At 36.1% G+C, this 57,671-nt stretch carries 50 protein-coding genes (1 of these 50 running past the window's edge); 28 read left to right on the top strand and 22 right to left on the bottom strand.

Going from position 1 to position 57,671, the window contains the following annotated elements; genetic code table 11:
• The first annotated feature begins 116 nt into the window (after nt 1–116).
• Together RM706_RS16005 and RM706_RS16010 are read left to right on the top strand one after the other, a co-directional pair.
• On the top strand, nt 117–611 hold the full coding sequence (locus RM706_RS16005) for an RNA polymerase sigma factor (RefSeq protein ID WP_311353279.1): 495 nt from the start codon (nt 117–119) through the stop codon (nt 609–611).
• 7 nt (nt 612–618) lie between these two features.
• A complete protein-coding gene (locus RM706_RS16010; RefSeq protein ID WP_432264978.1) occupies nt 619–1,257 on the top strand; it encodes a DUF8845 family protein in 639 nt (212 codons plus the stop codon).
• Here the strand turns inward: RM706_RS16010 and RM706_RS16015 are convergent.
• Together RM706_RS16015 and RM706_RS16020 are read right to left on the bottom strand one after the other, a co-directional pair.
• Nucleotides 1,254–2,069, bottom strand: coding sequence for a lysophospholipid acyltransferase family protein (locus RM706_RS16015; RefSeq protein WP_311353281.1), 816 nt, complete (start codon nt 2,067–2,069; stop codon nt 1,254–1,256). The genes RM706_RS16010 and RM706_RS16015 overlap by 4 nt on opposite strands.
• A 35-nt stretch (nt 2,070–2,104) precedes the next feature.
• Nucleotides 2,105–2,746: an NUDIX hydrolase gene (locus RM706_RS16020; protein ID WP_311353282.1), complete on the bottom strand. Its 642-nt coding sequence runs from the start codon at nt 2,744–2,746 to the stop codon at nt 2,105–2,107.
• Between RM706_RS16020 and RM706_RS16025 the strand changes: the two genes are divergently transcribed.
• Nucleotides 2,745–3,470: a peptidylprolyl isomerase gene (locus tag RM706_RS16025; RefSeq protein ID WP_311353283.1), complete on the top strand. Its 726-nt coding sequence runs from the start codon at nt 2,745–2,747 to the stop codon at nt 3,468–3,470. The two genes, RM706_RS16020 and RM706_RS16025, sit on opposite strands and share 2 nt — an antisense overlap.
• Nucleotides 3,471–3,475: 5 nt before the next feature.
• On the opposite strand, the gene RM706_RS16030 is transcribed toward RM706_RS16025, so the two are convergent.
• Nucleotides 3,476–4,081, bottom strand: a complete 606-nt coding sequence (locus RM706_RS16030; RefSeq protein WP_311353284.1) for a trimeric intracellular cation channel family protein — start codon at nt 4,079–4,081, stop codon at nt 3,476–3,478.
• 3 nt (nt 4,082–4,084) lie between these two features.
• A complete protein-coding gene (locus RM706_RS16035; RefSeq protein ID WP_311353285.1) occupies nt 4,085–4,810 on the bottom strand; it encodes an RDD family protein in 726 nt (241 codons plus the stop codon).
• Between the two features lie 36 nt (nt 4,811–4,846).
• Between RM706_RS16035 and RM706_RS16040 the strand changes: the two genes are divergently transcribed.
• From RM706_RS16040 to RM706_RS16065, 6 genes are all read left to right on the top strand, one after another.
• Entirely contained in the window at nt 4,847–5,833 is a 987-nt protein-coding gene (locus tag RM706_RS16040; protein ID WP_311353286.1) for a stage II sporulation protein M, read from the top strand.
• Nucleotides 5,796–6,737, top strand: coding sequence for a stage II sporulation protein M (locus tag RM706_RS16045; protein ID WP_311353287.1), 942 nt, complete (start codon nt 5,796–5,798; stop codon nt 6,735–6,737). Before RM706_RS16040 ends, RM706_RS16045 begins: the two co-directional genes overlap by 38 nt.
• Nucleotides 6,734–7,459, top strand: a complete 726-nt coding sequence (locus RM706_RS16050) for a DUF4129 domain-containing protein (RefSeq protein WP_311353288.1) — start codon at nt 6,734–6,736, stop codon at nt 7,457–7,459. Before RM706_RS16045 ends, RM706_RS16050 begins: the two co-directional genes overlap by 4 nt.
• Nucleotides 7,460–7,464: 5 nt before the next feature.
• Nucleotides 7,465–8,673 (top strand): DUF4350 domain-containing protein, encoded by a 1,209-nt coding sequence (locus RM706_RS16055; protein WP_311353289.1) that lies wholly within the window; start codon nt 7,465–7,467, stop codon nt 8,671–8,673.
• Between the two features lies 1 nt (nt 8,674).
• The gene (locus RM706_RS16060; RefSeq protein WP_311353290.1) at nt 8,675–9,673 is read left to right on the top strand and encodes an AAA family ATPase; all 999 of its coding nucleotides are present in this window, start codon (nt 8,675–8,677) and stop codon (nt 9,671–9,673) included.
• 140 nt (nt 9,674–9,813) lie between these two features.
• Nucleotides 9,814–11,148 (top strand): DUF58 domain-containing protein, encoded by a 1,335-nt coding sequence (locus RM706_RS16065; RefSeq protein WP_311353291.1) that lies wholly within the window; start codon nt 9,814–9,816, stop codon nt 11,146–11,148.
• Here the strand turns inward: RM706_RS16065 and RM706_RS16070 are convergent.
• Nucleotides 11,145–11,624 carry a hypothetical protein gene (locus RM706_RS16070; protein ID WP_311353292.1) on the bottom strand — a complete coding sequence of 160 codons (480 nt, stop codon included), beginning with the start codon at nt 11,622–11,624 and terminating at the stop codon, nt 11,145–11,147. The genes RM706_RS16065 and RM706_RS16070 overlap by 4 nt on opposite strands.
• A 202-nt stretch (nt 11,625–11,826) precedes the next feature.
• Here RM706_RS16070 and RM706_RS16075 point away from each other — a divergent pair, with 202 nt between their 5' ends.
• Nucleotides 11,827–13,557, top strand: a complete 1,731-nt coding sequence (locus RM706_RS16075) for a tetratricopeptide repeat protein (protein ID WP_311353293.1) — start codon at nt 11,827–11,829, stop codon at nt 13,555–13,557.
• On the opposite strand, the gene RM706_RS16080 is transcribed toward RM706_RS16075, so the two are convergent.
• On the bottom strand, nt 13,552–14,496 hold the full coding sequence (locus RM706_RS16080) for an NAD(P)H-dependent flavin oxidoreductase (protein WP_311353294.1): 945 nt from the start codon (nt 14,494–14,496) through the stop codon (nt 13,552–13,554). The two genes, RM706_RS16075 and RM706_RS16080, sit on opposite strands and share 6 nt — an antisense overlap.
• A 4-nt stretch (nt 14,497–14,500) precedes the next feature.
• Nucleotides 14,501–15,694, bottom strand: coding sequence for a tRNA 2-thiouridine(34) synthase MnmA (gene mnmA / locus RM706_RS16085; protein WP_311353295.1), 1,194 nt, complete (start codon nt 15,692–15,694; stop codon nt 14,501–14,503).
• A gap of 405 nt (nt 15,695–16,099) precedes the next feature.
• Here mnmA and RM706_RS16090 point away from each other — a divergent pair, with 405 nt between their 5' ends.
• Together RM706_RS16090 and RM706_RS16095 are read left to right on the top strand one after the other, a co-directional pair.
• Complete coding sequence (locus tag RM706_RS16090; protein WP_311353296.1) at nt 16,100–17,503, top strand: fasciclin domain-containing protein; 1,404 nt, start codon at nt 16,100–16,102, stop codon at nt 17,501–17,503.
• A gap of 84 nt (nt 17,504–17,587) precedes the next feature.
• Nucleotides 17,588–20,533 carry a fasciclin domain-containing protein gene (locus RM706_RS16095; RefSeq protein ID WP_311353297.1) on the top strand — a complete coding sequence of 982 codons (2,946 nt, stop codon included), beginning with the start codon at nt 17,588–17,590 and terminating at the stop codon, nt 20,531–20,533.
• A 281-nt stretch (nt 20,534–20,814) separates the two neighbouring features.
• Here the strand turns inward: RM706_RS16095 and yidC are convergent, their stop codons facing one another.
• The 3 genes from yidC to RM706_RS16110 all read right to left on the bottom strand — a co-directional run bounded on the left by yidC (nt 20,815) and on the right by RM706_RS16110 (nt 24,682).
• Complete coding sequence (gene yidC, locus RM706_RS16100; RefSeq protein ID WP_311353298.1) at nt 20,815–22,689, bottom strand: membrane protein insertase YidC; 1,875 nt, start codon at nt 22,687–22,689, stop codon at nt 20,815–20,817.
• 63 nt (nt 22,690–22,752) lie between these two features.
• Complete coding sequence (pyrG, locus tag RM706_RS16105; protein WP_311353299.1) at nt 22,753–24,390, bottom strand: CTP synthase; 1,638 nt, start codon at nt 24,388–24,390, stop codon at nt 22,753–22,755.
• Between the two features lie 58 nt (nt 24,391–24,448).
• Entirely contained in the window at nt 24,449–24,682 is a 234-nt protein-coding gene (locus tag RM706_RS16110; RefSeq protein WP_311353300.1) for a DUF3820 family protein, read from the bottom strand.
• A gap of 44 nt (nt 24,683–24,726) precedes the next feature.
• Between RM706_RS16110 and RM706_RS16115 the strand changes: the two genes are divergently transcribed.
• Nucleotides 24,727–25,590 carry a hydroxypyruvate isomerase family protein gene (locus RM706_RS16115; protein ID WP_311353301.1) on the top strand — a complete coding sequence of 288 codons (864 nt, stop codon included), beginning with the start codon at nt 24,727–24,729 and terminating at the stop codon, nt 25,588–25,590.
• Nucleotides 25,591–25,617: 27 nt separating this feature from the next.
• On the top strand, nt 25,618–25,866 hold the full coding sequence (locus RM706_RS16120; RefSeq protein ID WP_311353302.1) for a DUF1059 domain-containing protein: 249 nt from the start codon (nt 25,618–25,620) through the stop codon (nt 25,864–25,866).
• Here the strand turns inward: RM706_RS16120 and RM706_RS16125 are convergent.
• From RM706_RS16125 to guaA, 4 genes are all read right to left on the bottom strand, one after another.
• Nucleotides 25,863–26,402 carry a DUF922 domain-containing protein gene (locus RM706_RS16125; RefSeq protein WP_311353303.1) on the bottom strand — a complete coding sequence of 180 codons (540 nt, stop codon included), beginning with the start codon at nt 26,400–26,402 and terminating at the stop codon, nt 25,863–25,865. The genes RM706_RS16120 and RM706_RS16125 overlap by 4 nt on opposite strands.
• Nucleotides 26,387–26,794, bottom strand: a complete 408-nt coding sequence (locus tag RM706_RS16130; RefSeq protein WP_311353304.1) for an OsmC family protein — start codon at nt 26,792–26,794, stop codon at nt 26,387–26,389. The genes RM706_RS16125 and RM706_RS16130 overlap by 16 nt, the downstream gene beginning before the upstream one ends.
• Nucleotides 26,791–28,932, bottom strand: coding sequence for a PBP1 and LysM peptidoglycan-binding domain-containing protein (locus tag RM706_RS16135; protein WP_311353305.1), 2,142 nt, complete (start codon nt 28,930–28,932; stop codon nt 26,791–26,793). The genes RM706_RS16130 and RM706_RS16135 overlap by 4 nt, the downstream gene beginning before the upstream one ends.
• A 90-nt stretch (nt 28,933–29,022) precedes the next feature.
• Nucleotides 29,023–30,555 carry a glutamine-hydrolyzing GMP synthase gene (gene guaA, locus RM706_RS16140; RefSeq protein WP_311353306.1) on the bottom strand — a complete coding sequence of 511 codons (1,533 nt, stop codon included), beginning with the start codon at nt 30,553–30,555 and terminating at the stop codon, nt 29,023–29,025.
• Nucleotides 30,556–30,633: 78 nt separating this feature from the next.
• Here guaA and RM706_RS16145 point away from each other — a divergent pair, with 78 nt between their 5' ends.
• The 7 genes from RM706_RS16145 (at nt 30,634) to RM706_RS16175 (ending at nt 41,715) form a co-directional block, all read left to right on the top strand.
• On the top strand, nt 30,634–31,359 hold the full coding sequence (locus RM706_RS16145) for an SIMPL domain-containing protein (RefSeq protein ID WP_311353307.1): 726 nt from the start codon (nt 30,634–30,636) through the stop codon (nt 31,357–31,359).
• A 51-nt stretch (nt 31,360–31,410) separates the two neighbouring features.
• Nucleotides 31,411–32,070 (top strand): beta-phosphoglucomutase, encoded by a 660-nt coding sequence (gene pgmB, locus RM706_RS16150; protein ID WP_311353308.1) that lies wholly within the window; start codon nt 31,411–31,413, stop codon nt 32,068–32,070.
• A gap of 125 nt (nt 32,071–32,195) precedes the next feature.
• On the top strand, nt 32,196–34,067 hold the full coding sequence (locus tag RM706_RS16155) for a hypothetical protein (protein WP_311353309.1): 1,872 nt from the start codon (nt 32,196–32,198) through the stop codon (nt 34,065–34,067).
• 230 nt (nt 34,068–34,297) lie between these two features.
• The gene (locus RM706_RS16160; protein WP_311353310.1) at nt 34,298–36,526 is read left to right on the top strand and encodes a hypothetical protein; all 2,229 of its coding nucleotides are present in this window, start codon (nt 34,298–34,300) and stop codon (nt 36,524–36,526) included.
• A gap of 127 nt (nt 36,527–36,653) precedes the next feature.
• On the top strand, nt 36,654–38,507 hold the full coding sequence (locus RM706_RS16165) for a tetratricopeptide repeat protein (protein WP_311353311.1): 1,854 nt from the start codon (nt 36,654–36,656) through the stop codon (nt 38,505–38,507).
• A 386-nt stretch (nt 38,508–38,893) separates the two neighbouring features.
• Nucleotides 38,894–40,963 carry a thiol-activated cytolysin family protein gene (locus RM706_RS16170; RefSeq protein WP_311353312.1) on the top strand — a complete coding sequence of 690 codons (2,070 nt, stop codon included), beginning with the start codon at nt 38,894–38,896 and terminating at the stop codon, nt 40,961–40,963.
• Between the two features lie 206 nt (nt 40,964–41,169).
• Nucleotides 41,170–41,715, top strand: a complete 546-nt coding sequence (locus RM706_RS16175; RefSeq protein WP_311353313.1) for a pyridoxamine 5'-phosphate oxidase family protein — start codon at nt 41,170–41,172, stop codon at nt 41,713–41,715.
• On the opposite strand, the gene bshC is transcribed toward RM706_RS16175, so the two are convergent.
• Nucleotides 41,704–43,305, bottom strand: coding sequence for a bacillithiol biosynthesis cysteine-adding enzyme BshC (bshC, locus tag RM706_RS16180; RefSeq protein WP_311353314.1), 1,602 nt, complete (start codon nt 43,303–43,305; stop codon nt 41,704–41,706). The genes RM706_RS16175 and bshC overlap by 12 nt on opposite strands.
• Nucleotides 43,306–43,425: 120 nt before the next feature.
• Between bshC and RM706_RS16185 the strand changes: the two genes are divergently transcribed.
• The 3 genes from RM706_RS16185 to RM706_RS16195 all read left to right on the top strand — a co-directional run bounded on the left by RM706_RS16185 (nt 43,426) and on the right by RM706_RS16195 (nt 47,657).
• Nucleotides 43,426–45,870 (top strand): M14 family metallopeptidase, encoded by a 2,445-nt coding sequence (locus RM706_RS16185; RefSeq protein WP_311353315.1) that lies wholly within the window; start codon nt 43,426–43,428, stop codon nt 45,868–45,870.
• 12 nt (nt 45,871–45,882) lie between these two features.
• Nucleotides 45,883–46,266, top strand: coding sequence for an SMU1112c/YaeR family gloxylase I-like metalloprotein (gene gloA2, locus RM706_RS16190; RefSeq protein WP_311353316.1), 384 nt, complete (start codon nt 45,883–45,885; stop codon nt 46,264–46,266).
• 80 nt (nt 46,267–46,346) lie between these two features.
• Nucleotides 46,347–47,657 (top strand): carboxypeptidase-like regulatory domain-containing protein, encoded by a 1,311-nt coding sequence (locus tag RM706_RS16195; protein ID WP_311353317.1) that lies wholly within the window; start codon nt 46,347–46,349, stop codon nt 47,655–47,657.
• 36 nt (nt 47,658–47,693) lie between these two features.
• Here the strand turns inward: RM706_RS16195 and rocD are convergent, their stop codons facing one another.
• The 3 genes from rocD to RM706_RS16210 all read right to left on the bottom strand — a co-directional run bounded on the left by rocD (nt 47,694) and on the right by RM706_RS16210 (nt 50,054).
• Nucleotides 47,694–48,971: an ornithine--oxo-acid transaminase gene (gene rocD / locus RM706_RS16200; RefSeq protein WP_311353318.1), complete on the bottom strand. Its 1,278-nt coding sequence runs from the start codon at nt 48,969–48,971 to the stop codon at nt 47,694–47,696.
• A 158-nt stretch (nt 48,972–49,129) separates the two neighbouring features.
• Nucleotides 49,130–49,507, bottom strand: a complete 378-nt coding sequence (locus RM706_RS16205) for a DUF6768 family protein (protein ID WP_311353319.1) — start codon at nt 49,505–49,507, stop codon at nt 49,130–49,132.
• Nucleotides 49,508–49,511: 4 nt separating this feature from the next.
• Nucleotides 49,512–50,054, bottom strand: a complete 543-nt coding sequence (locus RM706_RS16210) for an RNA polymerase sigma factor (RefSeq protein WP_311353320.1) — start codon at nt 50,052–50,054, stop codon at nt 49,512–49,514.
• Nucleotides 50,055–50,159: 105 nt separating this feature from the next.
• Here RM706_RS16210 and rlmD point away from each other — a divergent pair, with 105 nt between their 5' ends.
• Genes rlmD through RM706_RS16225 form a run of 3 tightly spaced genes read left to right on the top strand, consistent with a single transcriptional unit; the run spans nt 50,160 to nt 52,871 of the window.
• Nucleotides 50,160–51,572 (top strand): 23S rRNA (uracil(1939)-C(5))-methyltransferase RlmD, encoded by a 1,413-nt coding sequence (rlmD, locus tag RM706_RS16215; RefSeq protein WP_311353321.1) that lies wholly within the window; start codon nt 50,160–50,162, stop codon nt 51,570–51,572.
• Nucleotides 51,573–51,586: 14 nt separating this feature from the next.
• The gene (locus RM706_RS16220) at nt 51,587–52,120 is read left to right on the top strand and encodes a DUF6452 family protein (RefSeq protein WP_311353322.1); all 534 of its coding nucleotides are present in this window, start codon (nt 51,587–51,589) and stop codon (nt 52,118–52,120) included.
• The gene (locus RM706_RS16225) at nt 52,101–52,871 is read left to right on the top strand and encodes a DUF6048 family protein (RefSeq protein ID WP_311353323.1); all 771 of its coding nucleotides are present in this window, start codon (nt 52,101–52,103) and stop codon (nt 52,869–52,871) included. Before RM706_RS16220 ends, RM706_RS16225 begins: the two co-directional genes overlap by 20 nt.
• A gap of 8 nt (nt 52,872–52,879) precedes the next feature.
• Here the strand turns inward: RM706_RS16225 and RM706_RS16230 are convergent, their stop codons facing one another.
• The gene (locus RM706_RS16230; RefSeq protein ID WP_311353324.1) at nt 52,880–54,049 is read right to left on the bottom strand and encodes a THUMP domain-containing class I SAM-dependent RNA methyltransferase; all 1,170 of its coding nucleotides are present in this window, start codon (nt 54,047–54,049) and stop codon (nt 52,880–52,882) included.
• Nucleotides 54,050–54,122: 73 nt separating this feature from the next.
• Between RM706_RS16230 and RM706_RS16235 the strand changes: the two genes are divergently transcribed.
• On the top strand, nt 54,123–54,794 hold the full coding sequence (locus tag RM706_RS16235; protein ID WP_311353325.1) for a ZIP family metal transporter: 672 nt from the start codon (nt 54,123–54,125) through the stop codon (nt 54,792–54,794).
• On the opposite strand, the gene RM706_RS16240 is transcribed toward RM706_RS16235, so the two are convergent.
• The 3 genes from RM706_RS16240 to trhA all read right to left on the bottom strand — a co-directional run.
• Nucleotides 54,782–56,353, bottom strand: a complete 1,572-nt coding sequence (locus RM706_RS16240; protein WP_311353326.1) for an ArnT family glycosyltransferase — start codon at nt 56,351–56,353, stop codon at nt 54,782–54,784. The genes RM706_RS16235 and RM706_RS16240 overlap by 13 nt on opposite strands.
• A gap of 20 nt (nt 56,354–56,373) precedes the next feature.
• Complete coding sequence (locus RM706_RS16245; RefSeq protein WP_311353327.1) at nt 56,374–57,054, bottom strand: phosphatase PAP2 family protein; 681 nt, start codon at nt 57,052–57,054, stop codon at nt 56,374–56,376.
• Between the two features lie 147 nt (nt 57,055–57,201).
• Nucleotides 57,202–57,671, bottom strand: partial view of a PAQR family membrane homeostasis protein TrhA gene (gene trhA, locus RM706_RS16250; protein ID WP_311353328.1) — the 3' portion only. Its footprint extends 160 nt past the window's final position; 470 of the gene's 630 nt are visible here — the last part of the coding sequence; its start codon lies off the right edge, out of view; it ends in the stop codon at nt 57,202–57,204.

The raw sequence follows: 57,671 nt of genomic DNA on the forward strand, positions 1-57,671 counted from the left end.
TAGCTTTTAGCTTTTAGCTTTTAGCTTTTAGCTTTTAGCTTTTAGCTTTTAGCAAAAAAATGTAACAAATTCCAATATTCAGCTACTAATCATTAAAAAAACCTACCAACCACTCTGTGAGCAAAGAACTGGAACACAAATTTGTTACCGAACTTGAGAACAATCAAAATATTGTTCACAAGGTGTGTAGTCTCTATACAAATGACAGGGATTCACATAACGACTTGTTTCAAGAAATAACGATTCAACTTTGGAAAGCATATCCAAAGTTCAGAGGTGAGGCAAAATTTAGTACATGGATGTATAGGGTGGCACTAAACACTGCAATTACGCTGTACCGTAAATCAAAAAAAAGAGTCCGTACCCAAGATTATGATTCGGTAATTTTTAAAATAAAGGCCGACGAATATGATGATACCCAAGAACGCCAACTAAAATTAATGTACGATGCGGTTAAACAGCTAGGCGATATTGATAAGGCTTTGGTGTTTTTGTATTTAGAAGATAAAGACTATTCTGAAATTTCGGAAACTTTAGGTATTTCTGAGGTAAATGCTCGAGTAAAAATGAATAGAATAAAAAATAAATTAAGAACCATACTCAACCCTTAAGGTTATGATGGACGAATTGGAATTACTTAAAAAAGACTGGCAAAAGCAAGAAGCTTCGCTTCCAAAGCTTACATATGACCAGATATATAAAATGATTTGGAAAAAATCATCCTCAATTGTAAAATGGATTTTTTACATCAGTATCATTGAATTTGGTTTTTGGATTGCAATATCTTTTGTACCTATTAAAAGTGACCAATTAGACAGTGGAGGTGTCAAATTAATTCAAATAACAGACTGGACAATTGATATCATTTTTTACCTGGTCATGATTTATTTTATCTCTCAATTTTACCAAAATTATAAGAAAATATCAGTAACTGACTCTGCCCGAGATCTGATGAAAAAAATCATTAAAACAAGAAAAACAGTAATGCAATATGTTTGGTTCAACCTTGGTCTCTTTGCTATTACCATGGTCGTTGTTCTATTAGAAGTTTTGATTTTCAACCCTCCTATCGAATTGACACAAAGAATCTCATCAGCTGATTCAAGTTTAATCGCGTGGTTATTATTAGGAATTCTTTTTGCAGTATCAATTTTGTTTTTTGGGCTTATTCTTTGGCTTTTTTATAGACTGCTGTATGGAATTTTGCTAAAGCGGTTAAACGTAAATTATAGGGAATTAAAAAAGCTAGAGGTTTAGCCTTTTTCTTTATGGCTGTAACGTCTTTTTTGATGGTCAGCTTCATAAGCAGCAAGTTCTGACTCTGGAATTACATGTAAAAAAGAGGGATGCTGCTCGATGGCATATTCCAATTTTTCTGTGATTTGGGCTATTGATTCATTGTCATAATCTATATCAAGCGGTTCTTTTATTTGCATAGATTGCAAAATACCTTTCTTTTTGATGTATAGCCCCTTTTTATCAAAAGATCTTCTAAATCCATCTATAACAACTGGTACAACAAGTGGCTTGTATTTTTTGATAATATGCGCAGTCCCTTTTCTTATCGGTTTCCAAGGTTTGGTAGTACCTTGGGGAAATGTGATTACCCAACCATCTTCCAATGCTATTCCAATATTAGAAATATCACTAAACTTCACTTTTCTGTTGACGTCTTGACCATCGGCCCTCCAAGTACGTTCTATGCTTATCGAGCCTGCATAAGCCAAAATTTTAGTCAATAAGCTTTTGCCCATAGTCTCAGCTGCCGCCACATAATAAAAATTTAACTTAGGATTCCATAGATATCCAACATTCTTGATATTATCATCTCGTCCTTTTAAGCTGGCATTAAAAACGTGAAACATAGCAACCACATCGGCAAAATAAGTTTGGTGGTTACTCACAAAAAGAACATTCTGTTCTGGTAGATTTCTAATTATTTCAGATCCCTCAATTTGAAGTTTATTAAACTGTTTATATCGGTTATGAGTAATAAGGCCTAATATTCTAATAAGCCATTTTTTTAAGAATAAAATATGCCCAAAAGGATTTTCTTTAAATATTCCCATGTGTTGGTTTGACTTGGCTAATTTACAAAATACCGTTAAAGCACTTTCTTTAAAAGATCTTTGATTTCATTAAGCATCATTGCCGTAGCGCCCCAAACAACATAACCATTTAATTTAAAGGCAGGTACAAGAATTTCTTTTGCATAAGATGTTGACAATTGTTGTTCAATTTTATTATGTTCATTTAAAAAATCGGCCAATTTCACTTCAACCAAAGCTTCAACTTCTTCTTCTTGTATCACAAAAGGTTTTGGATTTGCGTAAAGACCAATATAGGGCTGAACCAAAAAATTGCTAGGAGGAATATATATTTCCGTCAAGGTCTTCAGTACGTCAACGTCATCTTGGAGCACGCCTACTTCTTCGTAGGTTTCCCGTAAGGCCGTATTTACTAAACTTTTATCATCTTTTTCAACCTTTCCACCAGGGAAACCAATTTGATTAGAATGTACGCCATTATAGGTCTTTCTAAGGATTAAAAGTAGTTGGGTTTTTTCGTCGGCATTCGGATAAAATAAAGCCATCACAGCTGCTTGCCTTGGACTCTTATTGTTGATTTTATGAGATTCTCGCCACTCTCGTCTAATCAAGGGCTCCATTTTGTAATGCGATTCATCGCCGGGCAAGGGTAGATTTTTTATTTTTATAAGCTGTTTGCAAAAATCAGTAAAATTCATGCTAAGACCTTCAATTTCTTTAATAGCAAGTATAACACTATTTTTCTTTTCGTCTTGTGGAAACAAAACCGGACGAAAACCGAATATAGAAAAAACCGCAAAAAAAGAATTAATAGGAAACAAGGCAGACAGTATACCATCAGAAATTAAAAAAGAAAAAACCGAGGAGGCTGAATTTGTGTTGACAGAAGAAAATGCTATTGACTTTTTCTTTAAATATGCAAAAGAAGTAAAAGAGAATAAGGTACGATTAACCACGAATATGGGTAGTTTTACTATTCAATTGTTTGACAATGTGCCCTATCACAAGGCAAATTTTATCTACCTCATTAAAAAAGGATATTTTGATAATACTCAATTCCACCGAATAGTAAAAGATTTTATTATTCAAGGTGGTAATTCCGATGATAAGGCAACGGGGAGAAAACGTGCAAAAATCGGTCGTTACCTACTTCCACCAGATACCAGAAAAGGACACAAACACCATCGCGGCACTATTTCTATGCCAAGCAGTGAGCGCGACAATCCGCATAAACTCGCATCACCATATGAATTTTTTATAGTGGTAACAAAACCCGGCTCATACCATTTAGACGGTAGTTATACCCCGTTCGGTCGTATTATCGAAGGAATGGATATTGTGGATAAAATAAATCAAGTCGATGTTGACGAAGGGGATTGGCCAATGCTCAATGTAACCATTTTAAAGGCCGAGGTGTTTTAGTAAATCTAATTTCTATAGATATTTGGCAAGCGAATATTAAATTTAACAGCCAGTATCCGAAGTAAAATCACTACAAAAATTGCTATAATGAAGGCATAATTTGGAGGAATAGGTAGCTTATTCAAAAGAAAATAACTGACACCACCTAAAATACAAGCCGTTGCGTAAATTTCTTTTCTAAAAATTACGGGAATTTCATTACATAAAATATCACGAATAACCCCTCCAAAACTTGCAGTAATTGTTCCTAGAGCAATGCACATTATAGGTAAAAGCTGTGCCTCTAGTCCTTTTTCAACTCCTACCAATGTATAAAGACCAATACCAATGGTATCAAATAAGAACAATGATTTGCGCAAGTATTTCAATTGTTTTGCAAAAAGAATAGCGACAATAACCGTTATCACAATAGTTATGACATAGACTGAATCTCGCATCCATACCACAGGAGTATTCCCTATTAACAAATCTCGTAAGGTACCACCGCCAATGGCGGTTACAAAAGCAATTATAAGCACCCCAAACAAATCCAACTTTTTCTCCATTGCCACTAAAACCCCAGAAATGGCAAAAGCTATTGTTCCTAAAATATCGGTGGCAAAGTAAAACATTAGCTATAATTTTTGGGTGTAATAATTATAGTCTTTCAAAACAGTGTCAATGTACTGTATATCATATAGTTCTGAATTAGTCTGCAAAATACCATCAACTTTAACACGTAGGGCCGTCATAGTTTTAAAATCGTTACTTCTTCGGGCAATTTGATATGTTTCTTTTATAAGGCGTACATCTTTGTCAGTCAACAAAGTAACGTTAGTAAACTTGGGCACATAAGTATCTTCTACATCTTCGAGAATAGTATGCGATACCTTAATCTTGTTTTTAGTACTGATAACCACGGTACTCGCGGCAGCATCACCTAAACGCTGCCTACGTTCAGAAAATAAAATGGTCAATAGACCTATTGAACCCACAAAAATCCAGATGTCCACTAAACGTAACATCCATCGAACCAAATAATTACTCCAATGTACAGGAGCTCCATCAAAACGGACAACACGCATTTTTAATAGCATTTTACCAACGGTACGACCATTAAAAATACTGTGCATCAACATACTATAGAACATAGCTGGTAAAAATATAAGACCTACCAATCCTCTTTGTGTCCACCTATCTTCATAAACGTAACCAATGGCGTCGCCTATTAAGTCGACCAAAAAAGCGTAAAGATAAAGTATAAAACCATCTATCAAGAAAGCCAAAATTCGTTCTCCAATACTTACAATTTTATAATTAAGGTTTACATTTTGCGTTGTATTGATTTGAAGGTTACTCATTAAATACTAAATTTAACTTTTAGGTAATTACATTATATGCGCGAAGCCGCTTTTGTCAAGCAAAATAAGGAAAAATGGATAGCATTTGAAAAGGCTATCAACCTTGGTTCCAAAACCAATCCTGACAAACTGGCCGATGGCTATATTCAATTAACCAATGATTTGGCTTATGCGCAAACCTATTACGCTGAAAGCAAGACTTTATTGTATTTGAATTCTTTGGCTTCACAAGCCCATCAAAAAATATACAAGAACAGAAAGGAAAGTAGCAACCGTATCATATCTTTTTGGAAGACAGAGTTTCCCTTGTTTTTTGCAAATCATCAAAAAACCCTTGGTATTGCTTTTTTAATATTCATTATTGCTTCAGCTATTGGTAGTATTTCAGCTTATAATGATGGGACTTTCGTACGCTTAATTTTAGGCGATGGCTATGTAAACGAAACCCTAAACAATATTTCTAATGGAGACCCTGCAGCCATATACAAAAGTGGAAGTGAAATTGGAAGCTTCTTAGGAATTACCATTAATAATATTAGAGTGGCATTTTTGGCATTTGCCTTTGGGGTGATTACAAGTATAGGCACCTCATATATTCTTTTTAGTAATGGTGTTATGTTAGGTGCTTTTATCACCTTTTTTTACACTAAGGGCGTTTTTTTTGAAGCCAATAAACAAATTTGGCTACATGGGACCATTGAAATTTCAGTGATTATTGTCGCAGGCTGCGCTGGACTAATCATGGGCAATAGTATTTTGTTTCCTAAAACATTTTCCCGAAGGGTATCCTTCATGAAAGGGGCCAAAGACGGCTTAAAAGTAGTGGTGAGCACCATACCGTTTTTCATTGTTGCCGGATTTATTGAAGGCTTTATTACCCGTTACACAGACATGCCAAATTGGTTGGCATTTTTAATTATTGGCACATCATTAGTATTAATTCTATTTTATTACGGATTATATCCAAGATTATTAAGAAAGATCCATGACAGAGAATTACATTTCGCTCAGGGTAAATCGTGATTTCGGAGATATCATCACGACCTATTTTGATTTTTTTAAACAGAATATCAAAAAGTTTACTAATGTTTTTTTAAGCTATAATGGTATCTTCTTAATAGGCTTGCTTATTGTAAGCTATCTTTTGGTTTCGGGTTTTATGGGCGTCATTGCCTATGAAGACTCTTATACCTATGGTGTCGCTAGAGAACCTATGGACTCAAAATATATGATTTTAGTAGGAATAGGCGGAATCATGTTTCTAATCATTTTTATTATGGTTGCCGTTTTAAATTATGGTTTGGCAAGTAGCTATATGATTAAATATGAGGATAAGCAAGGTGATAATTTTGATAAAAAAGAAGTTTGGGAATATGCAAAAAGTCAATTCGGAAACATTGTATTGTTCATTCTGCTAATGATACCTATATTTTTGGTCCTAATGATAATTTCCATCATTCTAGCCTTTATCCCTTTGGTAGGTATTTTTGCCAATTACATTTCGCAGTTCTTTATTCAGGCATGGCTAGGCGTCTCTTTTTATGATATGTTACAAAATAAAAAAGGAGTGACCGACGCCTTGGGAGAAGGATGGAGTTTAGTGACCAAAAACTTCTGGCGGTCAATCGGCGTTAACTTCATTCTTGGGTTGCTCATCGGAGTATTAATTATGGTTGCCTTAATTGTACCTGGGGTTATCATAGGCGTATATACTTTTCATGTAGTAGAAAATGATGTTGCCTATAGCACTTCCATCGTTGCCACTGTAATATATACCTTAGGCACTAGTTTATTTTTGATAATTGCCGTTTACGGACAGTGTTTATCTCAATTTGTAAATGGTATTCTGTATTATGCACTTCATGAAAAGACATATAATGTGAACACCAGAAGTAAGATAGAAGAAATAGGCAATAACAAGGCGTGAAAAGAATTCTAACCATAGTACTGTGCTTATTTTTATACTTATTTGGGTTTACCCAATCTGAGAAAGATAGTATTCAAGTACTTCAAGATGAAGGTTCTGAACTAACAGAACGTAAATTACCTAATGACCTCAACAAAAAATATAGTAACGAAGAATTCAATTATGAAATTAAAACTGGGGAATCCCAAAATCTAATTGCACGCTTTCTAAGGTGGTTGAGCAATGGACTTGGAGATATTTTTGGAATAAATATATCACCTGAGGTTTTTAAAATATTGCAGTATTTAATCTATTTTTTAATGGGTGGTTTAGTAATTTACCTTATTGTCAGGCTATTGGTAAACGAAAAATTCAATTCTATTTTCACTAAAAAAGCAAAGTCCATTATCGATATTGATTTAGCAGAACAACATATCGAATCTTTAGATTTAGAAGCCTTATTGCAAGGGGCCTTAGAAGATAAAAACTATCGGTTAGCCATTCGGTATCACTATTTACGGATTTTAAAAAGACTATCACAGGCTAACCTCATTGAATGGCATTTTGACAAAACCAATTCAGACTATCAAAGTGAGATAGCAAAACCAAATCTAAAATCAGGTTTTAAAGAGGTTTCTTATTTATATGATTATATCTGGTATGGCGAACAGCCAATTGATGAGCTTTCTTACGAAAAAGCCCACAACAGTTTTAAATCTTTAAACAATAGCATAGCCCAATAAATAAAATGGATAAGAGGTCAAAAATCATATTGGGGTTATTTGCAGTGGTACTTTTGAGTATCATTATCACAGAGATTACAAGTCCCAAACCTCTTAATTGGCGACCCTCATATACGGCCGCCGATAAAATCCCTTTTGGTTGTTTTGTTTTCTACAACGAATTGTCACAACTATTTTCAGAAAGCGAAATTACCACAGTTGAAGAGAGTGTTTATGATGTGTTGGTCAATAGTGATTCTACCAAAACATCAAATTACTTTTTCGTTAATGACAATATTGACTTAGACAAGCAAGAAACCAATCAATTGTTGAAATATGCCGCTCAAGGGAATTCTGTATTTATAGCAGCCTCTTCTTTCAGTTATTTTTTGAAGGATACGCTGAATATTGACATTGACTATGAATATACATTACTGGAAGATACGGTTACTGTTGACCTTACCCATAAAGATTTCAAAGAGGAAAATTTTTTGTTTTCTAGAGGAATCAACAAGGCGCATTTCATTTCGGTAGACACTTTAAATACTACTGTTTTAGGTCATTTAAAATACGAACAAAAAAATGAGCTTACCGGTTCGGTGGAAGAAATAGTTCGCAAACCTAATTTTATTAAAACCAATTTTGGAAAAGGCCAGTTTTTTGTCAATACCACGCCGCAGGCATTTTCCAATTATTACATGCTAAGGGGAAATGAGGACTATGCTGCCCATACCCTATCTTACTTAAATAATGCTGATTTGTACTGGGATAATTATAAAAAGGCTGGTCGAGTAGTTATTACGTCCCCAATGAGATTTGTTCTAAATCAAACTGCTCTAAAATGGGGATATTATCTTACTATGGTTGGACTACTTCTTTTTGTGATTTTCAAAGCTAAACGTGAACAACGAATTATTCCCGTTATTAATCCGCTTGAAAATTCATCTGTGGAGTTTGCAAGAACTGTTGGTTCTTTATATCATCAAAACAAAGATTACACTGATTTGATAACTAAAAAGCTAAGTTATTTCTTAGCATTTTTGAGAAATCGGTATTATTTGGATACTAGCACCCTAAACGAAAAAACAATACAAATTTTGGCTGCCAAATCTGGGAAAAGCCTAGAAGAAGTAAAAAAACTAATTGAATACATCATATATCTAAAAAATAAGGCCATGCACAGCGAGCAAAATCTTATTGAACTCAATAAAAAAATAACCGCTTTTAAAAATTAATATGGAGGCAAACGAACAAAACGAAAACCCCTTGGAATTCAATTCAAGAATAGATCTCACCAAGCTTCAAGAAGCTGTAGCTCAAATAAAATCCGAACTAGGTAAGGTAATCATAGGGCAGAATGATATGATTGAACTCCTTATCATTTCTATTTTAGCAAATGGCCATTCATTGATAGAAGGTGTACCAGGTGTTGCAAAAACAGTTACAGCAAAATTATTGGCAAAAACCATTAATGTTGACTTTAGTCGTATTCAATTTACACCAGATCTAATGCCCAGTGATATTTTGGGTACTTCTATTTTTAATGTGAAGACTTCAGAGTTTGAGTTCAAAAAAGGGCCCCTTTTCTCAAATATCATTTTAATTGATGAAATTAATAGAGCGCCGGCTAAAACTCAGGCTGCCTTGTTTGAAGCCATGGCAGAACGTCAAATCACAATTGATGGACAAGAATTTGATATGCAACCTCCATTTTTGGTGTTCGCGACCCAAAATCCAGTAGAACAAGAAGGAACGTATCGTCTGCCAGAAGCGCAATTAGACCGTTTTCTTTTCAAGATAAATGTGAATTATCCTTCTTTGGACGAAGAAGTCGCTATCTTAGAAAGTAAGCACCAACAGAAAAATATTGATTTTGAAAAATTGATAAAATCGGTACTTACTGCAAAACAGATTGCCGAATATCAAAATACCATTAAGGAAATAATTGTTGAAGATAACCTGCTGCGCTACATCGCTTCCATTGTGAACAATACAAGAACTAATGCAAATTTATATTTAGGTGCATCTCCAAGGGCTTCAATTGCTATTATGGATGCTTCAAAAGCTCTGGCAGCTATAAATGGGCGTGATTTTATAACTCCTGATGATATTAAAAAAGTCGCCAACCCTATTTTGGCACACCGAATAATTTTAACCCCAGAGCGTGAGATGGAAGGTTTTACCGCAGATAAGGTTGTACAACAATTAATTGAATCCATTGAAATTCCAAGATAAGATGTTAGATGTTAGATGTTAGATGTTAGATGTTAGATGTTAGATGTTAGATGTTAGATGTTAGATGTTAGATGTTAGATGTTAGATGTTAGATGTTAGATGAAACTATAAATTTTGGTTTTGATACTTGATACTTTGATTTGAAAAAAATATTTAGACATACCTATTTGCAGAAACGATTTTTTATTGTTCTCACAATATTGATCTTAGGATTTCTATGCGCCTTCATTTTCCAGAACCTTTTAAGTACGGTTCAAATTCTATTTTATATTTTTCTCTTATTGGTATTGGTCGATGTTGTTCTGCTTTTTCTATCCAAAGGAGGCATTGATGGTATACGCCAGCTACCGGATAAACTTTCAAATGGAGACAATAATACCATTCAAGTTCAATTGACCAATCGCTACCTCTTTAAAACCCAAGTAAACCTCATAGATGAAGTGCCCTTTCAATTTCAAAAGCGTGATTTCGAATTGAAAAGTAGCTTACAACCTGGTGAAGAAAAATTGTATTCTTACACCCTAAGGCCGACAGAACGGGGTATGTATTCTTTTGGGAGTCTTAATGCTTTTGCAATTTCCCCTATTGGGCTTTTAGCAAAAAGATATCGATTTAACACTGCCCAAGAGGTACCTGTATATCCGTCCTTTTTACAATTACGAAAATATGATTTGATTGCTTTCACCAATCGCCTATTCGAATACGGGTTAAAAAAAATCAGAAAGATTGGCCATACCATGGAATTTGAACAAATTAAAGAATATGTTCAAGGTGATGATATTAGGAACATTAATTGGAAGGCTACAGCCAAGCGCAATCAGTTGATGGTCAATCAATATCAAGATAAAAAATCACAGCCTATCTATTCCATTATTGACAAAGGCAGGGTAATGAAAATGCCTTTTGAAGAATTAAGTTTGCTAGATTATGCGGTTAATGCCACCCTAGTCATCAGTAATATTGCCATCAAAAAAAATGATAAGGCCGGTATGTTTTCATTTAGCAATAAAATAGAAAATCGTGTAGTGGCCGAACGTCGCAGTTCTCAAATGAGCCTTATTCTTGAAACCCTATACAATCTTGAAACTAATTTTGTTGAAAGTGATTTCAGTAGGTTATATGTCGATATTAAAAGAAACCTGAACCAACGCAGTCTCTTCTTGTTATACACCAATTTTGAGACCATGGATGCATTGAACCGACAACTACACTATCTACAGGCTATTGCAAAGCAACATCTTTTAGTGGTTATCTTTTTTGAGAATACAGAATTACTAGAGTTTGCCTCAAAAAAAGCAGAAAACACCCATCAAATATTTGAACAGACCATTGCCGAAAAATTCTTATTTGAAAAGAAGTTGATTGTAAATGAACTTCGAAAATTTGGAATTCAAACTATTCTGACCAAACCCGAAGACCTTACCATTAATACTATTAATAAGTATTTGGAAATAAAAGCGCGCGGACTACTTTAATCGGTCTGTAGCTGCATATAGAATCTGGTCATAGAGAGTTCAGTGATCGAGGGCATTCTATCTAAACTTTCTAAGTACTCAAGAGATTGATTAGACCAATCATCATCAAAAAACATTTGCATACTTGCAGTAGAATTCTTTGCCTTTAATTTCCTTTGTTTTTTACCTCCAGCTATATCAATAACAACACCAACAGTAACTCCCCCTAGAATTGTTGCAAGCAAATCTTCATTATCCCATCCACCTTCTCGCTGACTTGCATCAATAGCTTCTTTGCCCAAACCAACCAACGTACTACCGCCAACTGCACCAGCAAAAGTCCACCATCTGTTTCCATCAGATACATGCTTGGCAATTCCCGCACCAGCTAAACCAAATAAGTTGCCTCCGATATAATGCAAAACCTTATCCCTGTCTTGACCAGAGACAAAGTGCAAGCACATCAAAAATACTAAAGTGGGAATTAGTTTTTTCATATGTTGTGTAAAGTTAAAAAAAGCTTTAGAAGTTCGAAGCCATTTGGCAAAAAATGAGTTAAACTTTTAACCAAATGAAAATCAATTAATTATTTAATTTCAAATGTGATATTTCTTTATCTTTAGGGCAATTCCTCCCACAACTAATCACTATAATCTAGATTGGTACATCTTTTAGCTACCAACCAGAAAAAATAAACAAATGACTACAAAGCAAAAATGGATTTTAGGACTTCTCATTTCAGCCATAATTTTGACCATTACTATCAATGAAAAGCAAAAAGAACTTCCAAAAAAGAGAGAAATAGCAGGACTGAATTTTATCAAGTGTACCGCAGCCAAATTTATGCTTGAAGAAATTGATAGCACTCAACAGATTTCACCTCTTTTTGATAATCTAGGCACTTTAAAGTACAAAATAAGTACCACTAACGAAGAAGCTCAGACTTTTTTTAATCAAGGGTTACGATTAACCTATGCTTTTAATCACGCTGAAGCCCATCGTTCATTTTTGGAAGCTTCTAGACTTGACCCAAATTCACCCATGTCATTCTGGGGGCAAGCCTATGCGCTGGGTCCAAATATTAATGACCCTGCGCCCGATAGGGAACGTATTGAAAAGGCTTTAGGCTCGCTTGAAAAAGCTATTGCAAAGACCTCAAAAGGAACTGATAAAGAAAAAGCACTAATTGAAGCTTTAGCAACTAGATATTCTGCAGATACTTTAATAGCTACAGAAAATTTAAACCTTGCTTACATGAATGCGATGAGGAAGGTGGTCGATAAGTTTCCAGAAGACGACCAGATTCAAACACTTTATGCAGCCTCAGTTATGAATACCGTGCCTTGGAATTATTGGGACAATGAAGGTAATCCTTCTCCAAATATTCCTGAAGCAAAAGCGGCATTAGAAAAAGCAATACAACTTAACCCTGAAAACCCTGGGGCACATCACTATTATATTCATATGGTAGAATTGCCAAAACCAGATTTAGCAGAGGCGAGTGCGGACAAGCTAGGGACCCTAATGCCTGGAGCTGGTCATATCGTACATATGCCCTCTCATATTTATATCAGAATTGGTCGTTATTATGATGCCGTAAAAGCGAATCAAAAGGCTGTATTGGCCGATGAAGATTATATCTCCCAATGTTACGCACAAGGGATGTATCCATTAGGATATTATCCACATAACATTCATTTTCTATGGTCAGCATCCAGCTTATTAGGTAACAGCGATATTGCTATTGATGCTGCGAAAAAGACTGCTGAAAAAGTACCAGTCGGTGAAATGGAAGAAATGCATTTTTTACAAAATTTTGCCGCTACTCCACTCCTGTCTTATGTACGCTTTGGTAAATGGAACGATATTTTGACAATACCTGCTCCTAATGAAGATATTAAACATTTACGCTTAATGTGGCACTATGCCAGAGGAGTTGCTTTTACGAGAAAAAACAATCTTAAAGATGCTAATGAAGAACTCGAAGCTATTAAAACCATGATGGAAGATGAAGATTTAGAAACCCTTATGACGGTTGGGTTTGATTCAAGTTTGACAATTGCAGAATTGGCTTATGAGGTGGTTGCAGGCGAAATAGCGGCTACAGAGGGTGATTATGAAAAAGCTATAGGTCACTTAAAAGAAGCCGTACAAATTGAAGATAATTTGGTCTATAATGAACCTTCTTCTTGGCACATACCACCCCGTCAAAATTTGGGAGCAGTTCTATTAAAAGCGAAAAAGTTTGAAGAGGCGGAACAAATTTACAAGGAAGATTTAGACGATTTAAGACAAAACGGATGGTCTTTAATAGGGCTGCACAGTAGCTTGAAAGCTCAAAATAAAAAAGAAGAAGCATCAAAAATCAAAGCAGAATTTGAAAAAGCTTGGCAACATGCAGATTTAAGTATTGATAATTCAATACTATAAAGGATTAATTATTTTTTCTTTGGCCTCTTCGAAGTCAGCCATCAACTCTTTTACAATTCGAGCTGCTGGCTGAATATTGTGTATCAAAGCAGAAACTTGTCCAATTTCCAATTCTCCTTCTTCTAAATCGCCTTCAAACATGCCTTTTTTGGCACGTGCACGACCTAAAACTTCTTTAAGTTCAGCCATAGAAGCACCTTGAGCATAAACGTTTTGAATATCTTGATAGAATTTATTTTTAAGCAAACGTACTGGGGCAAGCTCTTTCAAAGTTAGTTGCGTATCCCCTTCTTTAGCTTTGACTACCTCATCTTTAAACAATTGGTGTGAGGAGGCCTCAATACTTGCTACAAACCGGCTACCCACTTGTACACCATCAGCACCTAAAATCATAGCTGCAAGCATTTGTCTCCCTGTGGCGATACCCCCAGCGGCAATTAAGGGAATAGAAATTTGTTCTTTCACTGCAGGAATCAAGACTAAGGTTGTGGTTTCATCTCGTCCATTATGTCCGCCTGCTTCAAAGCCTTCGGCAACTATTGCATCTACTCCAGCATTTTGTGCCTTTAGCGCGAACTTTACGCTACTCACCACATGTACTACGGTGATTCCTCTTTCCTTTAAAAAAGAAGTCCAAGTTTTTGGATTGCCTGCAGAGGTGAAAACAATTTTCACTTCTTCACTAACAATGATATCCATCAATTTATCGATATCAGGATACAACATCGGCACATTAACCCCAAAAGGTCTATCAGTAGCTTTTTTACATTTCTGAATATGTTCTAATAATACTTCAGGGTACATGCTGGCTGCGCCTAAAATTCCCAGTCCACCTGCATTAGATACGGCAGATGCCAAACGCCAACCACTTGCCCATATCATTCCGCCTTGAATGATAGGGTATTCTGTTCCGAAAAGTTCCGTAACTCTATTTTGCATTCGACTAAGATATAACTCCTGACCCAATCAATTCATCTTCAACGTACCAAGCTGCAAACTGGCCTTCGGTAATAGCAGATTGCTTTTCATCAAAATCTAAATATGCTCCGCCATCAACTTTATACAGTATCGCTTTTTGTAAAGCTTGGCGATATCGAATTCTGGCCTTGACTTCCATAGTCTCATCTAGGGTTAGTTTTAAATCTTTTCGAACCCAGTGTAATTCTTCATCATGAATAAATAGTGTACGACGATATAACCCAGGATGCGACTTTCCTTGACCCGTGTAAATAACGTTGTTATCGACATCGGTATCTATTACAAATAAAGGCTCTGGCGTACCACCAACATCTAAGCCTTTTCGTTGACCCATTGTAAAGTAATGCGCGCCTTGATGTTCCCCAACTATCTTTCCGTCTGTTAAATGGTACGCGGGCTTTTCAGCGTAATACTTCAGCTCTAAAGACTTGTCGGAAAATGAGGCTTGCCCATTTTGATATTGCGGTGAATCCGCTGGAATCTCAACAATAACACCCTTTTTAGGCTTCAATTTTTGTTGCAGAAAATCGGGTAACCGGACCTTGCCAATAAAACAAAGTCCCTGGGAATCTTTTTTATCTGCGGTAATCAAATTGTTTTTGGCGGCAATGTCGCGAACCGCTGGTTTCAATAATTCTCCTATCGGAAACAATGTCTTAGCGAGTTGTTCTTGAGATAATTGACATAAAAAATAAGATTGGTCTTTATTTCCATCAGCACCAGCGAGCAACTGATATGTTTCACTTCCATCTGAATTTTTAATAATGCCTTTTCGGCAATAGTGACCCGTCGCTACGTAATCAGCACCTAGGTCTAAAGCAATTTTTAAAAAGACATCAAACTTGATTTCACGATTACACAGCACATCGGGATTAGGAGTGCGTCCTCGTTCGTATTCATTGAACATATAATCAACAATACGTTCTTTGTACTCCACACTCAAATCGACCGTTTGAAACGGAATACCCAACTTATCTGCCACTATAAGCGCGTCATTGCTATCTTCTAACCAAGGACATTCATCTGAAATGGTCACGGAATCATCATGCCAGTTCTTCATAAAAAGACCGATTACCTCATATCCTTGTTCTTTGAGCAAATATGCGGTAACACTGGAATCTACTCCCCCTGATAATCCTACTACTACTTTCTTTTTCACTTCTTTAAAAACTATTCTGCAAAAATACGAAATAGCCTTTGTCTAAGTTTTATTCAATTCCTTAACAAAATACTAATGGATTAACAAATTTGAAAAAGCCTGAATTTTTTCTTTTTATGGATTAGAGTCAGTTTTAAACCTTGTAAATCAAATAGCTAAAGTGGAAATAATCATTATTAGGACAAAATTATTTTGTTTGATTTTTATCAATTAATGTTAAACATTTATTAAATTCTGTTTAATAAAAGCAACCATTTGTTGAACAAAATATCTTCATTATAATGTAAATATAATATTGAATATCAGTTACTTAATATAGATTTAAAAGCTAACTACTTGATTTTCAAATCAAAAAAAGTTCAAACATTATGTTTTTTTGTTAAACAATTAATTAAAACCCTTATTATGAAAGTCGTATTGAATTTTCTTAAACTGAGTGCTCTACTTGCTGTGTTTTTGTTCATCTCTTGTTCTGATGATGACGACGGAACTACAGACCCTCCAATGGAAGAAACAACTACCATTGTTGACTTAGCCATTGACACCGCTGATCTCAGCATTCTTGTTGAAGCCCTAACGGCTGCAAATTTGGTTGAAACCTTACAAGCTGATGGTCCTTTTACCGTTTTTGCACCTACAAACGAAGCTTTTACTGCATTTTTAGCAGCAAATAACTTTGCTTCCTTATCAGAAGTGCCTAATGATTTGCTGACCGATGTATTATTAAACCATGTGGTAAGTGGCACAAATTTATCTTCTAGTTTGTCTACTGGATATGTTTCTAGTTTATCAACTGCTGGGGCGGATGGTAGAAACCTAAGTTTATTTATAGATACCGCATCTGGAGTTGTAATCAATGGTGTAGCTACTGTAACAAACGCTGATAATGAAGCTGATAATGGTGTAGTACATATTGTAAATAGTGTGATAGGCTTACCTAATATTGTAGACCACGCAGTAGCTAATGGGGCCCTGTCATCTTTAGTTGGCGCTCTAACTACTGACAACAATACAACATTTACAGATTTACTTTCAAGCGATACTAATGTCTATACTGTATTTGCTCCAGTAAACGATGCCTTTACAGCTTTTACGAATCCGAATGATAACGATATCAATTCGGTTTTATCGTATCACGTAATTCCAGGTGCGGCTGTGTCTTCTGACCAGCTAATGAATATGTACGTTAGCACCGTAGCCACAAATGCAGATGGTGATAATTTGAATCAATATATCTCGACAGACGATGGGGTTCTTATTAATGGCACAAGCTCAGTTGTAATTGCAGATGTCATTGCCACAAACGGCGTAATCCATGCTGTGGATGGTGTCATTGACCTACCAACAGTAACAACATTTGCGGTAGCAGATGCCACTTTTGCACCTCTGGTTGCTGCACTTACCGAAGGTACGCCAGCTACTGATTTTGTATCAGTGCTTAACGGAGAAGGACCTTTTACCGTTTTTGCACCAACTGATACTGCTTTTCAAGCATTATTGGATAGCAATATGGAATGGAACAGTGTTACTGATATTGATGAGGCACTTTTAACAAGTGTTCTTCAACATCACGTTGTAACGCCAGGAAATGTGCGTTCAAGTGATTTAACCAATCCTGGAGACACCTCACCAAGCACGTTAGAAGATGATGCAATCAAGATTACCTTACCTGGTACAGGTGACAACATTGCAGATGTTACTGATGGCGCAGGCAATACAGATATTGGAATTGTGGTGGTCGATGTTCAAGCTAATAATGGAGTAATCCATGTGTTGAACAAGGTAATGATTCCAGATACTACAAATTAATTTATCAAAAAGGGCAATAGCAGAACACTATGGCCCTTTTTCTACTGATTGAACTTTCAATTAACACCCTAAAAACTATATGAAATGAAACACTTTTTACAACTCAAGAATTTTTTATTGCTTTTTGCAATAACAGCATTTGTATTGTCATGTGACAAAGATGACGATCAAAACACTACACCAAATCAGACTACATCAACAAACATTGTTGAAACCGCACAAGGTAATGATGCTTTGAGCTCACTGGTGGCAGCTTTAGGGAAAGCTGACGAGAATGAAGACTCCAATCTTATTAGCACATTAAGTGGTGACGGTCCATTTACCGTATTTGCCCCTACCAATGATGCATTCGCAGCATTGCTTGCTGATTTAGAAGGGTTTGAAACTTTAGCCGATTTTAATACAGAAGAAGAAAAGGCACTTCTTGCTGAAATTTTAAAATATCATGTTGTAGCTGGCACAGCTACAGCGTCAACAGACCTTTCGGAAGGTCAAGAAATTGCTACGGTACAAACAGAAACTGTCACTGTCTCCCTTGAAGGTGGGGTTTTTATAAATGATTCCGAAGTCATTACTCCCGATGTGGAAACTTCCAATGGAATTGTACATGTAATCGACAAAGTACTAGTTCCCCAAGCCGTATTAAATGCACTAAACTCAGATGACCTAGTAGATGTGGTCATAGCTACTGAAACACTATCGGTACTAGAAGCCGCTGTTATTAAAGCTGGTTTAGTGGATACGCTTAAGAGTGATGGCCCTTTTACTGTTTTTGCTCCTACCGATGATGCTTTTACCGGCCTTTTAATGACTTTAGGTGAGGACTATAGCTCTTTGGATGATTTTGATACAGAGGAAGAAATCGCCCTATTAAAAAACATCTTATTGTACCATGTTATTCCGACTAAGGTTTTAGAAGCTGATTTAACTGCTGGAACAGTAGGTACTGCATTTCCTGAAAATTCAATTGAGATCATTGCAGATGGCGAGACTTTTGTTGTCGGCGATGCATCAGAAACCAATGCAAATATTACGCTAACCGATGTAATGGCCACAAATGGTGTCGCTCATGTCATCGATAAAGTGTTATTGCCACAAGCAGCTTTAGATTTTTTGGCGACAATTGAAATGATGAACATTGTGGAGACTGCCATCGCAACCGACGATTTGAGCCTCTTGGTCGATGCACTGATAGCTGCCAATGCAGGCATGGTTGACACTTTGAGCGGTGATGGCCCTTTTACCGTATTCGCGCCTACCAATCATGCATTTGTAAATCTCTTGGAAATTCTTGGAGATGACTACCATAGCCTTACCGATTTTGATACACAAGAAGAGCTGGACCTTTTGGTCAAAATATTGACCTATCATGTCGTTTCTGGTACCGAGGCCTTCTCTACCGATCTGTCTGATGGACAAGAAATTGCGACTGTAAATGGTGCCAATGTTACTGTTAGTCTTGATGGAGGCGTGTTTATTAAAGACGCATCTGAAAACCCTGCACAAGTAATCATACCTGATGTAGATGCAAGCAACGGGGTGGTGCATGTCATCGACAAAGTATTATTACCTCAGGAAGCACTGGATTTTGTGGCTACCTTGAACATGATGAACATTGTGGAGACTGCCATCGCAACCGACGATTTGAGCCTCTTGGTCGATGCACTGGTAGCTGCCAATGCTGGCTTGGTTGATACTTTGAGCGGTGATGGACCATTCACAGTATTCGCACCTACCAATCATGCATTTGTAAATCTCTTGGAAATTCTTGGAGATGACTACCATAGCCTTGCCGATTTTGATACACAGGAAGAGTTGGACCTTTTGGTCAAAATATTGACCTATCACGTCGTTTCTGGTACCGAGGCCTTCTCTACCGATTTATCCGACGGACAAGAAATTGCTACCGTTAATGGCGCAAAAGTGACCATTGGAATTAATGGAAACGGAGTATCAATTAAAGATGCAACCGACGACAGAGCACATGTGGAAATACCAGATGTAGATGTAAGCAACGGGGTGGTGCATGTCATTGACAAAGTACTATTACCGCAGGAAGCACTGGACTTTGTGGCCACCTTGAACATGATGAACATTGTGGAGACTGCCATCGCAACCGACGATTTGAGCCTCTTGGTCGATGCACTGGTAGCTGCCAATGCTGGCTTGGTTGACACTTTGAGCGGTGACGGGCCTTTTACCGTCTTTGCGCCTACCAATCATGCATTTGTAAATCTCTTGGAAATTCTTGGAGATGACTACCATAGCCTTACCGATTTTGACACACAAGAAGAGCTGGACCTTTTGGTCAAAATATTGACCTATCACGTCGTTTCTGGTACCGAGGCTTTCTCTACCGATTTATCCGACGGACAGGAAATTGCTACCGTTAATGGTGCCAATGTTATTGTTAGTCTTGATGGAGGTGTGTTTATTCAAGATGCCACAGATACTGATGCACAAGTAATTATACCTGATGTTGATGCAAGTAACGGTGTGGTCCATGTAATAAATAAAGTATTGTTACCTCAAGAGGTATTAGACATTTTATTTCCACCAACACCCAATATTGTAGAGCTGGCACAATCTGTTGAAGACTTAAGCATTTTAGTAGACGTATTGATTCAAGCGGACGCTGGTTTAGTAGAGGCCTTAAGTGGTGAAGGCCCTTTTACAGTGTTTGCACCTACCAATCACGCATTTGAAAACTTGCTTCACAGCTTGGGCAGCTCTTATAATAGTATCGAAGATTTTGATACGCATGAAGAAAGAGAATTACTAGCTAAAATATTGACATATCATGTAGTAAGTGGAGAAGTCGTTAGTGAGATGGATATTACCGGTCATTTAAGGTTAGAAACGCTTCATGGTGAAAAAATTGAAGCAATTGAGGATCATCCCATACGAATCAGTGACAAAACCCATATTGATGCCAATGTAACGGCAGTAGATAATATCGCCAGTAACGGAATTGTACATATTATTGATAAAGTTCTTTTACCACAAGAAATTCTTGATTTATTGCACTAAATCTGTTGAAAACTATAAATATGTAAGGTTTTTATTACTAATAAATGCCGTTGGTATCGACCAACGGCATTTCTTTATTTATACTCGATTACCGTTCATCGATGACACATCAAAAGGTACCCTATTACCATACAAAAGATGGCACTTGACAACTATTAGTTTTTTAAGTAGAATTTACTTGTCATCTTTGAAGTCCCGAATCTTTCCAAACTATACCTATTATGGTAGAAGCTTCCCCCTATCGGGGGAAGTTTTTTAAAGGAAAGTTCCCCAAGATTTTTTTATCTCCTTCCCGCTTTCTTTTGTTCTTCAGCTTGCTCCATCATCTCGCGCATTTTTTTCTGGAATTTGTTCTCCTTTTTAGGTTTCTTTTTGTTCTCTTGAATTTGGGCATGAATCTTATCCTCATCCAAAATATAATTCTTGATGGCCAACATGATAAAAATGGTAATGAGGTTAGAGATGAAATAATACAAACTCAATCCACTAGCGTAGTTATTAAAGAATACCAGCATCATTACTGGTGATAGGTACATAATAAATTTCATGTTCGGCATACCGGGCTGTTGCTGCATTTGCATACTTTGACCAGTAGTCATCATCATGTAAAAGAAAATAGCGATTGATGCCAAGATTGGAAATAAACTTACATGATCCCCATAAAACGGAATACTAAAGGGCAGATTAAAAATAGTATCGTAAGAACTTAAATCTTCCGCCCATAAAAACGATTTCTGTCTTAAAGCAAAAGAGGTGGGAAAAAACATGAACAAAGAATAAAAAATAGGTAATTGCAGCAATGCCGGTATACAGCCACTCATCGGGCTCACCCCTGCCTTGTTGTACAATTTCATGGTTTCTTGCTGCTTCTTCATCGCATTATCTTTCAGCCTCTCATTGATTTCAGTAATCTCTGGTTTTAAAACCTTCATCTTAGCTTGAGATAGGTATGACTTGTATGTAACAGGCGATAAGGCCAAACGCACAATAATGGTCATGATTACAATTGCTATTCCGTAAGGCAAAAACGAACTTAAAAAAGTATAGAATGGGGTAAATACAAATCGGTTTATCCAACCAAAAATCCCCCAACCAAAAGGAATGGATTCTACCAAACCTAATTCTTTGTAATCATCTAAAACTTGAATATCAGTAGGGCCATAATACCAGTGCATATTTTGGGATAACTCACCTCCCTGAAGATCTAAGGTTGTTTTTGTGGTATATTCTTTTGTGAATTTCTCTTCTTTACTTTCTTCTTCCACTAGGTTTTTAGAAGTGAGTTCTGCAGATTTAAAGTTTTGATTGGTTGCAAGAATAGAACTAAAGAAGTGTTGACGGTACGATAACCACTTTATATCAACTTCAGTTTCTTCATCTAGCTCACTACTTTCAGATAGTTTACTGATTTTTTCACCATCATGATTATATGTTAGCCTGGTATAGCGATTTTCATACTGTACACTTTTATTGTGACGAATACCTTTTAAGTTCCATTCTAAATCAACTGGCTTAGAGGAGTTGAAGACACCATTAAGGCCTTGTGAGCGAATAGTAAAATCCACCAAATAATCATTTGGTTTCATTTCATAACGATATTCTAGGTATTGATTAGCCGAAACTTTGGCCTTCATTGACAGTACCTGATTATTACCACTCTTTGATAAAGTAGGTTCAAAGTAAAGGTCTGTAGTATTCAAAACGCGATTATCATTAGTTGAGAATGATAGTCCAAATTCTGCATTACCATCTTTAACTAAGTAAACAGGAACTGAATCGTAAGTGACGAAATTCTGCATTTTAGCAGTAACAATTTGTCCGCCTTTATTAGCTATTTCCAAAGAAACCAAATCGTTTTTTAGTATGGTTGAACCATTCTGCGTTTGAGTAAAACCAAAGGCCCCTACTGCGCTTTTATAATTTGCAACAGCGGTGGAATCTTGAATATTTAGAATCGGCTTTTCCGCAATAGCCTCTGGTGTAACCGTATCTGTTGTTTCTTGCGCTTTTTCTTCAGCTTCTACTTGCTCTTGCTGTGCCTTTTGCGCTTCCAATTCTTCTGGAGTTGGTTGTTTGAGATACATCCAACCCAACAAAATGGCAAAAATCAATACAAATCCTATAATGGATTTTACATCCAGTTTCTTTTCTTCCATGAAAGTTATTTAGTAATATATATCTGCCTACTTGGCTCGCAAATATATATCCAAATGTGCAGTTTATGCCAAACTGGCATTAGTTTGTTGAAGTTTTTGCTCTAAAACAGCCTTCACAAATCCTACAAACAAGGGATGTGGGTTGGCAACCGTACTTTTATATTCAGGATGATATTGCACACCAACAAACCATGGGTGTAATGGCAACTCTACAATTTCAACAAGGTTTGTTTTTTTATTTATACCGGAAGCCACTAAACCTGAATCTTCTAAAGCAGTTTTATAAGCATTGTTATACTCAAAACGGTGACGATGACGTTCTGAAATTTCATTGGCGCCTCCATAAACTTCTTGAGCAAGCGTCTCTGGTTTTAGCTCACAATCCCAAGAACCAAGGCGCATTGTTCCACCTTTATTGGTCACTGTTTTTTGCTCTTCCATCAAATTGATTACCGGATCAGGAGTGTTTTCATCCATTTCAGTTGAGTTGGCATTTTCAAGACCTAAGACATTTCTTGAATATTCAATAACTGCCATCTGCATTCCTAGACAAATACCTAAAAACGGGATATTATTTTCGCGAGCATACTGCACTGCTAAAATTTTGCCTTCAATGCCCCGTTCTCCAAAACCTGGAGCAACCAAAACTCCATTTAGACCCATCATTTTCTTATCTATATCATTTCTAGAAATATGTTCAGAATGTATGGAGCGTACATTTACTTTAACTTCATTCGCAGCACCTGCATGGATAAAAGACTCAAGGATGGATTTATAAGAGTCTTGTAATTCCACGTACTTCCCTATTAAACCAATGGTAACCTGACTTTTTGGGCTTTTGTGTTTTTGAAGAAACTGTTTCCAATTTGTTAAATCTGGTTCGATAATATCAGGTAAATCCAATTTTTTTAAAGCAACAGTATCCAAACCTTCCTCTTGCATTAAAAGGGGAACGTCATAAATAGTTGAAGCATCAATTGATTGAACAACGGCTTCTTTCTTAACATTACAAAAAAGTGCCAACTTCTCTTTTTTCTCTTCTGAAATATTATGCTCGGTTCTGCATACCAAAATATCCGCTTTTATTCCACTTTCCATAAGCGTCTTAACAGAATGCTGAGTGGGCTTTGTTTTTAGTTCACCTGCAGCGGCCAAATACGGAACTAATGTTAGATGAATGACTATACCATTATTATCGCCAAGTTCCCAAAGCAATTGTCTAACTGCTTCAATATAGGGCAATGACTCTATATCACCTACAGTGCCACCAATTTCAGTAATGACAATATCATACTCTCCGCTGTTGCCCAACAGTTGAATTCGTTCCTTAATTTCATTGGTAATATGCGGAACAACTTGAACCGTTTTACCTAAAAACTCGCCTCTGCGTTCTTTTTCAATAACACTTTGGTATATTCTGCCCGTGGTAACATTATTTGCTTGCGAAGTATTTACATTTAAAAAACGTTCGTAATGTCCTAAATCTAGGTCAGTTTCTGCTCCATCATCCGTCACATAACATTCGCCATGTTCATAAGGGTTTAACGTACCAGGATCAACGTTAATATAAGGATCTAACTTTTGAATGGTAGTCTTGTAACCTCTTGCTTGTAGTAATTTGGCAAGAGATGCGGCGATAATACCTTTACCTAATGAAGATGTTACGCCTCCCGTAACAAAAATGTACTTTGTTTGTGACATGATTGTATCTGTTGTTACGGGGCATAAAGGTACTAATTATCACTAGAAACTTGAGCTCTTATTTCGGAAATTCTTTTTGAAGCTTTCTAATTATTGGTTCCAGCCCATTAGATTTTATGTCTAAAGTTGTTTCTAAATATTCTCCCAACTTTCCAGTAGGGAATCCTTTTTGTTTGAACCAAACCAAGTAAGCAACGGGCAAATCAACTAAATACCAATCTTTATGCTTGCCAAATGGCATTTTATAATGTGCAAGCTCTAATAATTTTCGTTTATCAGGTTTGATTTCCATTTGCTTTTTTAATGTATTATCTTTCTTGAAGTTAAATTATAATTATGCAACGAAGAAATTTTATTGCCACTGCAGCTATTGGAACAGCTGGTTTAGCGGCAACAAAAGTAACTGCCAATATTGATAGTAACAATAAAGATTTTGAATTAAAAAACAATATCAATCATAGTGTCTGCCAATGGTGCTTTGACAGTTATGCTTTAGAAGATTTTTTAAAAGTATTGAACGAACTAGGCATAAAGGCAATCGACTTAATTGGCCCAAAAGATTGGCCATTGTTAAAAAAATATAACATCCACTGTTCCATGTGCAACGGAGCAGAAATAAGTTTGACCGAAGGCTGGAATGATCCAAAAAATCATGAGCAGCTTGTACAGAATTATGCAGAAATTATTCCACAAGTAGCCCAAGCTGGGTATACCAATCTTATTTGTTTTAGTGGAAATAGAAACGGCATGAACGACTATGTAGGTTTGCAAAACTGTGTTGATGGTCTTTCACAGATTATGCCCATAGCAGAAAAGCATGGTGTTGTCATTCAAATGGAACTTTTCAACCAAGTTAACCATCCAGATTACATGTGTGATAGCTCTATTTGGGGGGTGGAGCTTTGCAAACACTTAGGCAGTGACAACTTTAAACTGCTTTTTGATATTTACCATATGCAAATTCAAGAAGGTGATATTATTAGAAGCATTCAAAATTACCATCCATATTTTGGACATTATCATACTGCTGGTGTGCCTGGACGAAATGAAATTGATGAAACCCAAGAATTATACTACCCTGCAATAATGAATGCCATTTTGGCAACAGGTTATAAAGGGTATGTCGCCCAAGAATTTATTACTACCTGGGAAGATAAAATTGCAGCTTTGAAAGATGCATTCTTAAGATGTGATATTTAGTTATTCAACAATTTATACCTTATACTTATGAAAACAATGACCTGTAATCAATTGGGCGGTGCTTGTGACATGAATTTTACCGCCGAAACTTTTGAGGAAATTGCAGAAATGAGTAAGAAACATGGGATGGAAATGTTTCAAAAACAAGATGCAGCGCATCTTAAAGCCATGGATAAAATGAAAGTATTAATGCAGTCACCACGGGCGATGCATGATTGGTTTGAAAATAAACGTAAAGAATTTGAGGAAATGAAAAATAATCAGGACTTTGCCTAATTTTCGATTTTAGATAATGCCTCAGCTATTCTAGCATTCCATTCTAGTTGTGCTTCTCTATTTCTAGAAAAATTGGTTTCCCAATCATATTTATCTTGAAAATCGGAAAGTTCCTTTAATATTTCTTTGTAAATTTTTCTAATCTCAGTTTTCACGTTTTCTGTAAAAGAAGTGCGGCTTAATATCAATCGCATTTTTCTTGCAAATAGCTCTGAAATATCAAAATGCAATTGTTCATGACTTAAAATTAAATCATCACAAGAATCGGGTTTGTACCACGACTCATTAGGATAAAAATAAGCGTTCACGGTGTAATCTAATTTTACCTCGTGATGTAATAAGTTTGCGGAATACTTATAACTAATACCGCTAGCAGTAGTAGCCGCAGGAACAGCATCTGGAGGAATTGGTCCCTTAAAATCGCTCCATGTCAAGCGTTTATCCGCACTCCAAAGCACAGACTCTTCCAACTCTTGTGCAGAGCCAAAATACCCTAACAATAGTAGAGTAGCTATAAGTTTTAACTTCTTGTCCAATTAAATGTAATTTCTTTTTCTATATCTGGATGAAGGCTATAGTGAATCGGACAGGTATGACCTGTGCGTTCTAATATCACTCTATTCTTTTCAGAGACACTGGAAGGCAATTCTAAATGAACTTCTATTTTTGAAATCCGACGCGGATTCGAGGCCATATGTTTGGTAACTTCGGCAGTAGAACCAGCTAAATCTACGTCCAAGTCTCTAGCCTTAATCCCCATAACAGTTATCATACAGCTCGCCAAACCAGTGGCAACAGTATCGGTTGGCGAAAATGCCTGCCCCAAACCATGATTGTCCAATGGTGCATCAGTTATAAATTCATTTCCAGAGCGAATATGAACACAAGTAGTTCTTAATTCACCTGTATAAGTTACTTTCGATGTCATTTGGTATCAATTTGTTTAATTCGCAATTCATCATATTGCATTAAATAAGAAGCTTGGTTATAAAATCCAGAGGTCCAATTATTGTTATAATCAAAACCATAACCACTGTATTCTGTTCTTCCAATAATTCGTTCTGTCTCAAAAAGGTTTTTCTTGTGCGCCAATTTTAGAAGTAAGTCATATGTCAAATCAAATCCTCGAACAGCAAAACGATCAGGAGCATATCCAAATTTTCTTTTGTAATCTTTTACAAAACTGTCATTATCTTGTTCACGATATGAAGATGGAAACATAAATTGAAGGTTAGACAAATGTGGGCGAGACACTGATTCTCCTTCAAAAGCACTATTATAATCAGTTGTAAACATCCTTACCTTAATATCACCACCTTCCTCTACTGGTCCAATGGATGCATTTAAAATCGAACTAACACTAGTAATTAAATTAGGTTTATTGGTTTCAACAAAAACCCAATTTTCTTCTTGTTCAGATAGCATGGTTTGAAAATCTACCAAATGTAATGAACCATCTTCGCTCATTTTAGCGACCCGCGCCATAGGGAATATGCTCAAAATAGAATCTTTGGCAGATTGATGTTTGCCATCTGCTATAATAATCAAATTCTCATTAGTTCTTTTCTTTTGCACATATGACAAAATACGTTGTCGCATTGTTTCATCATCAGGCACTGTGAAGAATACATTGCTCAAACTCAAATCACTTTTCGCGGCAAAAGGGGCAATAACAGGTATATTGTAATTAGAAGCCTGTACCGCAACCTCGCCTAAAAGACCAGGGTCAATAGGGCCTAAAACCGCATCAGCACCCATTAAAGAGTTTTGTGAAAGTGTCATTTTAAGCGTCTCAAGATTACGCTCAGTATCATAAACTTCTACGTCGACTGATAAACCTAACTTCTTAATGGAATCTAATGCTACTAATGCCCCTGTATACAATCCAGCGGCATACTTTACTCCACTAAGTCTTTTTATCTGTGCCTCTGTTCTTTCAGAGTCTTTAAAGTCAATACGGTCTAATCTAAAGGGTAATAAAAAAACTACTTTAGGTCTATTTTCAATATTGATGCTGTCAACTAAATTAATTTTATCAAGTACTAGGGAATTCTTAACCTCAAGTACTTCTATTTTATTTTTAGGCAGTTTCAACACCATACCCGCTTTTAAACCATTTTCCAGCTCAGGGTTCAAAGCAAAAAGAGAGTCTCTTGAAATTTTTAAATTTTGCGTAAGTCTAAATATATTCTGTTTAGGCCTAACTTGATAAAAAATATAATTCTCCGTATTTACGACTTCGTTTTGAGGTTTTTGTTTGGGCAATCGCAAAACCATTCCTTCTTTTAAACCACCAATTTCATTAATTTCAGGATTAAGTTTAATCACTGAATCAACGGGAATACCATAGTTTTGACTTATCCTAAAAATACCAATTGCTTTAGGCACCGTGTAGGACTCGTACAAAACCACTTTTTGTTCATCTAGACTATCGCCTTTGGGCCGAGGTAGTTTTAGTTCTTGGCCAACAGCAAGGTAACTTGTGTTCTTGGGTAAATCTGGGTTAAAGAATAGCAAACTATCTATTGTAATTCCGTATTTATTGGCAATACTCCAACGAGTCTCTTTAGGTTGCACATTATACATTTCAAACTCAATATCTTTTTCTTCTTCAACTAGAACTTCTGGGTATTTAGGAATTTGCAAAACCATACCCTTTTTTAATTGTTCAGAATACAAATCCGTATTGTAACGTTTTATCTGTTCCTCCGTTACCTCGTATTTTTGAGTCAAGCTAAATAAGGTTTCCTTCTTTCTAACCCTGTGCCTCTGAAAACCTATTGGTTCTATTTGCTCCTCAGCGACTTCATCTTGTGGTTCTTCTTTAACCACTACTCCGCCAACAGGAATCACCAAAATAGTATTTGGTTTTATTTCTTCAGAATTCTTTATTTCTTTATTCTGCTGTAAAATGGCATAGGGCGTAACGCGGTACCGTTTTGCAATACTGTAAAGTGTCTCACCTTCTTTTACAGGATGGGTGATATATTTTTGTTGCCCAATAGCTAATACGCTAAATAACACCACTACAACAAAACAGCTATATTTTAAAATTTGATTTTTCATCTCTATAAATTTCGACCAATCATTTCGTATTCAATAAATATATATTGGTAGAGCAAGCTACTATTAATAAAGTCCCATTATGGGTTTTCATTATTCCCACTCTATAGTAGCGGGTGGCTTAGAGCTGATATCATATACAACTCTATTGACACCCTTTACTTTATTGATAATATCGTTAGATACTTTTTGTAAAAATCCATATGGTAAATTTACCCAGTCTGCTGTCATACCATCAGTACTTTCAACTGCTCTAAGTGCAACACATTTTTCATACGTACGTTCATCGCCCATAACACCTACACTATTTACGGGTAAAAGCATAGCTCCGGCCTGCCAAACCTTGTCATATAACCCATTTTTTTTCAATCCTTCAATAAAAATAGCATCTACATCTTGTAATATAGACACCTTTTCTGGGGTAATGTCACCTAAAATACGAATTCCCAATCCAGGTCCAGGAAAAGGATGCCTACCAAGAATAGAAGGGTCCATACCCATATTCTTGCCTACTCGACGTACCTCATCTTTAAACAATAAATGCAGCGGCTCCACAACCTTCAATTTCATATAATCTGGCAAGCCCCCAACATTATGGTGACTTTTTATCACAGCCGATGGACCACCACTGGCTGACACAGATTCTATGCGATCAGGGTAAATAGTACCCTGCGCCAACCAAGTTGCATTTTCAACCTGATGTGATTCATCATCAAAAACTTCAATAAAAACGCGGCCAATAATTTTTCTTTTACCCTCAGGATCCGATTCTCCTTTCAAGGCATCCAAAAAACGTGCCGAAGCATCTACCCCCTTCACATTAAGACCCATGCCCTTATATTGTTCTAGAACACTATCAAACTCATTCTTGCGCAACAAGCCATTATTCACAAAAATGCAGTGCAATTGCGAACCTATTGCTTTGTGTAACAACATCGCAGCAACACTTGAATCTACACCACCTGACAAGCCCAAAATTACCTTTTCATCCCCAATTTTTCCTTTTAGTTCTGCAACAGTGGTCTCTATAAAGGCATCAGGGGTCCAATCTTGTTTTAAACCTGCAATATCAACTAAAAAGTTTTGCAATAGTTGCTTGCCATCTTTTGTGTGATATACCTCTGGGTGGAATTGGATTCCATAAGTATTTTCCCCTTCAATTCTGAAAGCAGCATTTTCAACATCATTCGTGCTTGCCAATAAAACTCCCCTTTCAGGTAATTGCTTTACGGTATCACTATGGCTCATCCATACTTGACTACCTAAATGAACATTTTTCAAAAATTTCTCGTTTTCCTCTACTTTAGAAAGGTTGGCACGTCCATATTCCCTAGTAACAGAAGGAGCAACATTGCCACCATGGAAATGAGCTAAATATTGCGCTCCATAACAAATTGCCAGAAGGGGCTTCTTTCCTTTTATTGCAGACAAATCTGGATGCGGAGGATCATCTGCCCTTACCGAATATGGAGATCCCGAAAGAATTACGGCCTGAAATTGCGACAAATCTTCAGGTAATTTATTATAAGGTTTAATTTCTGAGTAAATATTGAGCTCCCGAACACGACGTGCTATCAATTGCGTGTACTGGGACCCAAAATCGAGAATGAGTACTTGGTTATGCATGGGCAAAAATAGCAATTTGGTAGCGTTGCAAAAGTGATTTTTAGGTATATTTATAACAACTTATCGAAAAGTTTTAAAATGAAACACTTAACCGCAATCATCTTTGGCTTAGCTATTGTCATAGCGGCATTTTTTTTGGGAAATGCCTATGTTGAACGTGCTAATCCGGCCCAAGTAATTTCAGTAACTGGACTTGGAAATGAAAATTTCACATCGGATCTAATTGTTTGGGAAGGTCGCTTTTCTGCTTATAGCTCGGTGTTGACCTCAGCGTTTGAACGGTTAAACGAGCAAAAAGAGATTGTTCGTAATTACTTAGTATCCAAAGGGATAAACAACGAAAATATCATCTTCACCTCGGTGCAAACCACAGAACAACGCGATAATAAATACGAAAATGGAAACTACGTTGGCAGCATTTTTAGAGGATATGAGCTTTCTCAATCAGTTCAAATAGAATCGATTGATGTATCAAAAATAGAGGCGGTTTCTCGTGAGATCACAGAATTATTGAATAAAGGGGTACAGTTCAATTCCTCTCCCCCAAGATACTATTACACAAAACTGGCCGACCTTAAAATTGAAATGATATCTAAAGCTACCGAAGATGCTAGAATACGTGCCGAACGAATTGCTGAAAATGCTGGTGGAAATTTAGGAGAACTTATATCCGCTAGAATGGGTGTTTTTCAAATTACAGGCCAAAATTCAGGAGAAGACTATAGCTGGGGTGGCTCGTTCAATACAGCATCGAAAAACAAGACCGCTTCCATCACTATCCGGTTGGAATATAACGTTAAGTAACTTTTTTCTTTACATTTTTAATCATTTCTTTGTCGACCAAACTTTTTGAGGATGATTAAAGGTTTCATATTTGATTTAGATGGTGTTATCACCGACACGGCAGAGCTTCATTATTTAGCTTGGAAAAAATTAGCTGAAGAAATGGATTGGACATTCGACCGAGAAGTAAATGAAAAACTTCGTGGAGTCTCGCGTATGGATTCCATTAATATTATTAAAAATCATAATAATGCTTCGGTTGCGGAAGATAAACTAGAAGAATTGGCAGCAATGAAAAATGATATTTATGTCGCCAGCTTAGATACCATGACACCTAAGGATTATCTACCAGGTGCTGAAGAACTTTTAACGCACTTAAGACAAGAAGGCTTTTTAGTAGCTCTAGGGAGTGCAAGTAAAAACTCTTCCAAAGTTTTGGAACAATTGGATGCCAAAAAGTATTTTGATGTCATTGGTGATGGTAACAGCGTTTCAAAAAGCAAACCAGCACCGGACATTTTTCTATTTGGAGCGGATAAACTAGGCCTTAAACCAGAGGAATGTATTGTTTATGAAGATGCTCAAAGTGGTGTTGACGCGGCTAAAGCCGGAGGTTTTTATTCCGTGGGAATAGGTCCTGAAGAACGTGTGGGTCATGCTAGTGTACGTTTTGAGACGATGAAAGAAGCCACCCTTTTTGAAGTGAAGTCGCATTTTCAAGACTTATTTTAAGAAACCTCTTAGCCCTATAAAAGAAAAGGCTCCAAGATATTTACTTGGGGCATTTTCTTTCCTAAATCTGTTGTTTTCAAAAGATTGGTTTTAATCCTTAACTTTCAGAGAAAAACCAACGACACATGAAAAATTGGCTTCTCCCATTTTTGGGAATATTCCTTCTGCATATTTCAATTTCTAATAGTCAAGAGATAAAATATTCTAAAGAACACGATAGTCTTTTAAAAATTTATCATACCATTCCGAATGATACGGCCAAAGCATCCCTTTTAGGAAAGCTACACCTTGCTGTTTTATATAGCGATATCGAACTGGCCAAAAAATATGCTTTGGAACAACTGGAGCTTTCCACAAAATTAAACTATGTCAAACGAGTTGCTTTTGCCAATTACAACATTGGAGGTTATTATAAAAATGTTGGTCAAAAAGATTCGGCAAGGTATTATTTTGAAAAAGCAAAACGTATTTTTTTGACCAGTGACTATCCAAGAGGAGAAGTGATTGCGAACAACGCCTTGGCCATTCTTGAATTGGCAGAAGGCAATGCAGATAGGGCCCTCGAAATGATAAACGAAAATATCAAAAGACGAATCTCAATGGAAGATTCGGTGGGTTTAGCTAAAGAATACAACTTTAAGGGCGGTATTTATGAGCATAAGGGCAACTTTCAATTAGCATATCAATATGTATTAAAGGCTTTGGAAATTTATAAAAAAATAGACCGACCAATTGACAAAGCCGATGCCCTCTACGTTTTATCCTCATTAGAAAGCGGATTTGAAAATTTTGAAAAGTCCAAAGAATATTCCTTAGAAGCACTTTCAATTTATAAAGCTTATGGAGATTCCTTCTATGAGGCCCTTTTAACAGTAGGTATAGGTCAAGATTATTATAACCTAGAAAACTATGAAGATGCGAAAAACTATCTTTTAAATGGCCTGGGAAAAGCCAAAAACATTAAATCTCCGGTAATTGAAGGAATGGCCTTAAGAAATTTAGGAAGAACCTATGTCAAACTTGGCAAGATTGATGAAGGAATAAGAAATCTCAAATCTGCAATCAAATTGAATGAAGATAATGATAGACCTATGGCCTTACTGCGAACGTTGAATAATATAAGTGAAGCTTACAACCAAATTGGGAATGCCAATGGAGCTATTTCATACATGAATAGGGCCGTTATACTATCCGATTCCATTGAGGCGCCTGGTTTACTGGCTGCTGCCTTTGAAATTCGTTCGAAAGCCTTAAAACAAAAAAAAGAGTATCAAAACGCCTTACGAGATTATGAACAATTTAAATTCTTGGAAGACAGCATCTTTACTGTGAAAAAGAATAAACAAATAGAAGAGTTACGCACCATTTACGAAACAGAAAAAAAAGAGCAACAAATTGCCATACAAGAACAAAAAATTGATTTATTGGAAGAAAAAGCCAAAGTGAGTCACCTTCAAAAATTATTATTGGGCGGTAGTATTGGGTTTTTGTTAATTCTTTTAGGTTTTGGTTATTATGGCTTCCGGCAAAAGATTAGAAGAAATCGACTCGAAAAAGAAAAAGTAGCCGCTGAACTCGCCTTTAAAAAGAAAGAATTAACAACCCATGCCCTTCACCTAGCCAAAAAAAATGAGGTTTTAGAAAGTGTAAAACTAAAGGCAAAGGCCCTTAAAGAAAAAGAGGGTGCTTCCGGTTATCAAGAACTCATAAAGACCATCAACTTTGACCAACAAGATGATAAAAACTGGGAGAGCTTTACCCAATACTTTGAACAGGTACATAAAGACTTTGCAAGCAATGTCAAGAAAAAATATCCTGAGGTGACCAAAAACGAACTTCGGTTCATGGCCCTAATGAAGATGAATATGTCTTCAAAAGAGATTGCCAATATTCTGAATATCTCAATCTCTGGGGTAAAAAAAGCTAGAAATCGTCTCAGAAAAAAGTTGAGCATTACTCCCCGAGAGTCCTTGGAAGAACTGATTATAACGATTTAACATCTATCATCTGTTTCTTCGGAGTCTTGGAACACCTTTAAAATAAGGCACTTCAAGAGTGTCACCCCTTTGTCACCCCTGTTTTTTTTTATCCGTATCGCTTACAACTTAGGTTTGCTTCATCATTAAGTTGATAAACTGTTTTGTGGTGTCTTGTTCGGTCTAGGGCTGCAGACCAAACCCGAACAGGAACACACAGAACGATCAAGTATAACCACAAAACAAAAGTGATGAATACCAAAAATTGTTTAAAAACATTTGGCCTTATAATTTTATTAATCCTTACCATATCTTGCGGTAAAGATGATGTTGAAAGTGCTGTTCTAGAGCCTCAACCAACAGAACCCGTAACAGTAGACCCCTGTGATGACCCTTGTGCCAATCCAAATCAATGCCCTGGTCAATGTGAAAACACAGCCACAGGATTGAATCGCGAAGCTTTTATACCAGAGGGTACCGTGACAGAAACAGCTGATGGCTACAAGGTAGAAGGCAAACTAACTATCCCCATTGATTCTATTGGTGAAGTGATTTTTGATAATGCAGATATCGATGTTTCTTTTAACGATGACGGCACACTTCAAAGTTTAGTCGGAAATGTTGAAGTTCCTCCTTTGGAAAATTATTTTCAATTTGCCCAACCCTTGCAGGCTGAAGTTGGTTTCTTTTCAGGGAAATTCTTAAACGATAACCGAAACTATGAAATAGTACTAAAAGATGATAGGCACTATTTTGTATTTAATATTCAAGCTAATTTAGAATTGAATATTGGGGTTAATAACGATCCAAATGCGACGAAGCCACTTTCCATAAGCCCAGGAAGCGCAGGTGTTGCGTTGATAACTGACTACACCGATCCCATGTTCTTTTTCTCTATTGGTGGAGGCATTGCCGGAGGCGATGGCAACGATAATGGTGACAATAATAACGGCGATAATAACAACAGTAATGATAGTGACGGTCGACTATTAGGAGTAAGTTTTGGCGGTTCTTTTGGAGGTAATATCGTTTATGAGCCTACAAATCCTGTTGATGACGTCGTAAGTTTTGGCGCTAAAACCGTGGTAGGTGGTTCTGCTTCTTTTTTCAAAATAATTGAGATGAGCGGGCTATTGTATGAAAACAAAGGGTTTAGCATTGATGCTGATTTACAAGACCCCTTATCTTCTGATATTGGGGTAGGCTATCGCTCTGGTTTCAATGGAAAGATGGACCTTGCGCTTGAAATTAATTCGTTTATATCCTTTGGGTTTCCCATAGCCTCAGGAAGTGCCGCTGTAGTCGCGGAAGCTTCCACCAATAATGGTGTAGTAGCCAGGGCGTTTATAAACGGAGATGTAGACCCCGACCTATCATGGTATCCTGATTTTATTCCCATTAAACCAGATGGCAGTTTGAGTGCAGATGGCTATGTCAACCAAGATGGAGTTTTTGATATTGGTGTTGACGGAAGCTTTAGTGTTGAAACGCCAAACAACCAACAGGGCATCGAGGGATCTATGCGTTTTTCCAATCCTGCTTTTGAAATTGGCGGTAAATACATCAAGAACAATCAAGAATGGTCCGTAAGTGCAGCCATAACAAAAGACGAAAGTGAAGTAGTAGTAAGCGCACCGACCAATTTTGTTGCTGGCTTGGATGTTGAAATCTCCCAAAGAATTGACTCTACTTTAGTCGTTGCCCAAGATGCCCTTGCCAACTTGGAACAAGCCACCGCAGATTACGAGTTTGAATTGAGCCTTCGGGGTCTAAGACAAGTTCTGCCAACAATAATTACAACAGCACTAAATACAATTGATGAAGAAGTAGCAAAAGGAATAGCCGAGGGCCGTAGTAGGGCACGATCAGAACTTGATGATCGTAATAGGGTACTTTGTGGCGACAATATCCCTGCTATAGTTAATGGTATTGTTGATCGATATAGAGTTGCATTGGTCCGTATGAGAAATGCCGTAAACGATACCAGCGATAATGATCAGACCAGAACAGAATTGGAAGCTGCTTTGCGTCAATTGGCCAGTTTGAATCGTGTTAATGAAACCGTTACTGCTGAGATAAGCAGTGATTGGAGACTAACAGGATGCATCATTCCTTTAACAACAAACACCAATGTTGATTTGAACTTTGAAGTATTAACGAATGAACAAGTCAACCAATTGAATCTGGCTGCGGACAATGTTAAATTCATTGCAGAAACCAGTGATATTTTGATTAGCGCACAAGCTATTTTCGATGCCATTCCCACACAAGAAATATTGGATCGCTTAGATCAATTAAAACAAGACATCAGCACTCAGGTCAAAACCTATTCAGATTTTGCAGGAGTTGGGTTTGTTAAGAATCATAATACTGAAGCTTTCACCTTTTTTATAGAACAAGGTGGTGAAAGAAGAAACGTGGCAAATTTTAATCCATTTGACCCAGATGCCATCATAGAACTATTGGTACCTGACTTATAACCTACAGTTTTGAGTTAGTTGAAATCAAAAAGCCCCTAAAGACGAATTAGGGGCTTTTCATTTCTAAATTTTTCGTTTTTAAAAGGTTCTGTTTTTATAACTAATTTTAGTACGTAAACCAACTGATATGAAAACCTCCATATTCCTATTTATCATTTTATTCAGTTTTTGTTTTTGTATTAGTGCACAGGAAAATCAAAAGCTCGATAGTCTGCTTTCAGTATACAAGCAATTACCTAATGATACCTCAAAGGTCTTTATTTTAGGCGAGCTCTATGATGAAGTCATTACCAAAGATGTCGATAAGGCTAGAGCCTATGCCATGGAACAACTAAACTTGTCAAAAAAAATAGGCTTTAAAATGGGTATGGCCAATGCATATTTTGATTTAGGTGATTATTACAAAAATCGAAGTCATATTGATTCCGCAAGTTTAAACTATAATATGGCCTTGGACATTTTTAAAAGTGAAGGCAGTCTTCGAGATGAAATAAAACTCAATTATGCATTATCCAATATACAATTTGAAAAGGGGGAATACGATAAAGCACTTGATATTTCACTTAAAAATCTAAAAAAGAGGGAAGTTCTGAAAGATTCGCTCGGCTTGGCCATCGAATATAACTTTGTAGGAGGGCTTTATGAATATAAGGGAGAAGGCAAAAAAGCCTATGAATATATTTTTAAAGCATTGTCTATTTATGATAAAATAGACAAACCATTGCGTAAGGCAGATGCTTTAAACGGGCTGGGCTCTTTAGAAGGAAGTTATGGGGAATATGAAAAATCCAACGAATACACCTTACAAGCTTTAGAAATTTATAGAGCCCATGATGACAAATTATATCAAGCTGTTACCTGCAATGCGGTCGGTCAGAATTATATCGACCTTAAGGATTATGAAGAAGCCAAAAAATATTTAAAAGAAAGTATTGCCCTGTCCAAAGAAGTAAAGAATTCCATGCTTGAAGGTGGTGCATCAAGAAACATGGGGCGGGCGTATGCCGCTGAAGAAAATTATGAGGATGCTATTTTTTGGATGGAAAAAGCGGTCAAAATCCATCGAGAAACTACAAGACCTGTACCAGTGATTAGATCCTTGTTCTATTTGGGGAAAGCATACAATGCAAATGGACAATATGCAAACGGATTAGAAACTTTCAATGAATGCATGGAGCTTGCGAAGGTGTCTGCAAACTCTCCAGGGTTTTTGTTTTCAATTCATAGAGAAAGGGCTCAGTCCCAGGAAGGGTTGAAGAATTATCCCCATGCCCTCACAGAGTTTAAAGAATATAAAAGATTAAGCGACACTGTTTTTGAACAAAACAAAATCAAACAAATAGAAGAGCTCCGAACTATTTATGATACTGAGAAAAAAGAACAACAAATAGTTCTCCAAGACAAAGAAATCACTGTTTTAGAACAAAAAGCGGAAATTAGTAGCCTTCAGAAAATACTTTTAGGTGGATTACTGGTTCTATCTCTATTTGGGTTTTACGGTATCCGGCAAAAATTAAAGCGTAACAAACTCGAAAAGGAAAAGGTAGATGCAGAACTCGCCTTTAAAAAGAAAGAACTCACTACCCACGCCCTGAATCTTGCTCGTAAAAACGAGGTCCTGGAAAGTCTAAAACAAAAGGCCCAAGAGCTCAAAGAAAATGAGGAATCAAAAAAAGGCTATCAGCAATTGATCAGAACCATCAATTTTGATTTACAGGATGATAACAATTGGGAAAACTTTTCGCGCTATTTTGAAGAAGTCCATAAAGACTTTAACAGCAATGTTAAAACAAAATATCCCCAGGTGACCTCAAATGAACTTCGTTTATTGGCCCTTTTAAAGATGAATTTGTCCTCCAAAGAGATTGCCAATATCTTAAATATTTCGGCCGAAGGAATAAAAAAAGCCCGCTACCGTCTTCGTAAAAAATTGGATATTACAACAGAAGACTCTCTTCAAGATTTAGTGCTAAGCCTTTAGTAAATTTCTGTCAGTTCGAGTGCGCTACCATGAAGTAGCGCGTATCGAGAACTCAGCAAAATCCATATTCCTATACTTTTTTATACGATTTTATATAAAAAATCACTCAAAGTGACGTTTACACTTATTCCGCCGACCCCATTAAAAATAGACGCTCAGAACGCAGTCCACCAATTGTCCCCGAACTAATTTCAAGGTGTCCACCTATTGTCCACCCTAGTTTTTTCATTCCTCAAAACCAGCACTTTAGGTTTGTGGTGTCATTGGAAATCTATATGAAATCCTGACAATCAGTTTTGTGGTCTTGCTCGGCTAAGGGCTGCAGACCGTTACCGAGTGAGTCGCACAAAGCAGACAATCAAGTTTAACCCACAAAACAAAAAGTAATGAAGACAAATTTTAAATTAGCCAGTAGATTCTTAGTGGTATTGGTATTTATCATAGCCATATCCTGTAGTAAAGATGAGACAACCAACCCACCTGAAGTTGCAGATACCGATCAAGACGGTGTTATTGACTCAAACGATGATTGCCCCAACGAGGCCGGACCCTCAAGTAACAATGGTTGCCCTGTAGAACCCCTTTCCATTGCACAAGTAGTAGCCTTGGGCGAAAATTTTGAAGATGTGCCCCAAACACCACAAGAGACAACTTTAAGCGAAGAAGAGCCTTTCGATGATGATTTTTATAGAGAAGACGAAGGTGAAGAACCCTCCACCGAACGTTTTATATGTACTAAAAGAACTGTAAGTATTGAAGACGGCAGTGACGATTTTTTTCTTTTCGACCCAAATTCATCGGTCATTTACCCCGGTAACCTAATCCAAGGAAAAACCATAGATGATGCCACTCCGGAATCCATTCCTTTACTCAGGGGCGGTGGCGTTATCTCTTATAATGTTATTGATGGCAATCTAAATGCCAGCCAACCCGTAGAAACCATTTCTTTAAGTGCGGTGCGTACTGCCCAAAATGCCATTATTGCCGGAGCTACCGGAGCGGTACCGGCCAGTTTTAACTTGAGTGTGGAATCTGTACAATCCAGAAGGGAACTAGCTTTAAAATTAGGGGTCAAATTTGAGACCTTTAACGCTAAATTATCTGGTCAGTTTGACCTGAATACCTCTAATCAATCCAACTACGTTGTGGTAAAACTTACCCAACGTTTTTACACCATGGATGTAGATGAACCCACCAGTTCGGAAGCCTTTTTCGACCCAAGTGTCACAGCAGAAGAACTAGCGCAATATATACAACCCGATAATCCTGCGGCCTATATTTCATCGGTTACTTATGGCAGAGTGTTTTATATGCTTTTTGAATCTACCTCATCTACTACTGAGATGATGAGCAAGCTAGATTTAGGCTATAGTACCCTAGGCAGTAGCGCTTCCGGCAGTGTTGACTATAGTGCCTTCAACAGCCTACAAGAATTAAAACTACAGGTCATTGCCTATGGGGGCAATGCAGAAGAAACATTGGAAGCAGTAGGGAATTTTACAACTAACCAAAGTATTGGGGATTTTGTGGCCAACTTAGGTAAAAGCGGTGATATAGAAACTGGGCTCCCTTTATCGTATGTTTTAAAAAGTGTAAAAAGACGTTCAGATATTGTGGGCACCAATCTCTCTACAGAGTTTGATGTGGTCGATTGTGAACTAAAAGGTGTTGTGCCGCCCCTTCTATATGCGGACCTTGATGGTCTTTTTGAAGACGGTATTGGAGCAATGTTGAATATTTCAGAATCCCATGTTTTAATCTTTAATAAAGCTGGTGACACTTACGCATGGTTTAATGGCGAGTTACCTGGAGTCTATAAATCCGGCACAGGTGAGGATGCGCAACCGATATTCTTTGCGGTAAATGAAAACAATTCGGAATTGCCTTTGGGTCCTTTAGGAAATGTACCCGTGGGAACTGTAGGTGCTGCGGTGGATTTTTCGCCAAACGTAGTCTATATCTATAACAATACAGGTAACCTTTGTAATATAGCAACGGTAAACCCGGCAAACATTCCCAACACCACTTTGCCAAGTGAAGTAGTTGTTACTTATTCTGTAAATAATGGTGCGGGCCCAGGAGAGGACCCAACGATTTTCAATGTTTTTGATATATTCAGCAGCAATAGTAGTGGCTCTTTTTTATTGAACAACGGAATTGGCGCCGCCGTGGGCGTTGGCTACCCTAATATGGCATTTTTTGACCGTGGAGGAACGCAATATCAAAGATATGATTCAGATAATGGTGGGCAATTTAGAGGCCTTACAGACTCTACAGAATGGTTTTTTGGAGCAACAACCAATGTTGGGGGCATATTATTCGAAAATGTAGGCGCCGCAACAACATTTACCAATGGTAACTCTACAAAATTCCTATTTGTAAATGAAGACAGCTCAGAAATCATGGAATGGATATCAGGTGACCTCATCTTTAGTGGCCCATGGGTCATCAATTAAGTTGAATTTGAGTTCGTTCAAAAACAAAAGCCTCGGGAACCACTCCGAGGCTTTTAAAATAAAATCAAAACCAACCTAAACACATGAATTAACTAATTCATATTTTTTAAAAGATAAAAAACCTTTTCATAACAATTTGTACTTAAAACAACCGACAAAATAAAAACCCTACCTTTTTTTTCATTTATTTTGAAAAAAATCTCTCTTTGAAACAAATTATATTTCAACAACTTAAAAATGAGTTAATTACAGCTGGCAACAAAAAAGGACATCCCTTCCGTTTTTTTTCTTTGGCCTCTATGGACAATCATAACAATCTGCAACAACGCACTGTTGTCTTACGCAAGGTCAGTGATGAGTTAGAGCTTTATTTTTATACGGACAAACGTTCTAATAAGGTCGCTCAATTAACTGCGAATCAAAAAACTTCAACGCTCTTTTACCACCCAGAAAAATTATTACAGCTTCAAATACAAGGAATTTCTAGTCTTTTAAGGGATGAAAAGCAAGTACAACAATTGTGGAGTGAAATTCCATTGAATTCAAGAAAAGATTATGCTACAAAACGTAGCCCTGGAAGTACCATAGCTAACCATGAAGAGATTGATTATTTAATAGAAGAAAACAATTTTTGCGTTATCAAAATTGTTCCCAAAGTGATTGAATACTTGAGATTGGGTAATCCTAACCATGTTAGAATTAAATATACAAAAGACAACAATAAATGGAAAGGCCAGTTTTTAGTGCCTTAGAACTAAAAATTCATTGACCAGAGGATTTAAAGCTTGCGTTAATGATGACACTAAAGATTCACCAAATTCTAAATACAATTCAGAAAAGTTGAGCTGTCGTTCTTGTAGGGATTGGTTTGGAAAAAGTTCATTTTGAATTTCAGTTATTCGACGTACCTGATCTTTTAATTTTCGCTTTTGAGCTTTCAACAAGCGTTTTTCTAAAGCGTCAAGACCATTTTTTTGTTTAATCTCTTGCGCTTTCACTGCCCCTAAAAATGATTCATCAGTCTGTTCTGCTAAATCATATAGTGTCTTGAACTGCTCTTCTAGATGAGTCTTTTGACGTGAAAAATCAATATCGATATTTGATATTTTTCGAATCTTTTTATTGATTAAAGAAGTCTGTTTTAAAAAAAGGTCATCAAGCCGTAAATCCATTTTTTCAACTTTAGCAGCTAGTTTTTTAGAAATAACCAATGCAGAGTTACGCAATAAAAGCATCGGAAAAGTTACGTTCAACGTTTCAAAATAACTTTTAAGTTCGAGCCAATAGGCTAACTCTCCTCCCCCTCCAATATAACAAAGGTTAGGCAATATGACTTCTTGATAAAGCGGTCTCGCAATGACATTTGGGGAAAATCGTTCAGGATGGATCTCTAATTCTTTTTCTAATTGCGTCTTGGAAAATTGAAGATCAGTTTCATTTACTAAATAAGCCCCATTTTCCTCAATAATTCGCTCTCGAAGACCATCCTTTAGGTAGAAATAATTAATCTCCCTAGGGTTAACTTGAATCTTATAATCTTCTGAAATTGATTGTAATGCTATATTAGATTCAGAAACTTTTTGAAAAGGAACCTTCTCAAAGATATCTTTCTTCGCAAACGGAATTAAAAGACGCTTTAATGTCGCGTCATCGCCATCTACAATAACCAATCCGCGAGCTCCAAAAAGTTCATTTGCTAAATATCTAGTAGCATCCGTCAAATTTGAATGTTCTAAGTATGCTTTTTGAAAAAGTTTTTTTAGAGATTTAGCAGTGTTAGTGGTACCTAATTGAGCCGAAAAAACTTCAAAAACAGCTGACAATCCTTTGGTATCCATTCTTCCGACAGCCCCTTTGACATCTGCGTTCCATTGAATCTTTCTACCATTAAAATTAAAATAGTTGATTTCATCAAAATCATGATCCTCCGTCGCCATCCAATAAACTGGAACAAATTCATAATCTGGATGTTTGGTCTTAAGCCTTTCGGTTAAGTTAATTGTAGAAATTATTTTATATAAAAAATAAAGAGGGCCGGTAAATAGGTTTAGTTGATGCCCAGTAACGATACTAAAGGTGTTGGGATGCTTTAAATTTTCAATATTCTGATGGGTAAGCTCAGACTTCTCAAAATTGCCATATTGCGCTTGTAAAGCATTTGCCAAAATCGCTCGTTTATCGGAATCAAAGTTTTCACTTTTCTCTATTAACTGAGCTTCAAAGTTTTCAATGTGCGGAAAGCGGTTAAAAAATGGTTTGAGGGTCTCTTTTTCATCTAAATAGTCACATATAAGATTAGAAAAATATCCGGTTTCCCTGAAAGGTATACAGTCTGTTTGCATTTAAAAATAAAAATGTGCCTAAAGATAAGCTACTTCATGATTTCACTTCCTAAAAATTCGTTAATTACATAAACCCAGATTTTATTATTAGCTTTGATTTTGCGCTCAAACCAGACATTTATGACCAAGTTTTTACTCTCCGTTTTTCTAATATCGGTTACTTTTTTAACTGCTCAAAACTTAAAATCGCCCTCTGAATTTCTTTGGTATGAATTAGGTACCCAATTCACAAGGCATCATGAGGTAGTTGATTACTATGAATACCTTGCTGAAATGGACATGGCTAGGGTAAAGCTTATAGAATATGGTCAAACCAATGAAAGAAGGCCACTATTATTGGCCTTTGTTTCTACAGCAGAAAACATTCAAAATTTAGATACTATTCGTGAAGAACATTTGAAGTCCACAAAAGGTGAAAGCGATGCAAATAAATCTATTGTTTGGCTAAGCTATAATGTTCATGGTAATGAAAGTGTGAGTACAGAAGCTTCAATGAAGACTATATATGATTTGCTTACCAGTAAAAGTTCGTATTTAGAGAACACAGTTGTAATCATTGATCCCTGCGTAAACCCAGATGGTCGCGATAGGTATATCAACTGGTATAACCAAAATAAGAACACTCCTTTTCAAATAGACCCCAATAGCAAGGAACATCATGAAGGATGGTTAAGTGGTCGTAGCAATCATTATATGTTCGATTTAAATCGTGATTGGGCATGGTTGACACAAGTTGAAAGCCAGCAGAGACTTAAAGTATACAATAAATGGTTGCCCCATGTACATGTAGATTTTCATGAACAGGGTGTAAACGACCCTTATTATTTTGCTCCTGCGGCAGAGCCTTATCATGAGGTCATAACCAATTTTCAGCGAGATTTTCAAAAAACCATCGGTAAAAATCATGCTAAGTACTTCGATGCCAACGGATGGTTTTACTTTACCAAAGAACGGTTCGATTTGTTTTATCCTAGCTACGGGGATACGTACCCTACTTATAATGGAGGTATTGGAATGACTTATGAACAAGGAGGTAGCGGTCGGGCTGGCCTTGGGGTGATTATCGGAAACGGCGACACCCTAACCCTTAGTGATAGAATTGCCCACCACCATACCACTGGACTATCTACAATAGAAGTTGCCAGTAAAAATGTTGACAAATTGAATATGGAATTCAAAAAATTCTATCGGACCAAAAACTTTAGGTATAAGAGCTATGTTTTAAATGGAAATGCAGATAACATCAAAGCACTTGAAGAATTGCTCGGTAAGCATGAAATTGTATTTGGTCGGGCAACAAATGGCACTGTAAAGGGATATCACTACCAATCTGGTACAACAAGTAGTTTAAAAACTGATGAAAAAACCCTAGTAGTTTCAACTAATCAGCCTAAGGGCACCATGGTAAAGGTTTTATTTGAACCCAATGCCAAACTTAGTGATTCATTGACCTATGACATTACTGCATGGTCCCTACCCTATGCATATGGCTTAGATGCAATGGCTACCTCAACAATAGTAAATACTGCTCAAACCGCTATAACAGCTAACAATTATAAATTAAATCCTTCTTACGCATTTGTAACGGATTGGGACAGTATGACTGATGCCAAGTTTTTATCCGATTTATTAAAAAATGATATTCAGGTTAGAACCAGTTATTCTCCTTTTGCATTAGAAGGTAAAAACTATCAAAGAGGTAGTTTAATTATTACCAAATCAGATAATGAAGAGCATAAAGATTTTTTGAACACTCTTAGTACCATTTCTAAAAAACACTCGAAGGATTTATCTTCGGTTAGTAGTGGTTTTGTTGATTCTGGCAAAGATTTCGGTTCCTCATATGTTCAAATGATTAAAAAACCAAAAGTTGCCATTCTTTCTGGTGGTCCAACCTCAACCTTACGATTTGGGGAAGTTTGGCACTTTTTTGAAAAACAGCTACAGTACCCTCTGACCGTTATCGATGAAAAATATGCAAATAGGATTGATATGGATGAATATGATGTACTGATATTACCAGGAGGTAGCTATTCTAGCTATTTTGATGAAGATAAATTGAAAAACTTAAAAGAGTGGGTTCAAAATGGAGGGAAATTAATTGCTATGGGCGGAGCCATAGATGGAATAGATGGTGAAAACGGCTTCGGTATTGAGAAAAAAGAGAATAAAAAAGAGACCTCTGAAACTTCACTAATGCCTTATGAAAATGCGCAACGAGAACGTATGAAGAATGCTATTACAGGAGCAATTTTCAAAGTGAAAATTGACAATACACATCCATTAGCTTATGGTTATGATTCGCAATACTTTACCTTAAAATTAGGAAATGAAGCTTTTAAATATCTTGATAATGGCAATGTTGCTTATTTAGAGAGCAATTCTAAACCAATTGCTGGTTTTGCAGGAAGTGAAGCACAAAAGAATATTCAAAAATCGTTGGTATTTGGAGCTGAAGGTTTTGGAAGAGGTCAAGTTATTTATATGGTTGACAACCCTCTTTTTCGAGGATTTTGGGAAAATGGAAAACTCTTTTTTGCCAACGCGCTATTTATGGTGAATTAAATAACTAAGTTAATGCTTAACGCAGTACACCATATCGCAATAATTTGTTCAGATTATGAAAAATCTAAAACATTTTACACCACCATCTTGGGTTTAGAAATTTTAAGAGAAACCTATAGAGAAAGTCGGGATTCTTATAAATTAGATTTAGCATTAAATGGAGAATATGTAATTGAGCTTTTCTCTTTTCCTAATCCTCCAAAAAGAACATCAAGACCCGAAGGTTGTGGACTTAGACACTTAGCTTTTAAAGTCGGGGATATCAAAAAGGTAATAAGGAAGCTTAATACCAATAACGTGACCACAGAACCAATTCGTATTGACGAATTTACGAATAAAAAATTCACATTTTTTAGCGACCCAGATGATTTGCCTTTAGAGATATATGAAATATAGCTTATTCTAGCCTCATTTCTCTATTTTTTAACATAGAAATACCGCTATTTCATTTAACTTTAAATTAATTTTTAGATATCATGATATTATCAACTAAAAGAAATTTTATTTCAATATTATCTGTTTTTATCCTTTTTGTAACATGTTTAAGCTTTTCAAATGCTTTTGCATTTCAAGAACTACAAAACGATTTTAAACAATACAAAGGAAAAATCGTCGAAAAAAACTCTAATAAAGAAATGGTATTTGCCACGATTTCGCTCGAAGGCACGAACATTTCTACCGTTTCAAATACTGAGGGAGAATTTTTACTTAAAGTACCATTATCAATAAAAGAAGGTATTGTTTCTTTCTCTTTTTTAGGGCATACCACAAAAAAAATTCCCTTAAATGAGCTCGACAAAAAAAACAATAAAATTGAGCTGGAAATTTCTATTACTAAATTGGCAGAAGTAAATATCAACGCACCAAAAGATGCAGAAGCATTAATTCGTGAAGTATTGAGCAAAAGAGGTGAAAATTATTTTAATGACCCTACCTTAATGACAGCTTTTTACCGTGAGACCATTAAAAAGCGAAGACGTAATGTATCACTTTCCGAGGCTGTTGTAAACATACACAAATCCTCCTATGCATCAAGTAAAAAAGATGCTGTCCAACTTTATAAAGCACGAAAAAGTACTGACTATAGTAAATTGGATACAGTTGCCCTAAAACTTCAAGGCGGGCCTTTTAACACTTTATATATAGATATTATGAAATATCCTGAATACATCTTTAAAGAAGGTTCTGTAGATCAATATAGTTTTAGTTTTGACAGGTCAACACTAATCAATGACCGCCAGATTTATGTTATTGATTTTAAACAATTAAAGAGTATTCGTGAGCCATTATATGAGGGTAAACTTTATATTGATGTGGAAAACAAAACCTTGACCAGCGCCGTTTATAAGCTGAACATTACTAATCGTGGGCTCGCTTCACGCCTATTTGTTCGTAAAAAGCCAGCAAAAGTTGATGTTTGGCCAACAGAAGTGGCATATAGAGTTGATTACAGAAATAAAAATGGGAAATGGTATTACGGCTATAGTAATGTACTTTTAGAATTCAAAGTGGACTGGGATGATAAATTATTTAACTCGGTTTATAGCATGACTGCCGAGATGGCTATTACTGATTGGAAAAAGAATGATGAAGGAATTAATTTAAAAGCCAAAGAGAAAATTAAAAAGTCAATAATTTTAAGCGATGAAGCAATTGGATTTTCTGATCCAGATTTTTGGGGGGAATATAACATTATAGAGCCTGAAAAGTCCATTGAATCTGCTATTAGAAAGATTCAGCGCCAACTTAAGCGCGGAAAAAATATACAAGGTGCGGCAGCGCGATAAATAAATTAAAAGAAAAATCCCCTTTCGGGGATTTTTTTATGTCTTGTATTCTAAAATGGTCTTTCGAATAATTGCCAAACAATCCAGTAATTGTTCTTTTGTCATGACCAATGGCGGTGCGAAACGAATAATATTCCCATGGGTAGGTTTTGCCAGTAATCCATTTTCTTTTAAAGCAACACAAATATTCCAGGCTGTTGAACTGTCTTCTGTATCATTAATGACGATGGCGTTTAAAAGACCTTTTCCCCGAACTAAACGAACCAAAGGACTTTCTTCAATTAGTTTTTGCATTTCGCTTCTAAACAATTCTCCTAATTGATATGCATTCTCTGCAAGCTCTTCATCCTTCACAACTTCCAATGCTGCCATGGCAACGGCACATGCTAATGGATTGCCTCCAAAAGTGGAACCGTGATTACCAGGTCGAATGACTTCCATGACATCATCATTTGCTAAAACGGCAGAAACTGGAAAAACACCGCCTGAAATTGCTTTTCCTAAAATCAATACATCAGGTTTTACATCTGGCTTACTGGAGCAATTTTTATCGGGACAAGAACAATTACCACAAGTTGCCAATAGGCGTCCAGTTCTGGCAATACCAGTTTGCACTTCATCAGCTATAAAAAGTACATTCTTTGATTTACATAAATCAAATGCTTCTTTTATATAATTTTCATCAGGAACGTAAACCCCTGCTTCGCCTTGAATGGGCTCTACCATAAACGCAGCTACGTTCTCATCCTTCAAAGCCTCTGTTAGTGCATTGATATCGTTATACCTGATTGAAATCATACCCGGTGTGAAAGGACCAAAATTCTCTGTGGCAATAGGATCATTCGATGCCGAAATAATTGAAATAGTACGACCATGAAAATTATTTTGACATACAATAATTTTAGCCTGATTCGTAGGAATCCCTTTCTTTTCATATCCCCATTTTCGAGCCAATTTCAAAGCGGTTTCTACGGCTTCGGCACCAGTGTTCATTGGCAGTAATTTATCAAAACCAAAGAATTCAGTGGCGTACTTCTCGTACTTCCCCAGCATATCATTATAAAACGCACGTGAAGTCAAGGTCAGGTTTTCAGCTTGATTTTTCAGTGCATCGATAATTTTTGGGTGACAATGCCCCTGGTTTACCGCAGAATAGGCCGAAAGAAAATCATAATATTTTTTTCCTTCAACATCCCATACGTAAACACCTTCTCCTTTACTGAGCACCACAGGTAAAGGGTGGTAATTTTGTGCTCCGTACTTGTTTTCTAAATCTATCGCTTCATGCGACATTAATCGTTCTAAAACAGCCATTTTAAACAGTTTTTAAAATTTATAAAATAACCATTCCTGCAATACCTTTATCCTTTCGAAGTCTCGAAAATTCAGCGTGGGAGAGAAATCATCCCTAGTAGAGCTGCTAAATTAATAATTATTTATAAATACTTAATCGTTAATTAGTGCTTGTCACTTTATTTATTGTTCAAAACGGAAACCTGTAACTCTAAACGTTTTAATTCTCTTAGAATGTCATTTTTATCCATCTGCATCCATACATATAGCTTTAACATTCCCATAAAAATCATACATAAAAATCCTCCGCTGGCCCATTTTATAAGTTCGTTAGTTTCAGTGGTATTAAAAAATGATATGATACAATAAATAAACAGGCCAAAAAAAACAAGGTGAACTATGTTCATTATAATAGCCAACCAACCCAGTTTTCCTCGATATACTTCGCCAATTTTTCCTAAAAGGTTTTGCTCCTTTAAATCATCATAATACTTAGCTTCCTCTTTTGAAAGTGCTTCTTTTATTAAATCATCTATTTTTTCTAAATCTTTACTCATAATTCTATTTTTTTAATATTAATTTCATCTTTTCACGTGCTCTGAAAAGACGGGTCTTTACTGTGCTTATGCTTACATTGGTTATTGCACTTATCTCTTTTAAACTATATTCTTCCAAATAAAACAGTTTAAGTACTATTCGCTGGTCTACTGGTAGCTCGGTAATAGCATTTAACGCTAATCGAATTTGTTGGTCACGAGTATCAACCGTATTTAAACCAATTGTTTTGTCCACCCAATACTCTTCATTGAATTCTCTAAAAACCTTTTTCTCTCTTTTTATATCATCTAGGGCTTTTCGACTAGCAATAGTCATGACCCAACTACCAAAACGGTTGGCATCCCTTAATGAATGAATTTTAGTGATTACGGTGCGCCATGTCTCTTGAGTTACATCTTTTGCTGATTCCCAGTCATTGTTATATCTATAAGCCTGTACACATATTTTTTTATTCCAACGCTTGAACAAAAGCGCCAAGGCTTTCTTGTCACCTGTTTGATAAGAAATCACCAGTAATGCATCTAATGTTTTATTCGGATTCCCCATAGTTTACATAATATAGACCATCTAAAGTCAAAAAGGTTCCCGGTTCAAAAAAATTCCCTATTGTTTTAAGAATAAAATAGATTAAAAACTACCTATTTTTGCCGGATGCGAAGAAAGAACAATAGACAAGTATTTGAGCAATTAGAAGTTACAGATGCGGGGGCCAAAGGAAAAACAATTGCCAAAGCCCCAGACGGTAGAGTGATATTTCTTTCAAATGCTGTACCAGGCGATATTGTTGATATTCAGACGACAAAAAAACGAAAAGCCTATTTTGAAGGCACTGCAACTAAATTTCATCAACTATCCGACAAACGAACTGAACCGTTGTGTGAACATTTTGGGGTATGTGGAGGCTGCAAATGGCAACATATGGCCTACGAACACCAACTCTATTATAAGCAGAGAGAGGTAGAAAATAATCTTTTGCGCATTGGACAAATTGAATTGCCTGTACCCTTACCCATATTAGGTTCTAAAAAACACTATTTCTATCGCAATAAAATGGAGTTTTCATTTTCAGACAGTCGTTGGCTGACCTTAGATGAAATTAATTCAGATGAACAAATAATAGATAAAAATGCTCTTGGATTTCATATCCCTGGGATGTGGGACAAGATCTTAGATGTAAAAAAGTGTCATTTGCAACAAGATCCTTCCAATGCTATTAGAATAGCGGTTAAGTCATTCGCGGAAAAAAACAACATGCAATTCTTTAACCCTAGAAAGCAAGAGGGATTGCTCCGCACTATGATGATTAGAACAACATCGATTGGTGAAATTATGGTAGTGGTTCAATTTTATCAAGACCATAAAGAAAAAAGGGAACTTTTGCTAAACCATTTAAATGTGGTTTTTCCAGAAATTACCTCCTTGCAATATCTTATTAACAAAAAGCAAAACGATACCTTTTATGATCGGGAAATCATCTGCTTTACCGGAAGAGATCACATTTTTGAAGAAATGGAAGGACTACAATTCAAAATCAATGCAAAGTCATTCTATCAAACTAATTCTGAACAGGCATACGCACTTTATAAGATTACCAGAGACTTTGCAAATTTGAAGGGCACTGAATTGGTATATGATTTATATACAGGCACCGGCACCATTGCACAATTTATAGCTAAAAAAGCAAAAAAGGTAATTGGTATTGAGTCCGTACCCGAAGCTATTAATGATGCCAAAGAAAATGCAGAACGTAATGGTATTAAAAATGTGCAGTTTTTTGTGGGAGATATGAAAACTGTTTTTGACGACACTTTCATTAACGAAAATGGAAAACCAGATGTAATCATAACAGATCCACCTAGAGATGGAATGCATAAATTAGTTGTTGAACAATTGTTAAAAGTTGCGCCAAAACAAATCGTTTATGTAAGTTGCAATAGCGCAACTCAAGCGAGAGACCTTGCATTTATGAATGATGCTTACGTAGTTACCAAAACTCAAGCTGTGGATATGTTTCCACAAACTCATCATGTTGAAAATATCGTACTTTTAACCAGGCGGTTATGACATTAAAAAGAACAATGAAAAGAATTTTTCCAGTTTTATTGATAGCCGTCATTGTCTCTTATTTTTCGTCTTGTGAGAAAGATGATATTTGTGTCGAGGGTGACACTCCTTTTCTTGTAATTGGTTTTTATGACGCTGCCTCTGAGGAAGAGGAAGATGTATTTAAATCAGTCCCTTCGCTTAGAATAAGGGCTATTGACAATGATAGTATTTATAGTAAAACTACCGCACCTGTTTTCACAGACCGATCTACGGTTTCAGATTCTGTTCTTGTTCCACTGCGTATTGATGCGTCAACCACAACTTTTGAATTTATTATAAATTCAGATGATAACGATGAAGACATAGAAACTGGAACAATCGATTCGTTAACTTTTAGCTATTCGGTAGATAGTGAATATATATCTAGAGCTTGCGGATTTATTCCAAATTTTAATGCTTTAGATACCACTAGACAAGTCTATACAACAGATTGGATAAAAAGGATTTCTATAGTCAATGAAAATGTTGAACGATCAAATACTATTCATGTCAAGATATTTCATTAATATTTTTTCTTTGCTCATATTGACTTTTGGTTTTTCTCAAGAAGACGATTCTGCAGATTCACAAACCATTGACTCAATTAAATACCAACAAAAGTATGGTCTAAGAGTGGGTATTGACTTGAGTAGGCCAACACTTTCTTTTCTTATTGATGGTTATACTGGCTTTGAAATAGTTGGTGATTATAGATTGACGGAGGACCTATATATAGCAGTAGAATTAGGCAATGAAGAGAAAACACAAGATGAAGATGTAGAACAATCTGTACTTTATGAATACACAACATCTGGTAGTTATATAAAATTAGGTGTAGACAAAAACACCTACCAAAACTGGTTTGGCATGAGCAATCAGATTACCATAGGCGGCCGATATGCTTTTAGCAGTTTTAGTCAGAACTTGAACAATTTTTCGTACTTCGATAGCAATCGATTTTTTAGTCCAGATGGTTTTGTTTTGGGAAGTGACGAATCTATAGAATTTGAAAATCTAAACGCCTCATGGTTAGAGTTTGTACTTGGATTAAAAGCTGAAGTAGTTTCAAATATTTATGTGGGCATGAGTGTTAGATTGGCACATCTATTAGGTAATAATGAACCCGATAATTTTCGAAATCTTTGGATACCAGGGTTTAATAAAGTTACTGATGAAAGTAAATGGGGTGTAGGATTCAACTATTCTTTGTCTTACTTTTTACCTTTATATAAAAAGGCAAAGAAAAAACAAAAAAAACCAAATGAAGAAACAGAATAAAGAAGGTTTTAGCTTCTTTCCTTATTCATATATTTTCCTTTTTTACTGCCCTCATAAAGCTCATACATCACTAATCTAGATTCTAGCTTGCCATTGAACACTTTTATCTTTCTTGAAGGTCTTAAGCCAACATGTTTTAAGGCTTCCAAATTAGAAGTAATGAACCAGGCATTCGTCCCTGCATAATCTCTTTTAAGCGAATCACCAATTTTACTATAGAACTCGTCAACATTAATATTTAAACGTTCACCGTATGGTGGATTAAAAACAATATGTAACTTACTTTCAATTGGTTTTAAAGTTTTAAAGAAGTCTTTTCTCTCTATAGATATATATTCCGAAAGATTTGCATTTTTTATATTTTCCTGTGCCTTTCGGACAGCAGAAGGAGCTTTGTCAAAACCAATGATTTTATGGCGGAACTCTCGAGTTTGATTCAGCCGAGATTCCATAATTTTTTGGAATAAATCTTCATCAAAACTTTTCCAATTCTGAAATGAAAATGATTTTCTATTAATGTTGGCGGGTACATTACAAGCTATCATTGCTGCCTCTATCAAAAAAGTACCACTTCCACACATCGGGTCTAAAAAATCTGTTCTTCCATCCCAGCCACTCATCAGCAACAAACCAGCTGCCAACACCTCATTTATTGGTGCAATATTAGTTGCAATGCGATAGCCTCTTTGATGTAGGGAAGCACCTGAACTATCTAATGATACCGTACAATTATTATCATAAATATGAATATTGATTTTAACGTCTGGTTCTCTAGTATTTACACTTGGTCTTTGGCGTTCTATGTCACGAAATTTATCGACTAAAGCATCTTTAGCACGTTGCGAAACAAAAAGAGAATTGTTAAACACTTTAGAATTTAGTGTTGTATCAAACGCAAATGACATGGAACTATCAAAAAAATCAGGCCAATCCATATTGTACAACTCTCTATAGAGTTGCTTTTCATTAAAAACTTTAAAGTTCTCTATAGGCTTTAAAACCTTCAATGCTGTGCGTAAAGAAAGATTTGCTTTATACATAAAACCGGTATCGCCTTCAAAAGTTACATTTCTGACTCCTTCACGTACATTACTCGCTCCTAGGTTTCTAAGTTCCTTAGCCAAGATAGGTTCGAACCCATATAAAGTTTTGGCTAACATTTTAAAATTCTGCTCCATATTTCACAAAAGTGTTCTCCAAAAATAGGCTAATTTTACACCTTATACTCAGTAACCAATAAATACCCTATCAATGGTTTACACTCTACCCATTTTAGCAGTGGTAGCAAGTTTTATATTTGTTTTTTTTGCAAAAACTAAAAGTCAAAAAAACATAAAATTGCTATTGGCTTTTAGCGGTGCCTTTCTTCTTGCGCTTAGTTTTTTTGAGTTACTACCAAAAGTTTATACAAATAGTGATTCAAAAACTATTGCTGTTTTTATTCTGGCGGGAATTCTTCTTCAAGTTTTTCTAGAATTCTTTTCAAAAGGCGCTGAACATGGTCACGTACATATTGATCTAAAAGCTAACTCATTTCCTATTGTACTCTTTTTAAGTCTTTCATTACATGCTCTTATTGAGGGTGTTCCTATCTCAGATGACAACAATATTTTATATGGCATTTTGGTACATAAAATACCGGTAGCTATTATTCTATCTATATTTTTAATAAACTCAAGATTAAATATTGGCTTAAGTATTCTCTTTGTTTCCATGTTTGCCCTCATGACCCCATTGGGCAGTTTTTTAAGTGTAAAATCCAGTTTCATTCAGGAATATAGCAATCAAATCACCGCAGTGGCCATAGGGGTATTTTTTCATATATCTACCGTAGTGCTTTTTGAGAGTTCACAAGGCCATAGCTTTAATTTAAGAAAGCTAATAGTAATTGTTCTTGGGATTGTTATTGCCTACTTTTTGTAGATACGAGTAATATGATTTTCAAACAAAGCCTTTTGTTCTAATATTAGAGTATATTTTTCAAACTCTTTTATGGCACTTTTGTCTCTGGTATTGGTAAGAATAAAGCCATCAGGATTATGACATAAAAAAGATTCCAATTCTATGAACTTATCAGTCACTTCAAAAACCCTATTAAAATTAATTGGAAAAGCACTATCAATTCTTTGATAAACTATGATTTTTGATTCTGAGTTAACTATTTTTAATGCCATTGAAACTGGGCTCTTAGCTGTCAGAGTTGGATAGATAATACCAAATAGACAAAGTCCCGTTAAAGTCCAGCTACCTGCAATTGACAGAAATGTCTTTTTTAAATCAGCCTTTCCATAAAAATAAAAGGCAACGATAGTGCCTATCGTGGTTATAACCAATAACAATGAGATAAAACGAACTTCAAAGAATTGATTCTCTAAGGTTAAAGCAATAAAACCAGCTATTGGTATGACCGATGAAATCAATATCAGAGCCGCCAAGCTTATTGTAGTCGACTTTGATTTTGATTTTTTTTTTGACAATCGGTATAAATAATTTCCAATTAAAACTCCAATAAAAGGGTAACAAGGCATTGGGTAATTGGGAAGTTTGGTGCTCGCAATACTAAAGAACAATATTGTTACAGCGGTGGTGGTAAAAGAAAATAAAAGAAAATTGTTCTGGCTTCTAAGCTTCCAAGCATTATCAAATCCTTGAATAATAAAAACCGAAAATGGTAGCATGCCTAAAATAACAAAGAGCGGAGTTATGAAAAACAGTCCACCATGTCCCTCTTTCTCAGAACTAAAACGAGAAATATTATGGTCAAAAAGGAATCCTTTTGTCCATTCGCCATCAGTTGCGCCATGTACTAAATAGTACCAAGGTGTAGCAATTACTAATACTATTGCCAAACCTATAAATGGACGAAACTGAAAAATAGTCTTAAAGGAAAAGTTATTTGAAAAAATTAAAAAAGCTGGAATAATTAATCCTGGTAAAACTAGGGCGATAGGTCCTTTAGTCAATATCCCAAATCCTATAGCAGCATATGCAAACCAAAGCCATTTTTTTGATTTGGATTTGTAAAAATGGAAAAATGAAAATAAAGATGCTGAAATGAAGAATATAAGATAAGGATCCGGTACGGCAAGATGAAACTCTTGAACAAAAAATAAAGATGACAAAAGAATTAAAGTTACTATCCAGGCTTCTTTATTGTCACTGTATTTTCGAACTGATAAAAATGTAATCAATATCGTCAAGGCACCAAAAAGTCCTGAAAAAAAACGAGCACCAAAAGCATTGATACCAAATACTTTATAGCCAAGTATCATAAAAAAATAGTGCAATGGCGGCTTATCAGTTCGTAGTTGCCCATTAAAGTAGGGAACTATAAAGTCTTTTGAAGCCAACATTTCTCTAGCTGCCTCAGAGTTTCTCGCCTCATCTAGAATATAAATTGGGTACAGCCCAGAAAAAGATAAACATATTAAAATTGAGAATATGAAGACAATCCAAGGACTCTTCCGGTTAATTAATTTCATAGCTAAGTGTAAAATAACAATCAAAACAATTGCCTAAGCGCATTTTGTGTTTCTTTGATAGCACCTCGAAAATCAATTCTGATTTGTTTGGTATGCCACTGTTTTGGATACTTTTTCACTACTAAATAGGCAATTATCGAAGAGAATGTGCCGAATAACATCCCAAAGTATACATCGGCATACCAATGTTGGAAAAGATATATTCTTGAAAAACCAACTGTTAGACCAACACAGAGTAAAACCCAGGATGCAACTCTATTCCTTGCTAGCAAGGCAAAAAAGGAAACGAGAAAGAAAATAGTTGCTGTATGACCTGAGGGAAAAGTATTTACATATCTCATTTTGAGTCCTTCAATCATAACTACAGAATCCAATAAACCATTCATTCTAAAAAATAAATATGGTCTTAATTCTCCAGCAAACAAGCCTTTCTTAAGCAATAAAACAATCACTACTTGTGTAATAAACCCTAATAGAAAAACGGCTAACCATTTCAGTCTAAAAAGTAAAACTAAAAATATGACAAAGGCGACTGTAATTGCATTGCCCAAGGCACTTGACTTAGCAAAAAAAACGTCGAAAAAAGGAGTTCTTGAGGTATTTACTACTACCATCAAGTCAAGTTTAGAGATAAAAAGAAATGGCATGAGTAAAAAGAAGGCAACAAAAAATGGTAGTAATCTATTCTTTATTATTTGCATACGAACAGCTTTGCAAACAAAATTATTTCACCTTTTACAATTTTGTTAAACTTCACTATTATTACTTTATCAAGTAATGATTTTAATATAGTAAACTAAAGTTTAAGTTAACTTCTACATAGTACTATATTAAATTTTTGATAATACTCAATTAGACAGTTCGTTATTAATTAATAACCAATGGGATATGGCCCCACCTAATACAAATAGGTGCCAAATAAAGTGATTATATGGTATCCTTCTTAACGCATAGAAAAGAATCCCAATAGTATAAAATGCTCCCCCGAGTCCTAAGAAAAATAGACCTTGAGATGAAATGTGCTCCATCAAGTAACTTAGATCCAATACTATCAACCAGCCCATGATCCCATATAGTACCAAAGAAAATACTTCAAATTGTCCTGTAAAGAAAAGCTTTAAAATAGTTCCAAAAATAGCTATTCCCCATACTAAATATAGCAGTGGTATTCCATTGGAATCTTCTAATATATATAAGCAAACCGGAGTGTAAGTTCCAGCAATCAGATAATAAATACTAATATGGTCCAAAATCCTTAATTGCTGTTTTTTAAAAGGATTAGTAACAGCATGATATAATGTTGAGGCTGTGAAAAGCA

Origin of the sequence: Croceitalea rosinachiae, assembly GCF_031846445.1 — a bacterium.
Classification (GTDB): Bacteria; Bacteroidota; Bacteroidia; order Flavobacteriales; family Flavobacteriaceae; genus Croceitalea; species Croceitalea rosinachiae.

Coding starts and splice junctions, on each gene's coding strand:
- RM706_RS16025 (WP_311353283.1), top strand. CDS start 2,745: ATGCTAAGACCTTCAATTTCTTTAATAGCAAGTATAACACTATTTTTC.
- RM706_RS16010 (WP_432264978.1), top strand. CDS start 619: ATGGACGAATTGGAATTACTTAAAAAAGACTGGCAAAAGCAAGAAGCT.
- RM706_RS16120 (WP_311353302.1), top strand. CDS start 25,618: ATGAAAACAATGACCTGTAATCAATTGGGCGGTGCTTGTGACATGAAT.
- RM706_RS16020 (WP_311353282.1), bottom strand. CDS start 2,746: ATGAATTTTACTGATTTTTGCAAACAGCTTATAAAAATAAAAAATCTA.
- RM706_RS16075 (WP_311353293.1), top strand. CDS start 11,827: ATGACTACAAAGCAAAAATGGATTTTAGGACTTCTCATTTCAGCCATA.
- RM706_RS16145 (WP_311353307.1), top strand. CDS start 30,634: ATGAAACACTTAACCGCAATCATCTTTGGCTTAGCTATTGTCATAGCG.
- RM706_RS16220 (WP_311353322.1), top strand. CDS start 51,587: ATGAAAAGAATTTTTCCAGTTTTATTGATAGCCGTCATTGTCTCTTAT.
- RM706_RS16015 (WP_311353281.1), bottom strand. CDS start 2,069: ATGGGAATATTTAAAGAAAATCCTTTTGGGCATATTTTATTCTTAAAA.
- RM706_RS16230 (WP_311353324.1), bottom strand. CDS start 54,049: ATGGAGCAGAATTTTAAAATGTTAGCCAAAACTTTATATGGGTTCGAA.
- RM706_RS16110 (WP_311353300.1), bottom strand. CDS start 24,682: ATGGAAATCAAACCTGATAAACGAAAATTATTAGAGCTTGCACATTAT.
- RM706_RS16210 (WP_311353320.1), bottom strand. CDS start 50,054: ATGGGGAATCCGAATAAAACATTAGATGCATTACTGGTGATTTCTTAT.
- yidC (WP_311353298.1), bottom strand. CDS start 22,689: ATGGAAGAAAAGAAACTGGATGTAAAATCCATTATAGGATTTGTATTG.
- RM706_RS16135 (WP_311353305.1), bottom strand. CDS start 28,932: ATGAAAAATCAAATTTTAAAATATAGCTGTTTTGTTGTAGTGGTGTTA.
- RM706_RS16055 (WP_311353289.1), top strand. CDS start 7,465: ATGGATAAGAGGTCAAAAATCATATTGGGGTTATTTGCAGTGGTACTT.
- RM706_RS16205 (WP_311353319.1), bottom strand. CDS start 49,507: ATGAGTAAAGATTTAGAAAAAATAGATGATTTAATAAAAGAAGCACTT.
- RM706_RS16080 (WP_311353294.1), bottom strand. CDS start 14,496: ATGCAAAATAGAGTTACGGAACTTTTCGGAACAGAATACCCTATCATT.
- RM706_RS16045 (WP_311353287.1), top strand. CDS start 5,796: ATGACAGAGAATTACATTTCGCTCAGGGTAAATCGTGATTTCGGAGAT.
- RM706_RS16130 (WP_311353304.1), bottom strand. CDS start 26,794: ATGACATCGAAAGTAACTTATACAGGTGAATTAAGAACTACTTGTGTT.
- gloA2 (WP_311353316.1), top strand. CDS start 45,883: ATGCTTAACGCAGTACACCATATCGCAATAATTTGTTCAGATTATGAA.
- RM706_RS16090 (WP_311353296.1), top strand. CDS start 16,100: ATGAAAGTCGTATTGAATTTTCTTAAACTGAGTGCTCTACTTGCTGTG.
- RM706_RS16165 (WP_311353311.1), top strand. CDS start 36,654: ATGAAAACCTCCATATTCCTATTTATCATTTTATTCAGTTTTTGTTTT.
- RM706_RS16235 (WP_311353325.1), top strand. CDS start 54,123: ATGGTTTACACTCTACCCATTTTAGCAGTGGTAGCAAGTTTTATATTT.
- RM706_RS16170 (WP_311353312.1), top strand. CDS start 38,894: ATGAAGACAAATTTTAAATTAGCCAGTAGATTCTTAGTGGTATTGGTA.
- RM706_RS16040 (WP_311353286.1), top strand. CDS start 4,847: ATGCGCGAAGCCGCTTTTGTCAAGCAAAATAAGGAAAAATGGATAGCA.
- RM706_RS16195 (WP_311353317.1), top strand. CDS start 46,347: ATGATATTATCAACTAAAAGAAATTTTATTTCAATATTATCTGTTTTT.
- RM706_RS16160 (WP_311353310.1), top strand. CDS start 34,298: ATGAATACCAAAAATTGTTTAAAAACATTTGGCCTTATAATTTTATTA.
- RM706_RS16030 (WP_311353284.1), bottom strand. CDS start 4,081: ATGTTTTACTTTGCCACCGATATTTTAGGAACAATAGCTTTTGCCATT.
- rlmD (WP_311353321.1), top strand. CDS start 50,160: ATGCGAAGAAAGAACAATAGACAAGTATTTGAGCAATTAGAAGTTACA.
- pyrG (WP_311353299.1), bottom strand. CDS start 24,390: ATGTCACAAACAAAGTACATTTTTGTTACGGGAGGCGTAACATCTTCA.
- RM706_RS16155 (WP_311353309.1), top strand. CDS start 32,196: ATGAAAAATTGGCTTCTCCCATTTTTGGGAATATTCCTTCTGCATATT.
- RM706_RS16185 (WP_311353315.1), top strand. CDS start 43,426: ATGACCAAGTTTTTACTCTCCGTTTTTCTAATATCGGTTACTTTTTTA.
- RM706_RS16245 (WP_311353327.1), bottom strand. CDS start 57,054: ATGCAAATAATAAAGAATAGATTACTACCATTTTTTGTTGCCTTCTTT.
- RM706_RS16225 (WP_311353323.1), top strand. CDS start 52,101: ATGTCAAGATATTTCATTAATATTTTTTCTTTGCTCATATTGACTTTT.
- pgmB (WP_311353308.1), top strand. CDS start 31,411: ATGATTAAAGGTTTCATATTTGATTTAGATGGTGTTATCACCGACACG.
- RM706_RS16060 (WP_311353290.1), top strand. CDS start 8,675: ATGGAGGCAAACGAACAAAACGAAAACCCCTTGGAATTCAATTCAAGA.
- RM706_RS16240 (WP_311353326.1), bottom strand. CDS start 56,353: ATGAAATTAATTAACCGGAAGAGTCCTTGGATTGTCTTCATATTCTCA.
- bshC (WP_311353314.1), bottom strand. CDS start 43,305: ATGCAAACAGACTGTATACCTTTCAGGGAAACCGGATATTTTTCTAAT.
- RM706_RS16070 (WP_311353292.1), bottom strand. CDS start 11,624: ATGAAAAAACTAATTCCCACTTTAGTATTTTTGATGTGCTTGCACTTT.
- RM706_RS16095 (WP_311353297.1), top strand. CDS start 17,588: ATGAAACACTTTTTACAACTCAAGAATTTTTTATTGCTTTTTGCAATA.
- rocD (WP_311353318.1), bottom strand. CDS start 48,971: ATGGCTGTTTTAGAACGATTAATGTCGCATGAAGCGATAGATTTAGAA.
- guaA (WP_311353306.1), bottom strand. CDS start 30,555: ATGCATAACCAAGTACTCATTCTCGATTTTGGGTCCCAGTACACGCAA.
- RM706_RS16035 (WP_311353285.1), bottom strand. CDS start 4,810: ATGAGTAACCTTCAAATCAATACAACGCAAAATGTAAACCTTAATTAT.
- RM706_RS16115 (WP_311353301.1), top strand. CDS start 24,727: ATGCAACGAAGAAATTTTATTGCCACTGCAGCTATTGGAACAGCTGGT.